The organism is Blautia sp. Sow4_E7, from assembly GCF_052116245.1.
Classification (GTDB): domain Bacteria; phylum Bacillota; class Clostridia; order Lachnospirales; family Lachnospiraceae; genus Blautia_A.
Genome location: NZ_JBQKLL010000003.1, coordinates 57,672 through 112,352, shown reverse-complemented (window position 1 = coordinate 112,352; position 54,681 = coordinate 57,672). Strand labels below are relative to the sequence as shown.

Annotated in this window: 68 protein-coding genes (2 of these 68 running past the window's edge); 56 read left to right on the top strand and 12 right to left on the bottom strand. The window is 44.7% G+C overall.

Annotated elements, in window-relative coordinates:
• From ACTQ50_RS03305 to ACTQ50_RS03265, 9 genes are all read left to right on the top strand, one after another.
• Positions 1–1,189, top strand: the 3' portion of a protein-coding gene (locus tag ACTQ50_RS03305; RefSeq protein WP_441482950.1) for an L-lactate MFS transporter. The gene continues 44 nt to the left of window position 1, outside the view; the window shows 1,189 of its 1,233 coding nt (coding positions 45–1,233); its start codon lies off the left edge, out of view; it ends in the stop codon at positions 1,187–1,189.
• 169 nt (positions 1,190–1,358) lie between these two features.
• Complete coding sequence (locus ACTQ50_RS03300; protein WP_441482949.1) at positions 1,359–3,305, top strand: oxidoreductase; 1,947 nt, start codon at positions 1,359–1,361, stop codon at positions 3,303–3,305.
• A gap of 357 nt (positions 3,306–3,662) precedes the next feature.
• Positions 3,663–4,166 (top strand): GNAT family N-acetyltransferase, encoded by a 504-nt coding sequence (locus tag ACTQ50_RS03295; protein ID WP_441482948.1) that lies wholly within the window; start codon positions 3,663–3,665, stop codon positions 4,164–4,166.
• On the top strand, positions 4,163–5,170 hold the full coding sequence (locus ACTQ50_RS03290) for a LacI family DNA-binding transcriptional regulator (RefSeq protein WP_441482947.1): 1,008 nt from the start codon (positions 4,163–4,165) through the stop codon (positions 5,168–5,170). Before ACTQ50_RS03295 ends, ACTQ50_RS03290 begins: the two co-directional genes overlap by 4 nt.
• A 402-nt stretch (positions 5,171–5,572) precedes the next feature.
• The gene (locus tag ACTQ50_RS03285; RefSeq protein ID WP_441482946.1) at positions 5,573–6,838 is read left to right on the top strand and encodes an ABC transporter substrate-binding protein; all 1,266 of its coding nucleotides are present in this window, start codon (positions 5,573–5,575) and stop codon (positions 6,836–6,838) included.
• A 21-nt stretch (positions 6,839–6,859) separates the two neighbouring features.
• On the top strand, positions 6,860–7,747 hold the full coding sequence (locus tag ACTQ50_RS03280; RefSeq protein ID WP_441482945.1) for a carbohydrate ABC transporter permease: 888 nt from the start codon (positions 6,860–6,862) through the stop codon (positions 7,745–7,747).
• Entirely contained in the window at positions 7,744–8,586 is an 843-nt protein-coding gene (locus ACTQ50_RS03275; protein ID WP_441482944.1) for a carbohydrate ABC transporter permease, read from the top strand. Before ACTQ50_RS03280 ends, ACTQ50_RS03275 begins: the two co-directional genes overlap by 4 nt.
• Positions 8,587–8,624: 38 nt before the next feature.
• Positions 8,625–10,298 carry a glycoside hydrolase family 13 protein gene (locus ACTQ50_RS03270; protein ID WP_441482943.1) on the top strand — a complete coding sequence of 558 codons (1,674 nt, stop codon included), beginning with the start codon at positions 8,625–8,627 and terminating at the stop codon, positions 10,296–10,298.
• A 93-nt stretch (positions 10,299–10,391) separates the two neighbouring features.
• Positions 10,392–12,383, top strand: coding sequence for a glycoside hydrolase family 31 protein (locus tag ACTQ50_RS03265; RefSeq protein WP_441482942.1), 1,992 nt, complete (start codon positions 10,392–10,394; stop codon positions 12,381–12,383).
• A gap of 75 nt (positions 12,384–12,458) precedes the next feature.
• On the opposite strand, the gene phnE is transcribed toward ACTQ50_RS03265, so the two are convergent.
• From phnE to ACTQ50_RS03240, 5 genes are all read right to left on the bottom strand, one after another.
• Positions 12,459–14,009, bottom strand: coding sequence for a phosphonate ABC transporter, permease protein PhnE (phnE, locus tag ACTQ50_RS03260; protein WP_441482941.1), 1,551 nt, complete (start codon positions 14,007–14,009; stop codon positions 12,459–12,461).
• A complete protein-coding gene (gene phnC / locus ACTQ50_RS03255) occupies positions 14,002–14,781 on the bottom strand; it encodes a phosphonate ABC transporter ATP-binding protein (RefSeq protein WP_441482940.1) in 780 nt (259 codons plus the stop codon). Before phnC ends, phnE begins: the two co-directional genes overlap by 8 nt.
• A 161-nt stretch (positions 14,782–14,942) precedes the next feature.
• The gene (locus tag ACTQ50_RS03250; RefSeq protein ID WP_226820832.1) at positions 14,943–15,974 is read right to left on the bottom strand and encodes a phosphate/phosphite/phosphonate ABC transporter substrate-binding protein; all 1,032 of its coding nucleotides are present in this window, start codon (positions 15,972–15,974) and stop codon (positions 14,943–14,945) included.
• A 638-nt stretch (positions 15,975–16,612) separates the two neighbouring features.
• On the bottom strand, positions 16,613–17,899 hold the full coding sequence (locus tag ACTQ50_RS03245) for an O-acetylhomoserine aminocarboxypropyltransferase/cysteine synthase family protein (RefSeq protein ID WP_441482939.1): 1,287 nt from the start codon (positions 17,897–17,899) through the stop codon (positions 16,613–16,615).
• A gap of 127 nt (positions 17,900–18,026) precedes the next feature.
• Positions 18,027–18,338 (bottom strand): hypothetical protein, encoded by a 312-nt coding sequence (locus ACTQ50_RS03240; RefSeq protein WP_441482938.1) that lies wholly within the window; start codon positions 18,336–18,338, stop codon positions 18,027–18,029.
• Positions 18,339–18,763: 425 nt separating this feature from the next.
• Between ACTQ50_RS03240 and ACTQ50_RS03235 the strand changes: the two genes are divergently transcribed.
• Together ACTQ50_RS03235 and ACTQ50_RS03230 are read left to right on the top strand one after the other, a co-directional pair.
• Positions 18,764–19,567 (top strand): aldo/keto reductase, encoded by an 804-nt coding sequence (locus ACTQ50_RS03235; RefSeq protein ID WP_441482937.1) that lies wholly within the window; start codon positions 18,764–18,766, stop codon positions 19,565–19,567.
• 2 nt (positions 19,568–19,569) lie between these two features.
• On the top strand, positions 19,570–19,878 hold the full coding sequence (locus ACTQ50_RS03230; protein WP_441482936.1) for an aldo/keto reductase: 309 nt from the start codon (positions 19,570–19,572) through the stop codon (positions 19,876–19,878).
• A 153-nt stretch (positions 19,879–20,031) separates the two neighbouring features.
• Here the strand turns inward: ACTQ50_RS03230 and ACTQ50_RS03225 are convergent, their stop codons facing one another.
• The 4 genes from ACTQ50_RS03225 to ACTQ50_RS03210 all read right to left on the bottom strand — a co-directional run bounded on the left by ACTQ50_RS03225 (position 20,032) and on the right by ACTQ50_RS03210 (position 22,788).
• On the bottom strand, positions 20,032–20,643 hold the full coding sequence (locus tag ACTQ50_RS03225; protein ID WP_441482935.1) for a stage V sporulation protein AA: 612 nt from the start codon (positions 20,641–20,643) through the stop codon (positions 20,032–20,034).
• Positions 20,644–20,884: 241 nt separating this feature from the next.
• Positions 20,885–21,241: a stage V sporulation protein AE gene (gene spoVAE / locus ACTQ50_RS03220; RefSeq protein ID WP_294673587.1), complete on the bottom strand. Its 357-nt coding sequence runs from the start codon at positions 21,239–21,241 to the stop codon at positions 20,885–20,887.
• Positions 21,242–21,253: 12 nt separating this feature from the next.
• Positions 21,254–22,333 (bottom strand): stage V sporulation protein AD, encoded by a 1,080-nt coding sequence (locus ACTQ50_RS03215; RefSeq protein ID WP_441482934.1) that lies wholly within the window; start codon positions 22,331–22,333, stop codon positions 21,254–21,256.
• Positions 22,330–22,788, bottom strand: coding sequence for a SpoVA/SpoVAEb family sporulation membrane protein (locus ACTQ50_RS03210; RefSeq protein ID WP_441483038.1), 459 nt, complete (start codon positions 22,786–22,788; stop codon positions 22,330–22,332). The genes ACTQ50_RS03215 and ACTQ50_RS03210 overlap by 4 nt, the downstream gene beginning before the upstream one ends.
• Before the next feature lie 312 nt (positions 22,789–23,100).
• On the opposite strand from ACTQ50_RS03210, the gene ACTQ50_RS03205 reads away from it, so the two are divergent.
• Complete coding sequence (locus tag ACTQ50_RS03205) at positions 23,101–24,105, top strand: helix-turn-helix domain-containing protein (protein ID WP_441482933.1); 1,005 nt, start codon at positions 23,101–23,103, stop codon at positions 24,103–24,105.
• A gap of 6 nt (positions 24,106–24,111) precedes the next feature.
• On the opposite strand, the gene ACTQ50_RS03200 is transcribed toward ACTQ50_RS03205, so the two are convergent.
• A complete protein-coding gene (locus ACTQ50_RS03200; RefSeq protein WP_441482932.1) occupies positions 24,112–24,531 on the bottom strand; it encodes a stage V sporulation protein AB in 420 nt (139 codons plus the stop codon).
• Between the two features lie 195 nt (positions 24,532–24,726).
• On the opposite strand from ACTQ50_RS03200, the gene murB reads away from it, so the two are divergent.
• The 41 genes from murB (at position 24,727) to ACTQ50_RS02995 (ending at position 51,112) form a co-directional block, all read left to right on the top strand.
• Entirely contained in the window at positions 24,727–25,638 is a 912-nt protein-coding gene (gene murB, locus ACTQ50_RS03195; RefSeq protein ID WP_441482931.1) for a UDP-N-acetylmuramate dehydrogenase, read from the top strand.
• 90 nt (positions 25,639–25,728) lie between these two features.
• Positions 25,729–26,607, top strand: a complete 879-nt coding sequence (gene rapZ / locus ACTQ50_RS03190) for an RNase adapter RapZ (RefSeq protein ID WP_441482930.1) — start codon at positions 25,729–25,731, stop codon at positions 26,605–26,607.
• Positions 26,608–26,625: 18 nt separating this feature from the next.
• Complete coding sequence (gene whiA, locus ACTQ50_RS03185) at positions 26,626–27,585, top strand: DNA-binding protein WhiA (protein ID WP_441482929.1); 960 nt, start codon at positions 26,626–26,628, stop codon at positions 27,583–27,585.
• The gene (locus ACTQ50_RS03180; RefSeq protein WP_118581220.1) at positions 27,582–27,836 is read left to right on the top strand and encodes an HPr family phosphocarrier protein; all 255 of its coding nucleotides are present in this window, start codon (positions 27,582–27,584) and stop codon (positions 27,834–27,836) included. The genes whiA and ACTQ50_RS03180 overlap by 4 nt, the downstream gene beginning before the upstream one ends.
• A gap of 31 nt (positions 27,837–27,867) precedes the next feature.
• The gene (locus tag ACTQ50_RS03175) at positions 27,868–28,938 is read left to right on the top strand and encodes a hypothetical protein (protein WP_441482928.1); all 1,071 of its coding nucleotides are present in this window, start codon (positions 27,868–27,870) and stop codon (positions 28,936–28,938) included.
• 530 nt (positions 28,939–29,468) lie between these two features.
• A complete protein-coding gene (rpsJ, locus tag ACTQ50_RS03170) occupies positions 29,469–29,786 on the top strand; it encodes a 30S ribosomal protein S10 (protein WP_441482927.1) in 318 nt (105 codons plus the stop codon).
• 80 nt (positions 29,787–29,866) lie between these two features.
• On the top strand, positions 29,867–30,499 hold the full coding sequence (gene rplC, locus ACTQ50_RS03165) for a 50S ribosomal protein L3 (protein ID WP_117852520.1): 633 nt from the start codon (positions 29,867–29,869) through the stop codon (positions 30,497–30,499).
• Between the two features lie 21 nt (positions 30,500–30,520).
• Positions 30,521–31,141 (top strand): 50S ribosomal protein L4, encoded by a 621-nt coding sequence (rplD, locus tag ACTQ50_RS03160; protein WP_441482926.1) that lies wholly within the window; start codon positions 30,521–30,523, stop codon positions 31,139–31,141.
• A complete protein-coding gene (gene rplW, locus ACTQ50_RS03155; RefSeq protein ID WP_117852524.1) occupies positions 31,141–31,440 on the top strand; it encodes a 50S ribosomal protein L23 in 300 nt (99 codons plus the stop codon). Before rplD ends, rplW begins: the two co-directional genes overlap by 1 nt.
• 58 nt (positions 31,441–31,498) lie before the next feature.
• On the top strand, positions 31,499–32,344 hold the full coding sequence (gene rplB, locus ACTQ50_RS03150; RefSeq protein WP_226820861.1) for a 50S ribosomal protein L2: 846 nt from the start codon (positions 31,499–31,501) through the stop codon (positions 32,342–32,344).
• Positions 32,345–32,359: 15 nt separating this feature from the next.
• A complete protein-coding gene (rpsS, locus tag ACTQ50_RS03145; protein ID WP_015526921.1) occupies positions 32,360–32,641 on the top strand; it encodes a 30S ribosomal protein S19 in 282 nt (93 codons plus the stop codon).
• 97 nt (positions 32,642–32,738) lie between these two features.
• Positions 32,739–33,128 carry a 50S ribosomal protein L22 gene (gene rplV, locus ACTQ50_RS03140; RefSeq protein ID WP_117852663.1) on the top strand — a complete coding sequence of 130 codons (390 nt, stop codon included), beginning with the start codon at positions 32,739–32,741 and terminating at the stop codon, positions 33,126–33,128.
• Between the two features lie 11 nt (positions 33,129–33,139).
• Complete coding sequence (gene rpsC / locus ACTQ50_RS03135) at positions 33,140–33,796, top strand: 30S ribosomal protein S3 (RefSeq protein WP_117852529.1); 657 nt, start codon at positions 33,140–33,142, stop codon at positions 33,794–33,796.
• On the top strand, positions 33,796–34,233 hold the full coding sequence (gene rplP, locus ACTQ50_RS03130; protein WP_117852531.1) for a 50S ribosomal protein L16: 438 nt from the start codon (positions 33,796–33,798) through the stop codon (positions 34,231–34,233). The genes rpsC and rplP overlap by 1 nt, the downstream gene beginning before the upstream one ends.
• A complete protein-coding gene (gene rpmC / locus ACTQ50_RS03125; RefSeq protein WP_118581208.1) occupies positions 34,223–34,432 on the top strand; it encodes a 50S ribosomal protein L29 in 210 nt (69 codons plus the stop codon). The genes rplP and rpmC overlap by 11 nt, the downstream gene beginning before the upstream one ends.
• A 21-nt stretch (positions 34,433–34,453) precedes the next feature.
• The gene (gene rpsQ, locus ACTQ50_RS03120) at positions 34,454–34,708 is read left to right on the top strand and encodes a 30S ribosomal protein S17 (RefSeq protein WP_302672207.1); all 255 of its coding nucleotides are present in this window, start codon (positions 34,454–34,456) and stop codon (positions 34,706–34,708) included.
• 14 nt (positions 34,709–34,722) lie between these two features.
• Entirely contained in the window at positions 34,723–35,091 is a 369-nt protein-coding gene (gene rplN, locus ACTQ50_RS03115; protein ID WP_022067326.1) for a 50S ribosomal protein L14, read from the top strand.
• An 11-nt stretch (positions 35,092–35,102) separates the two neighbouring features.
• The gene (gene rplX / locus ACTQ50_RS03110) at positions 35,103–35,414 is read left to right on the top strand and encodes a 50S ribosomal protein L24 (RefSeq protein ID WP_441482925.1); all 312 of its coding nucleotides are present in this window, start codon (positions 35,103–35,105) and stop codon (positions 35,412–35,414) included.
• Positions 35,415–35,436: 22 nt separating this feature from the next.
• A complete protein-coding gene (rplE, locus tag ACTQ50_RS03105; RefSeq protein ID WP_296027767.1) occupies positions 35,437–35,976 on the top strand; it encodes a 50S ribosomal protein L5 in 540 nt (179 codons plus the stop codon).
• Between the two features lie 74 nt (positions 35,977–36,050).
• Positions 36,051–36,236 carry a type Z 30S ribosomal protein S14 gene (locus ACTQ50_RS03100; protein WP_117852543.1) on the top strand — a complete coding sequence of 62 codons (186 nt, stop codon included), beginning with the start codon at positions 36,051–36,053 and terminating at the stop codon, positions 36,234–36,236.
• Positions 36,237–36,315: 79 nt separating this feature from the next.
• Positions 36,316–36,717: a 30S ribosomal protein S8 gene (gene rpsH, locus ACTQ50_RS03095; protein ID WP_117852545.1), complete on the top strand. Its 402-nt coding sequence runs from the start codon at positions 36,316–36,318 to the stop codon at positions 36,715–36,717.
• A gap of 78 nt (positions 36,718–36,795) precedes the next feature.
• Positions 36,796–37,335, top strand: a complete 540-nt coding sequence (gene rplF / locus ACTQ50_RS03090) for a 50S ribosomal protein L6 (protein ID WP_441482924.1) — start codon at positions 36,796–36,798, stop codon at positions 37,333–37,335.
• 17 nt (positions 37,336–37,352) lie between these two features.
• Positions 37,353–37,721 carry a 50S ribosomal protein L18 gene (gene rplR / locus ACTQ50_RS03085; protein WP_441482923.1) on the top strand — a complete coding sequence of 123 codons (369 nt, stop codon included), beginning with the start codon at positions 37,353–37,355 and terminating at the stop codon, positions 37,719–37,721.
• Between the two features lie 18 nt (positions 37,722–37,739).
• The gene (rpsE, locus tag ACTQ50_RS03080) at positions 37,740–38,249 is read left to right on the top strand and encodes a 30S ribosomal protein S5 (protein WP_117852552.1); all 510 of its coding nucleotides are present in this window, start codon (positions 37,740–37,742) and stop codon (positions 38,247–38,249) included.
• A gap of 14 nt (positions 38,250–38,263) precedes the next feature.
• Positions 38,264–38,446, top strand: a complete 183-nt coding sequence (gene rpmD, locus ACTQ50_RS03075; protein ID WP_117852555.1) for a 50S ribosomal protein L30 — start codon at positions 38,264–38,266, stop codon at positions 38,444–38,446.
• Between the two features lie 21 nt (positions 38,447–38,467).
• Positions 38,468–38,908, top strand: a complete 441-nt coding sequence (gene rplO / locus ACTQ50_RS03070; protein ID WP_118581190.1) for a 50S ribosomal protein L15 — start codon at positions 38,468–38,470, stop codon at positions 38,906–38,908.
• Positions 38,909–38,921: 13 nt separating this feature from the next.
• Positions 38,922–40,238 carry a preprotein translocase subunit SecY gene (secY, locus tag ACTQ50_RS03065; RefSeq protein ID WP_441482922.1) on the top strand — a complete coding sequence of 439 codons (1,317 nt, stop codon included), beginning with the start codon at positions 38,922–38,924 and terminating at the stop codon, positions 40,236–40,238.
• 70 nt (positions 40,239–40,308) lie between these two features.
• A complete protein-coding gene (locus ACTQ50_RS03060) occupies positions 40,309–40,953 on the top strand; it encodes an adenylate kinase (protein ID WP_226820869.1) in 645 nt (214 codons plus the stop codon).
• An 18-nt stretch (positions 40,954–40,971) separates the two neighbouring features.
• Entirely contained in the window at positions 40,972–41,730 is a 759-nt protein-coding gene (gene map, locus ACTQ50_RS03055) for a type I methionyl aminopeptidase (protein WP_441482921.1), read from the top strand.
• Between the two features lie 71 nt (positions 41,731–41,801).
• Positions 41,802–42,020, top strand: a complete 219-nt coding sequence (gene infA / locus ACTQ50_RS03050) for a translation initiation factor IF-1 (RefSeq protein WP_117852566.1) — start codon at positions 41,802–41,804, stop codon at positions 42,018–42,020.
• Positions 42,021–42,297: 277 nt separating this feature from the next.
• The gene (gene rpmJ, locus ACTQ50_RS03045) at positions 42,298–42,411 is read left to right on the top strand and encodes a 50S ribosomal protein L36 (protein WP_003022746.1); all 114 of its coding nucleotides are present in this window, start codon (positions 42,298–42,300) and stop codon (positions 42,409–42,411) included.
• A gap of 299 nt (positions 42,412–42,710) precedes the next feature.
• On the top strand, positions 42,711–43,079 hold the full coding sequence (rpsM, locus tag ACTQ50_RS03040; protein WP_178732020.1) for a 30S ribosomal protein S13: 369 nt from the start codon (positions 42,711–42,713) through the stop codon (positions 43,077–43,079).
• Between the two features lie 58 nt (positions 43,080–43,137).
• Entirely contained in the window at positions 43,138–43,533 is a 396-nt protein-coding gene (gene rpsK, locus ACTQ50_RS03035) for a 30S ribosomal protein S11 (protein ID WP_117852570.1), read from the top strand.
• A 22-nt stretch (positions 43,534–43,555) separates the two neighbouring features.
• Positions 43,556–44,149, top strand: coding sequence for a 30S ribosomal protein S4 (gene rpsD / locus ACTQ50_RS03030; protein ID WP_118581181.1), 594 nt, complete (start codon positions 43,556–43,558; stop codon positions 44,147–44,149).
• A gap of 54 nt (positions 44,150–44,203) precedes the next feature.
• A complete protein-coding gene (locus ACTQ50_RS03025) occupies positions 44,204–45,163 on the top strand; it encodes a DNA-directed RNA polymerase subunit alpha (protein ID WP_441482920.1) in 960 nt (319 codons plus the stop codon).
• Between the two features lie 119 nt (positions 45,164–45,282).
• Positions 45,283–45,819 carry a bL17 family ribosomal protein gene (locus ACTQ50_RS03020; RefSeq protein WP_118581175.1) on the top strand — a complete coding sequence of 179 codons (537 nt, stop codon included), beginning with the start codon at positions 45,283–45,285 and terminating at the stop codon, positions 45,817–45,819.
• Positions 45,820–46,043: 224 nt separating this feature from the next.
• On the top strand, positions 46,044–46,865 hold the full coding sequence (locus tag ACTQ50_RS03015; protein ID WP_441482919.1) for a phosphatidylinositol-specific phospholipase C/glycerophosphodiester phosphodiesterase family protein: 822 nt from the start codon (positions 46,044–46,046) through the stop codon (positions 46,863–46,865).
• A gap of 82 nt (positions 46,866–46,947) precedes the next feature.
• On the top strand, positions 46,948–48,285 hold the full coding sequence (locus ACTQ50_RS03010; RefSeq protein WP_441482918.1) for a MurT ligase domain-containing protein: 1,338 nt from the start codon (positions 46,948–46,950) through the stop codon (positions 48,283–48,285).
• Positions 48,282–49,007 carry a type 1 glutamine amidotransferase gene (locus tag ACTQ50_RS03005; RefSeq protein ID WP_441482917.1) on the top strand — a complete coding sequence of 242 codons (726 nt, stop codon included), beginning with the start codon at positions 48,282–48,284 and terminating at the stop codon, positions 49,005–49,007. The genes ACTQ50_RS03010 and ACTQ50_RS03005 overlap by 4 nt, the downstream gene beginning before the upstream one ends.
• Positions 49,008–49,028: 21 nt before the next feature.
• Positions 49,029–49,628 carry a hypothetical protein gene (locus ACTQ50_RS03000; RefSeq protein ID WP_441482916.1) on the top strand — a complete coding sequence of 200 codons (600 nt, stop codon included), beginning with the start codon at positions 49,029–49,031 and terminating at the stop codon, positions 49,626–49,628.
• A gap of 50 nt (positions 49,629–49,678) precedes the next feature.
• A complete protein-coding gene (locus ACTQ50_RS02995; RefSeq protein ID WP_441482915.1) occupies positions 49,679–51,112 on the top strand; it encodes a substrate-binding domain-containing protein in 1,434 nt (477 codons plus the stop codon).
• Positions 51,113–51,215: 103 nt separating this feature from the next.
• Here the strand turns inward: ACTQ50_RS02995 and ACTQ50_RS02990 are convergent, their stop codons facing one another.
• On the bottom strand, positions 51,216–51,788 hold the full coding sequence (locus tag ACTQ50_RS02990; RefSeq protein WP_441482914.1) for a xanthine phosphoribosyltransferase: 573 nt from the start codon (positions 51,786–51,788) through the stop codon (positions 51,216–51,218).
• 212 nt (positions 51,789–52,000) lie between these two features.
• Between ACTQ50_RS02990 and ACTQ50_RS02985 the strand changes: the two genes are divergently transcribed.
• The 3 genes from ACTQ50_RS02985 to ACTQ50_RS02975 all read left to right on the top strand — a co-directional run bounded on the left by ACTQ50_RS02985 (position 52,001) and on the right by ACTQ50_RS02975 (position 53,871).
• On the top strand, positions 52,001–52,228 hold the full coding sequence (locus ACTQ50_RS02985; RefSeq protein WP_296027748.1) for a hypothetical protein: 228 nt from the start codon (positions 52,001–52,003) through the stop codon (positions 52,226–52,228).
• A 312-nt stretch (positions 52,229–52,540) separates the two neighbouring features.
• Positions 52,541–52,921 (top strand): metal-sensing transcriptional repressor, encoded by a 381-nt coding sequence (locus ACTQ50_RS02980; protein WP_296027747.1) that lies wholly within the window; start codon positions 52,541–52,543, stop codon positions 52,919–52,921.
• Positions 52,922–53,040: 119 nt separating this feature from the next.
• Positions 53,041–53,871 (top strand): P-loop NTPase, encoded by an 831-nt coding sequence (locus ACTQ50_RS02975; protein ID WP_441482913.1) that lies wholly within the window; start codon positions 53,041–53,043, stop codon positions 53,869–53,871.
• A 95-nt stretch (positions 53,872–53,966) separates the two neighbouring features.
• On the opposite strand, the gene ACTQ50_RS02970 is transcribed toward ACTQ50_RS02975, so the two are convergent.
• Positions 53,967–54,681, bottom strand: the 3' portion of a protein-coding gene (locus tag ACTQ50_RS02970) for a LysR family transcriptional regulator (protein WP_441482912.1). Its footprint extends 167 nt past the window's final position; 715 of the gene's 882 nt are visible here — the last part of the coding sequence; its start codon lies off the right edge, out of view; it ends in the stop codon at positions 53,967–53,969.

Here is a 54,681-nt window from a genome sequence, read left to right as displayed (position 1 = left end):
TTTTATCAATTTGTGCCTGGGGTCCATTTATGTATGGAGTGTATTCGCGGCTTCCATGGCTGAGTTCTTAAGTGCCAGAAATGGCGTAGCCTTAACCACAGCAGACCTTGCAATTGTTTACACCATTGCCAATTCCGTAGGTCCGATCACCATGATCACAGGAGGATATTTCAACGATAAGTTTGGACCGAAGAAGGTTATCCTCACAGGCGGGATTATGGTTGGTGTAGGAATGATCGCTTCCGGATTTGCCACAAGTGTGGGTGCACTGATCGTCACTTATGGCCTGATCTTCGGCCTTGGTCTTGGAATGACATATGGAACTGCAGTCAGCACCTGTATGAAATTTTTTCCGGATAAGAGAGGTCTGATTGGAGGAATCACAACCGCAATTTACGGACTGGGTTCTGTAATCCTGCCTCCGATCGTAACTGAAATCGTAGCAGCCACAGATGCTGCAGCAGCATTTAAGATCGTAGGAATCGCATTCCTTGTTATCATCTGCGGATGTTCCTTCTTTATGGAGCAGTGCCCGGCAGGTTTTGTACCAGAAGGATGGACACCTCCGGCAGCGGCAGCAGGAAACCAGGTGGAAAACAAAAACTGGAAAGAGATGCTGAAAACTCCAGTGTTCTACGTGATGCTTCTTCTGTTTACCTGTGGTGCTTTCAGTGGAATGATGGTTATCTCACAGGCATCTGCAGTTGCTACTAATATGGTAGGAATGACTGCGATCATGGCAAGCACAGCCGTTTCTGTTCTGGCTGTTTTCAACGCAGCAGGACGTATTTTGGCAGGGCTTTTGTCTGACAGGATCGGAAGGATCAATACACTGTCTGTAGCAAGTGTACTTGGAGTTGTCGGTCTTCTGCTTTTATATATGACTGGTCAGGGCGGATATGTTACCTTCTATCTTGGAATCGCAGGAATCGGTCTTAGCTTTGGCTCCTTTATGGGCGTATATCCTGGTTTCACAGCCGATCAGTTTGGGGCAAAAAATAACAGCGTCAACTATGGAATCATGTTCATCGGTCTTGCCGGTGCCGGATACTTCGGGCCGTCTGCAATGAGAAAGATTTATATGACAGAGGGCACTTATCACGGTGCATTCCTGGTAGCATGTGCCTTTGGCCTGGCTGGATTTGTACTTACCTTTGTGTATCGCTTTTTTGCAAAAAAGAAAGCATAGAACAAATAAAAAAAAGTCAAAGAACACAATGATAGTACTGTTTTCATAATCGTACCATAAAAATAAAAGAAAAATTGTTATAAAAACAATTGTATAAATAATGATAATATAAAATTTATGCGCAAATTGTTATAAAACAAGAATAAACCACATAGAAAGGAACTTCATCATGGAAAGAAAATACCCACATTTATGTCAGCCTATCACATTAGGAAATGTAACCTTCCGTAACCGTATGTTTGCCTCCCCGATTGGAGCAACTGACATTGACAAGGACTGCGTACCGGGAGAGAGAACCCGCGCCTTTTACGAGCTTCGCGCAAAAGGCGGCGCAGCAGCCGTAACCATGAGTGAGCTTGTAGTGCATCCTGAGACAGACGGCTCCCATATGCTTCACCTGGACCTGGCAACTGTGGGCTCTCTTGCTGCGTTTACCTTTACCGCAGATGCGATCAAGAGACATGGTGCAGTTCCAAGCGTGGAATTTTCCCATTCCGGACAGTATGCCGGAACTTACATGGCAGATAAGAATAAGAAACAGGGGCTTACCCAGTATGGTCCAAGCGATGGCGTGAGACCAGACGGTATGAAAGTGACAGCCCTTACAAAAGAGCAGATCGACGATATTGTAAAGCGTTATGGTGAGACTGCAATCCTGGCAAAGCGCGCTGGTTTCGAGATGATCATGATTCACGGCGGACATACCTGGCTTCTGAATCAGTTCATGTCTCCATATTTTAACCACAGAACAGATGAGTATGGCGGAAGCTTCGAGAACAGAATGCGTTTTACCCTGGAAGTTCTGAAAGAGGTACGAAATGCAGTTGGTCCTATGTTCCCGATTGAGTTCCGTATGAGCGGTTCTGAGCTTTTCGAGGGCGGCTATGATCTGGATGAGGGCGTGAGAATTGCCCAGGCAGTTGAGCCTTATGTTGACCTGATCCACGTATCCGCAGGTTCCTACCAGTTCGGATTTTTCCGCACTCATCCGTCCATGTTTGCAGAGCATGGCGTGAACGTATACCTGGCGGAAGAGATTAAGAAGCATGTGAGCAAGCCGGTTGCAACCATTGGTGCATTAAATGATCCGGAGCAGATGGAAGAGATTATCGCTTCTGGAAAAGCGGATGTCGTTTACATGGGACGTGCCCTTCTGGCTGATCCATACCTTCCGCAGAAAGTGGTTTCCGGAAACGACGACAAGATCGTAAAATGTCTCCGCTGTTTTGCATGTATGGCAGAGAGACCGACCACTCAGACAAGAAGATGTACGGTCAATCCTCTGATCGGAAGAGAAATCGAGGGAACAGAAGTGCTCCCGGCAGCAGTGAAGAAAAAAGTCCTGGTTGTAGGCGGCGGTGTAGCTGGATTAAAGGCAGCTGTTACAGCAGCACTTCGTGGACACAAAGTTGTTCTTTGCGAAAAGAGTGATAAAGTTGGCGGAATCCTGAAATGCGAGCAGGCCATCGACTTCAAGCATGAGATGTACCAGCTGGGACTTTCCCTGGAGGCTCAGGCTATTGAGGCTGGCGTGGAGATCCGCTGCAACACAGAAGTGACTCCAGAGTATGCGGAAGCTGAGAAAGCGGATGTAATGATCCTTGCCGTTGGTTCTAACCCGATTGTTCCGCCGCTGAAAGGTATGGATGGAGATAACGTAGTTGTAGTAAATAACTACTATCTGGAAAAAGAGAAGGTGGGCGATTCTGTTGTTGTTCTTGGCGGTGGTCTTGCTGGCTGTGAGGCAGCCATCCATCTGGCTCAGGAGGGCAAAAAAGTGCATCTGGTTGAGATGCGTCCAGAGCTTGCTCCAGACGCAAACATCCGTCACCGCCCGATCCTGATGCAGATGATCGACAAGTATGTGGAGGCCCACACTGGATATCAGGGAATGGAAGTGACTGCAGACGGCGTGATTTGCAAGGATTCCGATGGAAATGAAGTTCTGGTTCCTGGAAAATCCGTGATCTGCGCAGTTGGCCAGAGAGCAAACCGAAGCGCAGTAGATGCACTCCGCGACTGCGCCCCAGTTGTCCGCGAAATCGGCGACTGCGTCCGTCCAAGCAACATCACAAATGCAATTTATATGGGATACCATGCGGGATTAGACGCATAAGAAATAGGGAATGGCACTCTGCTTCTGGTAGGGTGCCATTTTGCTATTTTGTGGATTAAAAGTTCTTCAGGAGGGACGCATTCGGACAATGGGTATTACTCACTCACCGGCGCAACGCTACGATGAACTAATCGCTAACTGCGACTAAGGAGTTCCGGAGAGCCGTCACTCCTAAGTCTTCGTAAGCGCTGGATTTCATCTACGCTAAGGGCGCGCCTGAAATGGTTCGCTGGAGTAATACCCATTGCCCGAACGCTGTGTACTGGCTGAAACTTAGCACACAAAATAGCAAATTGACCTTCTATCCGGTCTGGCGTATAATGAGACGAAAAGATATCTGGGAGGAATTTTGATAAAATGACAACAAAATACGAGTTTAGAAATATTCGCCCCGAGGAGGTCGACCAGGCGATTCAGATCGAGCAGATCTGTTTTCCGCCAAATGAGGCATGCTCGGCTAAGAGCATGAAGGAGCGAGTGGCAAATGCGCCGGAGACATTTCTGGTTGCAGTAGACAAAGAAACAGGGAAAATCGCAGGCTTCCTAAACGGAGTGGCAACAGATGAGGACGTATTCCGGGATGAGTTTTTCACGGATATCACACTTCACGATCCAAGCGGAAAAAATATTATGCTCCTCGGTCTCGACGTGCTCCCAGAGTACCGCCATCAGGGGCTTGCCCGTGAAATCATGTCCCGCTATGCGGCAAGAGAGCAGGAGAAAGGCCGCAAATGCCTGTACCTGACCTGCCTGGATAACAAAGTAGAGATGTACAAAAAAATGGGCTACACCGACGACGGAATCTCCGGTTCCGTGTGGGGCGGGGAAGAATGGCATGATATGAGCAGGAAAATCAGATGATCCGTCTTCAGGATATTGCGGACATGGCGGGAGTGAGCAGGACTACCGTATCAAATGTAATAAACGGCAATACCAAAAGGGTTTCCCAGGAAACCATTGATAAAATAACGGCAATCCTGAAAGAACAAAATTACGTTCCTCATATGGGATCTGTTATGCTGTCCGGACATGGTTCCAGGATCATAGGCGTGGTACTTGGTTTTGCCCAGACACATGGAATGTACTCCCTGCAGGACTCCTTTGTAGGAGAACTTGTAGGAACCATTCAGATGGAAGCTGAGATGAAAGGATACTATGTCATGCTGATCGGTGGGGAGAATATCCAGAACGTGGTGGATATTGCTTCCAGATGGAATGTAGAAGGACTTATCATTCTGGGATATAATGATGAAAGATACCGGAAACTGTCCAGAAAGCTGAATAAGAAAATGGTTCTTATAGATGCTTATCCGGCAGGGGAATACTTTTTCCAGAATGTAGGAGTGGATGATTATTCCGGTGGTTACCAGATCGGAAGTTACCTTTATTCCTGTGGCTTTGACAAGGCACTGTTCCTTGCAGAGACAGACATTGACAGTGATTACAGCCGCTGGATGGGCTTTAAGCAGGCTATGGAACAGGACGGGAAATTCTGCAGCCGCACCCGTCTGATTGTGATCCCGGGAGAAAGAAACCACCGTATCCAGAAATATAAAGAACTTCTTCCACGCTTTCTGCAGGTAAAAGCAGTGGCGTTTTCCTCAGATTACGCAGCTATTGAGGCTATGAACTTTTTGTCAGATCATGGAATTAAGGTTCCGGAACAGGTATCTGTTACAGGTTTTGACGACAGTATCTATGCCAGAATGGTCCGTCCAAGACTTACAACGGTCCACCAGGATGTAAGTCAGAAAGCACATCTGGCGTTCAGCCGTCTGCTCCGGATGGTGGCCGGGGAGCAGCTGAAGGAGTTTAATGTAAAAAGTCCGGTATACCTGGTAAAAAGAGATTCTGTGAAAACATGAATAAACAAATCAAAAGAATTTATAGAGAAGACAGTCTGACTCTTAGAGCCTTTTTCAAACACGCTCTAGCAGCCAGGCTGTTTTTTTCTGCGTATATCTGAAAAGAAATAGAAAACAACCTGCATGAAATTCCTGCCATCTGGGGAAAGTGTAAATTAGAGCGCGGAATGAGCGCCTGGTGTGGCCGCTCTTCTGCATACAAAATAATTGTATAATATGCACAAATTGTAAAATAAAAGTTTGTTTACAATTTAAGTTTCTCGAGAAACCTGTTGATTTTGCAGGAAGGCTGCGATATTATGAAGCCACCGAAAGGAAAGCAGGACAGACGTGTCCGGGAAAGCTTTCAAATAAACAAGTGCTGCGCAGCCTTCATTAAGTAAAATGATGGAGGAAAGAAAAATGAATAAGAAACTTATTTGCACATTAATAGCAGGTACACTGCTGGCTGGTACAGTGACCGGATGCGGCGGTTCCTCTGATGGAGATTCTTCTGCAAAAGGAACAGAACTGGAGCTCTTTTCCAGTAAGGCAGAGAACAAAGACATTCTTCAGAAACTGGTAGACAAATTCAATGAGACACATGAGAACGTGACGATCAAAATCACAGCTCCGGCAGATGCGGGAACTGTATTAAAGACCAGAATGGCGAAGAATGACATGCCGGATATTGTTGCAATGGGCGGTGACAACAACTACACAGAGGTGGAAAGTGCCGGAATGCTGGTGGACTTAAGTGACGAGGATTACATTTCCAACATCCAGGAATCCTACCTTCAGATGGTATATGATGTAAATAAGGACAAAGAAGAGAAAGTATATGGCGTTCCTTACGCAACAAACGCTTCCGGTGTAATTTATAACGTAGATAAATTCAAGGAATACGGAATTGAGATCCCGAAGACCTGGGACGAGTTCCTTGATGTGATCGAGAAACTTCAGGAAGCAGGCGAGCAACCGCTCCTTATGACATACAAAGATGCCTGGACAAGTATCTGCCCATGGAACAGTATTGCGTCCGATCTTGCTCCGGAAGGCTTTAATGATGAACGTAAAGAAGGCAAGACCACATTCGTTGGAACTCACGAGGAAATTGCAGAGAAGTATCTGAAACTTCTTGACTATGCGCAGGACGATTTCATGGGACTTACCTATGATGATGGAAACAAAGCTTTTGCAAATGGCGAAGCAGCCATGATCATCAATGGAAACTGGGCGATCAACCAGTACAAAAATGCAAATGCAGATATTCATGTAGATATGTTTGCATTCCCGGCTTCCAATGATGAATCCCAGAACTATGTAACATCTGGTGTAGATGTACTTCTTGGCGTATGCAAAGACAGTGCAAATGAAGAACTGGCAAAAGAATTTGTATCCTTTATGCTTGAACCGGAAAATGCGAAAATGTATATTGAGGAGCAGTTTGGCTTCTCTGCTGTAAAAGGCGTAGAGCAGGAAAACGAAACAGTAGCTGGTGTGAAAGAAGATATTGCAGCTGGAAAAGTTGCAAACTTCCAGGATCATTATTATCCATCCGGATTTGATATGTCCGCGCTTTTGACCGAAATGTGTCTGAACTACACAAACGGAATGGACAACGAGGAGAACATAAATCAGTTCCTTGCACAGTGCGATGAGAAATACGACATTGCAAATGTAGACTGATGGAAAATAAGGGAGGATCCCATGAAGAATAAAGCACCACGGAAAAAGCCTGCTGTCAACCGGGTTTACTACATTTATGTAGGAATTCTTGCAGTTCTGTTTTTCACCTTCCACACCATTCCATTCTTAAGAGGTGTTATGTACAGCTTTACAGACTGGAGAGGATATGGAGAGTGGAATTTTGTAGGACTTCGAAATTATATCCATATGTTTTCTGATGCAGATACAGGAAATGCATATTTATTTACATTTAAATTTGCGGTGATCACCACCATCCTGGTAAACGTGATCAGTCTGATCCTGGCATGTGCATTAAATGCAAAGATCAAGTTTAAAAACACGATCAAAGCTTTTTATTTCCTTCCATATATGCTGGGAAGTCTGATCGTAGGATTTATTTTCAACTATATTTTTGCAAACCTGATCCCACAGCTAGGAAAAGGTCTTGGAATCAAAGCTTTAAGTGTAAATATCCTTGGAACCAATCATGCAATCTGGGGAATTGTTGCAGTATCCTTATGGATCGGATGCGCCTTTAACACCCTGATCTACATTGCAGGACTTCAGTCCATTGACACAGACGTATATGAGGCTGCCGACCTGGATGGAGCCACAGGCTTCAAAAGATTCAGTAAGATCACATTCCCTCTGCTGGCACCGTCTTTTACCATCAATATGGTACTTTCCGCAAAAGGTTATCTGATGGTTTATGATCAGATCATGGCCATGACAGAAGGCGGCCCGGGAACCAGCACCACATCTATTGCAGTATTGATCTACAAAAAAGGCTTCGGAGGCGGACAGTTCGCTTATCAGTCAGCCAATGCAGTCATGCTTTTTGTAGTAGTGGTACTGATTTCCGTATTCCAGCTGCGTGTACTTGAGAAGAGGGAGGAAAAATTAGGATGAAACAGAATACAGTGAAAGTAAAAGAGCGTTACAACTGGCCTGTTACGATCCTTCTGATCATTGGAATCGTACTTGTCATCCTGCTGCCTCTTTATATGGCACTGATGATCGCCATCAAGGATCCCACAGATATGAACAACATTCTGGCACTGCCAAGGAAAATCAGACTTCAGAACTTTGCAGATGCCTGGGTAATGACCAATTTCCCGAGAAAGTTTTTTAATACAGCGTTTATCACAGTTGTGAATCTGTTTTTCACACTGATCACAAACTCTTTTGCAGCTTATGCCATCACAAGGAACCGGAAAAAGAGCAAATTCTTTTCCATTATGTATTATTACTTTATCAGTGCCATGTTTATACCGTTCCAGGTAATCATGCTTCCGCTGGTTGTGCAGGCAAATGCTTTTCACCTGGATAATATTTTCGGAATTACATTCCTGTACATTATTTTCGGCCTGCCTATGAATACGTTCCTTTATACAGGCGCAGTAAAGGCAATCCCGGAGGCACTTGACGAAGCGGCTATGATCGACGGGGCTAATCCGATCCAGATTTTTTCCAGGATCATTTTCCCGGTTCTGAAGCCTACCACAGCTACAGTTGCAATCCTTTCCTTCATGTGGACCTGGAATGACTTTACCATGCCATTGGTACTGTTAAGTGATGAAAGCCAGCAGACACTGCAGCTTGCCCAGTATGTATTTAAGAAACAGTTTTCTGTTGATTATAATCTGGCATTTGCTTCTTATCTGCTTGTTCTGCTGCCAGTGCTGATCGTGTATATCTTCTGCCAGAAATGGATCATGAATGGCGTAGTTGCCGGTGCGGTAAAATAGGGAAAACAAATATAGAATATCAGGAGGACAGCCAGGAAATGAAGAAGAACTGGTGGAAAGAAAGTATTGTATATCAAATCTATCCAAAAAGCTTCAATGACAGCAATGGGGATGGAATTGGTGATATCAGAGGAATTATAGAGAAACTTGATTATCTGAAGGAGCTTGGGGTAAATGTTCTGTGGATCTCACCTATGCTGGAGTCCCCGCAGGATGACAATGGCTATGATATTTCAGATTATCGCAGAATTTACAAAGATTATGGAACCATGGAGGATTATGAGGAGTTGCTTTCCCAGGCACATGAGCGTGGAATCAAGGTGCTGATGGACCTGGTTGTCAATCATACTTCAGACGAGCACCAGTGGTTTTTAGAGAGCAAAAAGTCCAAGGACAATCCGTACCGTGACTATTACATCTGGAAAAATCCGGTAAACGGAAAAGAGCCAAATAACTGGGGCGGTGTATTCGGCGGTTCTGCATGGGAATATGACAATGAGACACAGATGTATTACCTCCACCTGTTTTCAAGGAAACAGCCGGATCTGAACTGGGAAAATGAGAAAGTGCGCCAGGAAGTTTACGATATGATGAAATTCTGGTGCGACAAGGGAATCGACGGCTTCCGTATGGATGTGATCAGTCTGATCTCCAAGGATCAGAATTTCCCGGATGGAGAAGTGAGAAGTGGCCTGTATGGGGATTTTGGCCCGTACAGCATTCATGGTCCGCGGGTTCATGAATTTTTACAGGAAATGAACCGTGAGGTTTTATCCAAATATGATATTATGACAGTTGGGGAAACCTCCGGTGTTACCATTGAAGAGGCACAGAAATATGCCGGGGAAGACAGCGGCGAGCTGAATATGGTGTTCCAGTTTGAACATGTGGAAGATGCATCCCAGCATGTGGAGTTTGGCAAATGGACCACTGACAGATATGATTTTAAGGCTTTCAAAAAGACCATGATCAAATGGCAGGAAGAGCTTCAGGGAAAAGCATGGAACAGTCTTTTCCTGGGAAACCATGACCAGCCAAGAAGCGTTTCCAGATTTGGAAATGACAATCCGGCATACAGAGAGACTTCTGCAAAAATGCTGGCAACCTGCCTCCATATGATGCAGGGTACCCCTTATGTATACCAGGGTGAAGAGCTTGGCATGACAAACGCATATTTTTGTAAGCTGGAGGATTATAAGGATATTGAGAGCATTCAGTATTATACCGAGCTGACAGATGCAGGGCTTATGGAGCCGGATTACATGATGAAATGTCTGATGCTTAGAAGCCGTGACAATGCAAGAACACCTATGCAGTGGGATGGTTCTGAAAAAGCAGGCTTTACAGATGGAGAGCCATGGATTAAAATAAATCCGAATTGCAAAGAAATCAATGCCGCCAGCCAGCTGGATGATCCGGATTCCATTTTTCATTATTATCAGAAACTGATCGCGCTTCGCAAGGAAAAAGAGATTATTGTGTACGGTGAGTTTGAACCGCTTTGCCGTGAGGATGACCAGATTTTCGCATATATGAGAAAGCTGGAAGAGGAAAGACTTCTTACAGTATGCAATTTCAGCCAGCAATCTGCAGAATTTGAAGTTCCTGCAGAATTTCAAGGTTCCCAGTGTCTGATCACAAACCTTGGCCGAAAAGTATTTGAGGGTAAGATCGTGCTGAAACCTTATGAGGCATTTGTGTTATATAAATAAAAAGGCTGCTGGACGTGAAAAGGACAGCAGCATAAACAGACTTAAAGGGGCAAAATTTCTTGCCCCTTTTTATGAAAGATGAGGAAGAATGTTATGATCAGAAAGTACAGATACGGCGCTCCTTTTAATACGGAGGCGCTGATAGAGGAGATTGAGACAGCAGATGGCGCTTTTCCTTATGGGAAGATCAGCCTGGAGAGTGGCTTTGATTTTACTTATGTGATGGAGGAGGATGATATTGTCTATGGGCTTGGAGAGGCCAACCGTGGGATCAACAAAAGAGGTTACTGCTACATCAGCAATTGTACCGATGATCCAAACCACACGGAGGACAAGCGCTCCCTGTATGGTGCCCACAACTTTATTATCGTAAGTGGAAAGACAACTTTCGGTCTGTTTTTCGATTACCCATCTGAGCTGACCTTTGACATTGGGTATACCAGAATGGATACCCTGAAGGTGACATGCGCAGATGCAGATCTGGACGTGTATGTGATCGAGGGTGAGTCTGCTTACGACATTGTAAAGCAGTTCCGCCATGTGATCGGACGCAGCTATATTCCGCCGAAGTTTGCATTTGGCTTCGGACAGAGCAGATGGGGCTATACCACCAAGGAGGATTTCCGCAAGGTGGCAGCTGGCTACCGTGAGAATCACATTCCTCTGGATATGATCTACATGGACATTGATTATATGGATTCCTACAAGGATTTCACTTTGAATCCAGAGAATTTCCCTGATTTCCCTGATTTTGTAAAAGAGATGAAAGACCAGGAGCTCCGCCTGATCCCCATTATTGATGCCGGTGTAAAAGTGGAAAGCGGCTATGATGTTTACGAGGAAGGTGTGGAAAAACGATACTTCTGCCAGCGGGAGGACGGAAGTGATTTTGTGGCAGCTGTATGGCCAGGGGACACTCATTTTCCGGATGTGCTGAACAAGGATGCCAGAAAGTGGTTTGGCGACAAATACCGCTTCCTCATTGACCAGGGAATCGAAGGCTTCTGGAACGATATGAATGAGCCTGCCATTTTCTATTCCTCAGAGGGGATGGAAGAGGCGAAGAAGCTTGCCGGGGAATTTTCCCAGGACAAAGAGGGGAAGATCCACATCTGGAAAATGCAGGGCGAGTTAAACGGTCTTGCAAACAACCCGGAGGATTACCGCAGATTTTATCACAATGTAGATGGCAAAAAGATCCGTCACGACAAGGTACATAACCTGTTTGGCTACAATATGACAAGAGCAGCAGGCGAAGCCTTCGACCGCATTGATCCGGAGAAACGTTTCCTGATGTTTTCCCGTTCTTCCTATATTGGAATGCACCGTTATGGTGGAATCTGGATGGGAGACAACAAATCATGGTGGTCACACATTCTTCTGAACCTGAAAATGCTGCCGTCCCTGAATATGTGCGGCTTCCTTTACACAGGTGCAGATCTTGGCGGCTTTGGCGCGGATGCAACAAGAGACCTGGTACTCCGCCATATGGCACTTGGTGTGTTCACTCCGCTTATGCGAAACCATTCCGCAATCGGAACAAGAGAGCAGGAATGTTACCAGTTTGAGAATATTGAGGATTTCCGAAGTGTGGTAAATACAAGATACCGCCTTGTGCCCTATCTGTACAGCGAATACATGAAGGCCGCTTTAAATGATGACATGTATTTCAAACCTCTTGGCTTCGTTTATCCGGATGACAAGATGGCTGTCCGCGTGGAAGACCAGCTGATCCTTGGAAATGAGATCATGATCGCACCGGTCTATGAGCAGAATGCAAGAGGCCGCTATGTTTACCTGCCAGAAGAAATGAAGTTTGTGAAATTCCTGGCAGATGGAAGTATCTCTGAGGAGATTCTGGAAAAGGGTGTTCATTATGTGGAGGTTGCATTAAATGAAGTGCCCCTGTTTATCCGAAGCGGTAAGTGTATTCCGGTTACAGAGGCAGCGGAGTGCGTGAGGGATATTGATACTTCCATGCTTACCATGTTAGGATATGAAGGCAGCAGTTATACTTTGTACGAGGATGATGGCGTGCATAAGGAGTATGATAAGGCTGAGAATTATAGAGAATTGAAAAAATAAAGGAAAAATTTACTTTGAGTGTGTTAAGGTGACAGGGTTACTGTTCACAACCTGACCCAAAACCGGAGCTGGATATCAATTTCCAGCTCCGGTTTTTTCAGATACCATATCGATAACCCACACCGACAGAATCAATCCCAGCATGATCGCACCAGCCTTTTCCCAGTCATATTGATTCATGGAAAAAATAAGGGGAGCTCCGATTCCGCCGGCGCCTACCAGACCGAGAACGGAAGCTTCACGGATGTTCACATCGAACCGGTAGAGGATGATGGAGGTAAAAACAGGCTTCAGCTGTGGCAGAACACTGTGGCAGATGGCGGGAAGAGGACGGACACCCATGGCCAGCAGCGCATGATAGGGACGAAGGTCCAGGGCGTCTAGTGCTTCTGTAAACCTCTTTGTGAGAAGTCCGATACTGCACACGGCCAATGTCAATACTCCTGTGAAAGCTCCTGGCCCGGATACCCGGATGAAGATCAGTCCATACACCAGAAAAGGCACCGAGCGGATGGCCATGATCACCAGGTTAAAAATAAAGGATACAAAAACTGGCACGAATCGTTTCGTATTCAGAAAGGCCAGCGGCGCAGACACAATGGCTCCGGTCACAGTTCCAATAAAAGCAATACACACTGTCTCCAACAAAAGATACCCAAGCCCGTCTTTTCCTGCAGAAAAAAAGAAACTCCAGTCCGGATGCAGAAAACCTTCGAACATATTTCGTAAAGTCTGTGGACTGGTCCGGGAAAAATCCGGCGGGGAAAGAGTAAACGTGCAGATCAGAAACAGGGCGGCCAGCAGCATGATCAGCAGTCTGGCATGCTCTTTTTTTATCATTCGCTCTTTTCGAATCAAAGCTGCCAGATACCTGCTGAAATATTCGATCACACACACTGTGAGAAACAACATCAGCAGAATGGCCCCAACCTTGTCATACTCCAGCCAGGAAATTTTCTCATTGAGAAGCAGCCCGATCCCGCCAGCTCCCACATATCCCAGAATAGAGCTGTGCCGTACATTGGTTTCCAACAGGTAAAGGGCATTGGTGAGAAATCCAGGAATGATCTCAGGTAAAATTCCATGGATATAAGCCGCATATTTCGAAGTACCCATTGCCCGAAGTGCCTGATACGCTTTTTTATCGGCAGCACTGGCATCCTCATAGGTAAGCTTTGTCATAATGGCAAAGGTATACAAGGTGATGGCAAAGGTACCTGCAAATGTTCCAAGTCCGAAAAGAAAGGTAGCAGTAAGTGCCAGGATCAGGGCTGGAAAAGAACGGAGAATCTGGATCACAATTCTAAGTATCCGTCGTATTACAGCTGGAAATTCTAAGTTTGCAGCGCCAAAAGGCGAGAGTACAAGGGCAAAAAAGGTGCCCAGCACAGTTCCGGTAACGGACATCTGAATGGTGTAAAAAAGTGGCAGCAGGATTTTCTGAATATAGGAAAAATCTGGCGGGATCATATCCACGACCAGGTCAGTGAGGTGGCTCCTTCGTTTCCAGAAAGTCACAAGGTCACAGCCTGTGAAATTTGCTGCAAGGAAAAACAAAATCAGAAAAGAAATTGGAACAGCAAATTTTGTTACAGTGGAATTCTTGATTGTTTTGTTATCATTCATAAGCGATACCTCGCTTATTCTCTATCTGGGTATCATTTTTGTTATAAATCTGTGTGGTGATAGAATCAGTCAGATCAGCTGTCTTACCGTCAAATACAACCCTGCCATCTTTCAGACCAATAAGTCGTTCAGAGAACTCCTGGGAGAATTCCAGATTATGGCTGTTCATTAAAATAGTGACACCGTCAGCTTCATGAATACTCTTCAGCAATCCTAGAATCTGTCTCCCGGTAACTGGATCAAGAGACGCCACCGGTTCATCTGCCAGCAGGATCGCCGGATGCCGCATAAGTGCTCTTGCAATCGCCACCCGCTGTTTCTGCCCGCCAGACAGATTTTTAACGGGTTCCTCTGCCTTTTCCAGAAGTCCAACCCGATCCAGCAGTTTCAGAGCTTTTTCTTTACGTGTTTTTCCATAAAGTCCAAACACGCCCCGGAAAAAGTCCATATCCGGAAGTCCGGCAGTCAGCACATTCTTCAGACAGGTAGAATTCTCCACCAGACAAAAGTCCTGATAAATAGTTGCAATGGATTTTTGCAGTTCACGTTTTTTCCTTCCATTTAGAGAATCAAAGCGTTTATCATCCAGAAGCACCTGTCCCCCAGTGCACTCCATCATTCCATTGAGAATGCGAAAGAGCGTTGTCTTCCCCGCCCCCGAAGGCCCGATCACCGAGACAAATTCCCCCTGCGAGACGCAGAAATCCACATCTATCAGGGCTTTTGTGCCATTATGAAATTCTTTTGCGATATGCTGAATCTGTAAATTCATAGATAATCCTGCCTTAAATATGATTTTGTTGCTATTTAATGCGCTAAGTTTCAGCCAGTACACAGCATTTGAGCAATACCCATTGTCCGAATGCGTCCCTTTTCAAGAACTTTTAACCCACTAAATAGCAATTGCCGGGACTTAAAAGCCCCGGCAACATTTTATTCCATAGATTTCAAGAGCTCCTGCGCCTCGCGCTCGCCATCGTAATTGGAGTCATCGCCCCATTCATATCCTACCTGGCTGAACACGCTGATAATATCTTTTCCTTCGTCTGTATTCGCAATCTCAATAAAAGAATCTCCCAACGCCTGGCGGAAATCTTCATCCTGCATAACTTCAGAAGTCTTGCTGTAAGCAATCATATCATTGTAAATCTTATCCGTAACCCCGATCACACCAGTCTGGTTCACCATATCATCTGTGCCGCCGAAAGTCTCTTTCCACTCCGGCGCATATTTGGTACGGATATGTCCATAAGAAACCATCACATCAGCCTGTCCGGAAGCCAGACGTGCAAGAGAAGTGGTATAAGAATCAGACTCCACAGCATTTGCCAGATCGCTGATTCCCTTGCCATATTTCTCGTTCAGCCATAAGCTTGGATAAATATAACCGGAAGCAGAAGTCGGTCCCATAACAGCCCAGGTAGCGTCGTTCAGATCATCCCAGGTAAGTTCCTCGCCGTTATTTACCTTTTCCAGCAAAGCCTGTCCCTTTTCGCTTGGACCAGCCAGAATGATAGAACGGTAATAGGTAGACATCTCATCTGTATTCTCCTCTATGGTACCGTCATTCCAGTCCTTCGGGTCATCGGAATCCTTGTTGATTCCATAGCGGAGTGCAGTAAGAAGAACGTCACAGTCATCAGAGAAAAGTACGTAATTTCCGCCGGAAATAAATCCGATATCTGCGCTTCCCGCACTTAAAGCCTGGCCAACAGCGGTGTAGCTTGTACCTACTGTCATGTCCACGTTCTCCACGTCATAACCCTTGGCGAGAAGTGTCTCCTTCAGTAAATCTTCCAGCGGCTCTGTAGCAGTGGTGATGGTGTCGGAATCTGCATATGGGGAAAATGCAATCTTCAGAGAATCAATGGTTTTGGTGTCTTTTGCAAAAACAGTGACAGTGCTCCCAACGGTAAGTCCCAGGCATAATGCCAGGGAAAGTGCGGATACAATGTGTTTCTTCATAGTGAAATACCTCCATGCTTTTGTTTGATAAGATAATGTGTTACTACGCATTTGGAATATTCCGCAAAGTGAAATGCTGCGGATAAAATGGGCAGTAACTTTATTTCTGCTGGAAGTCGGTTATAATAGGAAAATACCAAATTTCACATGATGACATGTTTGGAAACGGATTTCCCATTATTCTTATCTGCGTAAACAAAAAAATACATGCCTCTCAGCATGTATCGAAAATGACTTTCGAGCAGATGCTGACAATCCACCTGCAAAAAACAGGTGAACAGGTTTCGGTCGATCCTGACGGGATCCTCTCAACCCGGACCTACGGGCTCCCTCGCAATCTGGTTTTCGTCATCACAAATCCTGACCGCAGCACAAGGGCGCTCCCCCTGGCACTGCATTCCGTTAACCGGGTAAATTGTACCATACCTGCCCTGGAATTACAATAAAAAAATCCGATATAGCATTTGCAAAACGAAGCAGTTACATCGAAACTAATTGACGTAATATATGTTTTAGTGATAAAAGATATCCCCACAACAGACCAAATTTAAAGTCTGTTACGGGGATATCTGTGTATTAAGAGTTTCCAAAAGTGCAAAACGCTATGATTTTAACCTGTTATTGTGGAAAATCTGCAATTATTTAATTGCGTCCAGCGCATTAGAAATATCCGCGATCAGATCCTCTTTGTCCTCAAGTCCAAGGCTGATACGGATCAGCTCTGCCGGTACGCCAGCTTCGATCAGCTGCTCGTCTGTCATCTGTCTGTGGGTGGAGGTGGCTGGGTTCAGACAGCAGGTTCTTGCATCTGCTACATGAGTCTCAATTGCGCCAAGCTTTAAGTTCTGCATAAAGGTGGAAGCTGCCTCCCGGCCGCCCTTCAGACCGAAGGAAACAACACCGCAGCCGCCGTTTGGCAAATATTTCTTCGCTCTGTCATAGTATTTATTGGATGGAAGTCCCGGGTAATTTACATAAGCTACCTTCGGGTGGCTTTCCAGAAATTCTGCAACAGCCTGTCCATTTTCCACATGCTTCGGCATGCGCACATGCAGGGACTCAAGTCCAAGATTCAGGATAAAAGCGCTGTTCGGGGACTGCATGGAACCGAAATCACGCATCAGCTGAGCTGTACATTTGGTGATGAATGCACCTTCTTTTCCAAATTTCTCAGCGTAGGTAATTCCGTGATAGCTCTCATCCGGGGTGCAAAGTCCCGGATATCGGTCTTTGTGCGCCATCCAGTCAAAGTTACCGCCATCAATAATAGCACCGCCAAGTGCTGCACCATGTCCATCCATATATTTGGTGGTGGAGTGAGTAACAATGTCAGCACCCCATTCAATAGGACGGCAGTTCACTGGTGTAGGGAAGGTATTATCGACTACAAGGGGAACACCGTGTGCATGGGCAACCTTTGCGAAAAGTTCAATATCCAGGACAGTAAGTGCCGGGTTCGCGATGGTTTCGCCGAACATAACCTTTGTATTCGGTTTGAAAGCTGCATTTAATTCTTCCTCGGTTGCGTCTGGGGAAACGAAAGTTGCGGTGATTCCCATTTTTGCCATGGTAACAGAGATCAGGTTAAAGGTTCCTCCATAAATGGAAGAAGAAGCCACAATGTGGTCTCCGCACTCACAGATATTGAACAGAGCCATGAAATTGGCTGCCTGTCCGGAAGAAGTAAGCATAGCTGCGGTTCCACCCTCCATTGCAGTAATCTTGGCTGCTACATGGTCACAGGTAGGATTCTGAAGACGGGAGTAGAAATAACCTTCCGCCTCAAGGTCGAAAAGCTTTCCCATATCCTCGCTGGTATCGTATTTAAAAGTTGTTGACTGAATGATCGGGATCTGCCGTGGTTCTCCGTTTCCAGGTTTATACCCGGCTTGAACACACTTGGTTCCCATTCTGTAATCGTTCATTATGTTCCTCCTCATCTGGTAAAATAAGCTCCTTGTGGAGAAATGTTCACAGGGAGCAATCACATAAGGATATAGTACCATTTTATTCCCAAAATAGCAATGGAAGAGCCGCTTTTTAAGAGGAATATTAAAAGATGGTTGCTTCCGTGATCTGCTTAAAAAGTGGTCCGTATTTTCCTGCATTTTCTTTCAGACAAGAAAGGTAGTAATCTGTGTGACATTCCGGATCTGCGATCGGCACGTTTACTTTCCCGGGAACAGCCTGGCCGCGGCGGATGTAGTAGTCGGAGGCGAAGCAGGGATAATCGGAGTGGTGGGCCAGCTCGGAGAAGGATTCCTGCTCGATCTGCAAAAGAAAATGGGAGGATGGCATTTTACTGCGGGGGATATTGGCCCAGAAGCCGATGTTGCTGAGAAGCAGGATGGAAGTACCGTTCATATCTTCCAGATGAATTCCCTGGCTGGCAGCAAAAGGGGTGTTGGGAGAGAGGGAAAGATACAGATCTTCATGCCCGCATTTTTTGCTGTAAAAGGTTTCCGGGGATAAGGGGAAGTGTGGAGCTGGCGGGCGGTTTCGGAAAGGGTTCCGTATGTGGCAAAGCCGGCCAACTGTTCAAGAAGAGAAGTTTCGATCATTTTATTAGGTCTCCTTTTTATGGTTTATAGTAAAGGTTATGCTATATTTTGAAGGAGTTATGGGAATATATAATCTGTATTCACTATTCGATTTTGATATAGCAGATTTCAATATTGGTGTTGTACATCATAATAAAAGAAAAGTACACTATATGCAGAAAGAATATTAAGGATACCAGGACCGCGGGAGCGGCCTGGGGATTATATTGGAATAGGAGGAAAATTACTATGTCACTTGGAAAACTTGGATTTGGACTTATGAGACTTCCGGTAAACAGTGAAGATCCGACTGATATTGATTTAGAACAGCTGAAAAATATGGTAGACCTTTTCATGGAAAAAGGCTTTACCTATTTTGACACCAGCTTTGTTTATCATAACGGAGCTTCCGAGGAAGCAATCCGCAAAGCATTGACAGAAAGACACGACAGAAACAGCTATACCCTGGCTTCCAAATTCCCTACCTTTATCATGCCAAAGGAAGAGGAAGTGGATGGCATTTTCCAGCAGCAGCTTGACAAATGCGGCGTGGAATATCTGGATTATTACCTGCTTCATAACCTAAACCGACTGATCTATGAGATGGAAGTAAAACCAGCCAATCTTTTTGAACACATGAAAAAATGGAAAGAAGAAGGCCGGATCAAACACATCGGATTCTCCTGGCATGATGATGCCAAATCTCTGGATCGTATTTTAAATGAGCATCCAGAGGTGGAATTCGTTCAGATCGTAGTGAACTACTATGACTGGGAAGAGCCATTTATCCAGGCAAAGGAATGCTACGAAGTGATCCGTAAACACGGTCTTCAGGTGGTAATTATGGAACCGGTAAAAGGCGGCATGCTTGCCAAAGTCCCGGAAGAGGCCCAGAAGAAGATGAAGGAAAATGATGCTGCACTTTCCCCATCCAGCTATGCAATCCGTTTTGCAGCTTCTCTGGATGGCATTCTGGCTGTTCTTTCCGGAATGAGCAACATGGAGCAGCCTCCTGGAAATCGGACAGTCTCCGCGGCAAGACCGACCGGGTAGCTATGGGAAAATATGACCGCATGGAAGAAGCCGACATGAAGATCGTAGACCGCGTTCACCAGCTGGCCCAGAAATACCAGTGCAAAATGTCCCAGATCGCTGTTGCATGGCACTGGGCGAAAGGCGTAGAAGCCCCGATCATCGGAGCAACGAAAGCCGCTTATCTGGATGACGGCGTGGGAGCCTTAAACGTAAAACTTACCCAGGAAGACATTGCATTTCTGGAAGAACCTTACGTCCCTCATCCAATCGTAGGTGCAATCAACCAGAATCCGCCTCAGGGTGTGGTACTGCTGGATGAGAAGAAATAATATTTTGGATTTTACTTAAAAGCATCTATTCGAGAGGAAGTGTGCTTGGGACATTGTGGTTTAAGTCCGATTTTAGGAAAAGGGAACAGAGTGTAAAGACAGATTTTTGTGAAAATGTCTGAGGGATAATTGGAAAGGAGCAGCCGTAAATGGTTACTCCTTTTTTCGTGAATTGTCTTCTATGATGGTAGTATTTACATCATCTTCATATAGACGCATCTGTACCTGCATAGGCGTAGGATCGTCGGTGAGCTTTATTCTTCCAAAATGATTGAAGAAGAACAGGACGCCAAGACCGATGCCGATGGAGTAGGAGATTTCCAGGGCGGTATTGCCGGTTGTGGGCTGGCCGGTGACCTGGGTGTAGATCTGCTCGAAAAGGGCTGGGATGTCTACGTCGTTGTTAAAGGTCATAATGGAAAAGCCTGCGCCGAAAAAGGTGGCGAGGCAGACGAAGATGACTTTACACCATCTTATAACAAGATTGACAGTTCCTTCTTTCTGGTAGGTGATGATGAAATTTGGTTCTCCCATGTGAGTAATATCCAGGTCTGGCTCTTTGGGCTGGATATCGTTTATGAGATCCATAACAGAAATTACATACCGGCCTGGCTTGTCCGGGTCCAGGTTTGCTACGGGGAGGACGCGCAGACGGCTTAAAATTTTGGAATTGGTGCAGGACAGTTTGGCAATGTCCTGGAGATAGACGTGGGGGTGATGCACCTCCACGTTTTCTTCAGTTTGAATGTATAGTGTGTCGCTCATAGATTTCACTCCGTTTAGTATATGGTTTCCCGGACGCGATTTTGCAATGTATATTCACCGCAGGTCATCGCAACATTCCGATGAGCTAGCTGGTAACTACGACTAAGCCGCTCGGGAGAGCCCTCTCGGCTAAGTCTTCGTAACCATCGGATCTCGTCTCCATTAAAACCGCTCCTGAAATGACCTGCTACATGAATATACATTGTAAAATCACTGGTTACTGGTAAGGAAAAGTACATTGTTATTCTTTCATTTTTGGCTTAAATACCCAGCTTGCCAGATAAGAAAAAATCAGTGCAGCAGCAACTCCGGCTGCGCAGGCGGTGAAGCCTCCGGTAAAGAGACCGATAAAACCGTCTTTGTCAATGGCTTCTTTTAATCCTTTCCACAGGGTGTTTCCAAAACCGAGCAATGGAACGGAAGCTCCGGCTCCGGCGAAATCGATCAGGGGCTGGTAGATGCCAAGGGCGCCTAGGATAGAGCCAGTGCATACCAGAAGCACCATGACGCGGCCGGGCATTAGTTTGGTTTTATCGAGTAAAATCTGGACAAGGGCACAGATCAGGCCGCCTACCCAGAATGCGTTGAAGTAATCCATGGAATGACCTCCTTATCTCTGGCAGTGCTCCAACACCACCGCATGTGCAATTCCTGGAATGGAATCACCTTCATTAAAGCTTGTCTTAGAAAGCAATGCTCCTGTAGGTACAAAGAGCACCCGTTTCCAGGTTCCCCTGGCCAGCTCTGGCAGAATATAGGCTGCCAGTACAGAAGCGCTGCATCCGCATCCGCTTCCTCCGGAGTGGGTGTCCTGTGTTTCTCCATCGAAGATCAAAAGTCCACAGTCCTGATAAACGGACTCTATATCATATCCTTGTTCTTTTAACAGATCCAGTAGGATCCGTTTCCCTACAGCACCCAGGTCACCGGTAAAAATAGCGTCATAGTCTTCTGGTGTCCGGTCAAAGTCACAAAAATTCTGGTAAATGGTATCGCAGGCTGCTGGTGCCATACATCCGCCCATGTTTAAAGAATCCTTAAGCCCAAAATCAACCAGCTTTCCAGTGGTAAGTCCCGTTATTTGGACACCGCCTTTTTCGGTTGCGAGAGGTTCTGTCTTACCCGGGATTTCCGCCGCGGGCATAGCACCGGAAAGAACACAGGCCCCGCTCCCGGTAACCGTCCAGGTGGCAGAGAGTGGCCGCTGGTTCCCGTAAGCCAGAGGAAAACGGAATTCTTTTTCCGCACTGGCAAAATGGCTGGAAGTGGCGCAGAGAATATGTTCTCCGTATCCGGCTGCAATGGACATGGCGCCAAGGGAAAGGGATTCTCCCATAGTGGAGCAGGCCCCGAAAAGTCCGTAAAAGGGGATTCCCATTCCTGCAATTCCAAAGGATGAGGCGGTGGTCTGGGCCAAAAGGTCACCGGCAAAGGTCATACGGATGTCACCGGGGGTGAGCCCTGCTTTTCCAAGGGCTAATGTGGCAGCTTCCTTTTGCATGGTGCTTTCTGCAGCTTCCCAGGTATCTTCCCCAAACATAGGCTCTTCACAGACCAGATCAAATTTGTCACCAAGAGGTCCTTCCCCTTCCTTTTTTCCAACGACAGATGCGCAGCTTGCAATGTAAACCGGATTTTGAAAGCTCATGCTGGCAGAGCCGGTCAGTCTGGCTGGTGTCTGTGAATTCATGAAATCACCTCCATTATTTTCAGAAGATAGTAGATCACCCCGGCAGCCCAGGAACTCATGATCCCGTAGAGGATAACAGGGCCTGCAATGGTAAAAATTTTGCAGCCGATTCCAAAGACCTGCCCTTCTGCTTTATATTCGATGGCTGGTGCGGCTACGGAATTGGCAAAGCCGGTGATGGGAACCAGGCTGCCGGCCCCGCCGAATTTTCCAATTTTGGGATAAAGATTGAATCCAGTAAGAATCACACTGATGAAAACCAGGGTAACAGAACACCAGGTTCCGGCCATATCCTGGTCTAAGCCTCTGGATTTTGCAAAATTTGTTATAATCTGCCCGAGAACACAGATCAGACCGCCAGTGACAAATGCCTTTGCCATATTCATGGGAAGGCTATGTGTGGGAGTGATCTGTTTTACATAATCGGCGTATTGCTTCTGCTTTTCTTTTTGCATGGAATTGTTCATAAATGCCTCCTGCTGCGATGAGAAACGGATGTGTTGGAGGGATTCCGTTTCCGAAATATCTTATGGAATGTTGTTTGTTTATCCCTATTATGTGAAAAAACATGTAAAATATACTTTATTTTTAGCTGGATTTATAATATTATGATAGTATTGTTATAGTTATTGCTAAAAGCCGGGCGAGAATCTGCCGTCAGTACAATAACTGGTTCGGTTAATGTTCACAGGAAATGCTTCCCATGTTGTCTGGGAGACCGTGAACAGCAACTACTTTGAATATAAACGAAAGAAGAGAGGTGCTTTATGGGAAACTATTTTATAGGAAAAGGAGTACAGCTTCTCACAGAGGAATCTGAGAATAAGATCAGAATCCGGAAACTGGAGCTGCTTCAGCCGGAATTTGGACATATGCCATGTATGAGTGGTGATGTATTTACTTTTTTATTGGCAGAAGAGGGAGAAATGCAGGGCCAGGTAAATCAGGAAAAGGTGGACCTGGAAGCTGGTGAGGCGCTGTTTATCAATGCTGGCCAGTCTTATCGCCTGGTTAGAAGTGAGAATGAAAGTTGTAGTTTTTATATCATTGAGGTGGCTGGAGAATATCTTGCTGCTGGAGATGAAAGCCTTAAGAGCAAGTATATTGCTCCAGTTGCAGAAGCAGAGGCTTTTTCTTATTGCAGATTTATGCCGTCAGCAGAGGAAGATACAGACGAGGATATTCTTTTGCAGGCACTTCTGGCTGCTGCGCAGACCGCTGAGGGCAGAGATATGGCTTACGAGCTGGATATGAAGAGCTGGCTTTTTACAGCATGGGGAAGCCTTTACAAAAAATTTGTGCAGCTGGCACCGGAGTGCAAGAATGCGGTGATCCGCGAGCGGGCGAAGCTGAACCGTATGACTGGTTATCTCACCGAACACTGCAATGAGAAAATGACGCTTGCGGCTATGGCAGAAGCCTGCCAGGTGAGCACCGGTGATTTCTGCCGCTTCTTTAAGAAGCACATGGAGATGACTCCGTTTGAATATCTTCAGAAATGCAGAATCTGGAACAGCATGGACGCAGTCCTGGAAAAAACAGCCTCCATGGGAAATATTGCAGTGGAAAACGGTTTTGCAGGGGCAAGCTATTTTTCTGAAACCTTCCGCAAAGAGATGGGATGCTCTCCGGCAGATTATCGGAAATGGTATCGCGGATTGTCAGAAGAATGCCCGGTAGCCTGGACGGAAAGTAAGGAAGAAAGTGCTCAGACCGCAAAGAATGCAAAAAAAGGAAAGTCTGGCAAACATGTTCCTTCCTATTTATTATAAGAGATATTACGGGAACCACCGCTTATAAAAATAATACAGGGAACCTAAGGTTTTTCCCAGTGCGACAGCGATCACAACCCAGCGGATCCCATTGGCCAGTTTGATCCTTCTGGAAAAGATAGGGAAAACATCTGCCATCTCAGCCAGAGCCATGATCCATCCTCCAAGGAAGATCCCGGAGAAAAGCCCGTAGAGGATCAGGGCGAAGGTGCCTCCTGGAATATGCCAGTTATAGAGAAAGAACAGATTACCGCATACAATGCCAAGAAGCGTAATATCTTCATATAATAAGATATGTTTTCCAGTGTGGGTGACGCCTGCATATCTTGGCACTATGGAAAGACCAATGAGCAGACCGACTACACCGCCTGCGATAATGATTCCGGAGCAGAAACCGATGACGGACAGGAAAATTTGCTGCAGCATGAATATGGACTCCTTTCGATTAGAAATGCGTGTTTTGTCTCGCTTTAGTATGGAAAGAATCTTGAAAAATATGCGTTTTTCCTGTACATTTGTGTGGTTAAATAGTATAATAAAACGATGCGGCAATGGACAGAATAGGATTGCCGCATGGTTGTGAAAGAAAGTTTAATATAGAAAGATTGAGGATGTAAATCTGTGAATGTAAATATAAAACAGCGCTTTCAGGAAATCCTGGGGACTGACCGGGTTCTGGAAACTGAGCCGATGAGCAAGCATACTACATTCCGAATCGGTGGACCAGCTGACTTATTTGTAGCACCAGAGAATACAGATGAGATAAAGAAACTTATAGCTATTTGCAAAGAGGAAGAAGTACCTTATTTCATTCTTGGAAATGGAAGCAATCTGCTTGTAAGCGATAAAGGTTATCGTGGTGTTATCATACAGCTGTACCGAAGCTTTGGACAGATCACGCTTAAGGAAAATGAAATTCATGCCCAGGCGGGAGCACTTTTATCCGGGATCGCGGCCATGGCAAGGGAAGCTTCCCTGACAGGCTTTGAATTTGCCGGAGGAATTCCCGGAACCTTAGGCGGCGCGGTGGTAATGAATGCAGGCGCTTATGGCGGTGAGATGAAGGATGTTCTGAAAGAAGTGACAGTTCTGACTCCGGAAGGCGAGATTGTTACCTTGCAGGCAGGGGAACTCCAAATGGGATACCGCACCAGTATTATAAAGGAAGCTGGTTATATCGTTCTGGAAGCTGTGATTTCCTTAAAGAAAGGCGACCAGGATGAGATTAAAAGCCGTATGCAGGAGCTGGCAGGCATGAGAAGCAGCAAGCAGCCCCTTTCCTACCCAAGTGCAGGAAGTACGTTTAAAAGACCGGAAGGCTATTTTGCAGGCAAGCTGATCATGGACAGCGGGCTTCGTGGCTATCAGGTTGGCGGCGCCCAGGTTTCAGAGAAACATTGTGGCTTTGTGATCAATACGGGAAATGCCACGGCGAAGGATGTTACCACATTGATGGCTGACGTTCAGAGGATCGTGATGGAGAAATTCGGCGTGAAGCTTGAGCCTGAGGTAAAGTTTTTAGGAGACTTTTAGAGGCATATAGGGGATGCCGCTGGTAGGCGGCATGTCCGTTTTAGACACAAAAGAGGCAGGTGCGTTCATCTGCCAAGCAGGAGATAAGTTATGCGATTTGTAATAGTTACAGGTGTTTCCGGCGCAGGCAAGTCCACTGTGCTGAAAATGCTGGAGGATGCCCATTATTTTTGCGTGGACAATCTTCCGATTCCATTGGTGGAGAAATTTGCTTCCCTGATGCTGGAGGTACACGAAGAGGGAGTCCAGAATGCAGCTCTTGGGATTGATGCCAGAAGCGGACGATCTCTGGAGGAACTGGCCAAGGTTCTGGATCATATGAAAGAAGCCGGCTATGATTTTGAAATCCTGTTTATGGATGCAGAAGATTCGGTACTGGTGAAACGATATAAAGAGACCAGACGAAGCCACCCGTTGGCAAACAACGGAAGAGTGGATGATGGAATCCGTCTGGAACGTGAGAAGATGGATTTTCTCCGCAAAAGAGCAGATTACATTATTGATACCAGTCATCTTCTCACAAGAGAACTCCGGCAGGAGATTGAGAAGATCTTTGTGAATGATGAGAAATTCTGTAATATGATGGTTACAGTGTTGTCCTTTGGATTTAAATATGGAATCCCGGCAGATGCCGATCTGGTATTTGACGTGCGTTTTCTTCCCAATCCATATTATGAGGATGAACTGCGGCCGCTTACCGGTATGGATGAAAGCGTGTTTAATTATGTAATGGATAATGAAACAGCCAGGATCTTTGCCAATAAGCTGGAGGATATGATCCAGTTTCTCATTCCAAAATACGCCCAGGAGGGCAAAACAAGCCTGGTGATCGCCATTGGATGTACTGGTGGAAAACACCGTTCTGTTACCATTGCCCGGGAATTATACAGCCGCATCGCCAGAAACGGCGAATATGGATTCCGGCTGGAGCACAGAGATGTGGATAAAGATCGCCTATTGAAAAAATAAAAAAGAGGAGATCGTGGAATGTCTTTTTCAGGGATGGTGAAAGAAGAGCTTTCCAGGCACATTGGCTCCGGCAGGCATTGCAGGATTGCGGAACTGGCTGCAATCTTTACCTTCTGCGGCAGCCTGGAGAATGGAACGGATGGGAAAAAATCCCTGCGTATCCAGACAGAAAATGAGGCACTTTCAAGAAAAGGCTTTACATTATTGCAAAAAACATTTAATATAGAGACAGATGTATCAAATTCCCGGATTGACTGTTTCAGGAGGGGGAATCTTTCCTGTATTTCTATTACCGATGAGAAGCTTATCAGAGAAATACTGGATTCTGCCAAGCTGGAATTTTCGGGGATCAGCGGAGGAATGCCGCTTGTATCCAATTCCATTGTATATCAGAGGGATTGCTGCAAAAGGGCGTTTGTACGCGGCGCTTTTCTCTCGGCAGGATCCATCAGCGATCCACAGAAGGGCTATCATTTTGAGATTGTGTGCCCCAGTCAGGAGATTGGCGGGCAGCTGCAGGAGATCATCCGCAGCTTTCACATAGACGCCAAGATCGTGCTTCGCAAGAAGTCTTATGTGCTCTATGTGAAAGAAGGAGCACAGATTGTGGATATGCTGGCAATCATGGAAGCAAACGTTGCGCTTATGGATCTGGAGAATATCCGCATCGTGAAGGAAATGCGCAATACTGTGAACCGGAAGGTTAACTGTGAGACTGCAAATATAAATAAGACGGTAAATGCAGCAGTGAAGCAGATCGAGGACATCAGACTTCTTGAGGAAAAGGTGGGTCTGGAGAGTCTGAATGAAGGTCTGGAAGAGATTGCGAAATTGCGGCTGCAGTATCCGGAAGCAACACTTAAAGAATTAGGATTGATGTTGAACCCACAGGTTGGAAAGTCCGGAGTAAATCATCGGCTTCGAAAGCTAAGCCTGCTCGCGGATGACCTGAGGGAAAACAAGGAGGAGTTATTATGATTAAAAAGCCAATCACCATTCACCTGTCCACAGGACTTGAAGCCAGACCCGTTGCGCAGCTTGTACAGGTGGCAAGTCAGTTCAACAGTGAGATCTATGTAGAAGTAGGCAAGAAGAAAGTCAATGCCAAGAGTATCATGGGTATGATGACATTGGGACTGGATGCCGGTGAGGAGATTACACTTTCTGCTAATGGTGAAGATGAAGAAGCTGCAATGAGCAGTATTGAACAGTATCTGAGCAACCAGTAATGGCTGCCATAAAAAGTGAGGATGGTTACCAATGTCTAAATTTCTTAAATTTATAGTACATTTTGTTGTGATATGCACCATACTTTGTGTGATTGCATTAGCGGTACCTCCGTTCTTCGGAGTGACTACCGAAATCCGGGACGACTCCACAGTCAAGTCAAACCTGGCAATGGGATCTGTTACATATGCAATTCCGGTTAAAACCGAAGAAGCAGCTCTGGGTACACCGATCCTTGTAAACGATGAGAACGATGCAGTTTACCGTTACACACTTGCAAGTGCAGATGTTGCAAGCGGCACAGGAACTGCCATGGACCCGACTATTTCCCAGGGACAGCCTATCAATGTGGCAATCGGAAGCTACCTTCCGAAGATCGTAGTGACGATTCCATTTATCGGATATCTGATGGCTGCCACCAAGAGCATTGAAGGTCTGATCGTATTAGGACTTACCGTTCTTTTCCTGATCATCCTTTATGTGATCGCAGAGCTTTGGAAAAGAGATCCAGATGATTATGACGATGACTATCCGGAGGACACAGAGCCTGGATACGTAAAGAGCCGCAAAGAGCTTAAGAGAGAAGAAAAACGCAAAGAGCGTGAATACCGCGATGAAGAGCGCGAGATCAAAGCACAGGGCAAACGCAGCAAGAAAGAAAAGCGTAAGATCCGTACAGGCGGTTTTGTAGATGAGATCGATGAGGATGATTTCGACACAGAAGAAGAGGAACGTCCTGCAAAAACAGTACAGAGCGCAACAAGCGAAGCACATGAGCTTCTGAAGAAGGAAGTTGCTGCTGCTACAGCCCAGAACCGTAAGCCAGCTAAGAAGTCTGCCAAGCCAGCTGCACAGACAAAGAAAGCTGCTCCGAAGAAGAAAGCAGCTCCGGAGATCGAAGAAGAGGATGATGAGCCAGTAGAGATCAAGAAGCTTGCAATCCCCAGATATTCACCGGCACAGCTTGCAGCCAAGGCAAAGAAAGAAGGAGACGCTCCTGATATTGTGAAGGATGAGATCACGAAGGTTACCTTATTTGATTATTCCGATATCTTTGCTGATGACGAAGACGACGATGAAGATTACTACGATGATGAAGATTGATTCATTATAATAAGAAGGAAGAGATGCCAGATGGTGTCTCTTCTTTTTTTCGCAGACAACGGGCTGAAGTACGTGCTTGCACGAGAACTTGACGATAATAAACTACCCGCTATGCGGGTGCAGGTCCATTGAGGCCTGTCTTTTAAAGTTATATACACTATATAATAGGAAGAAACAGGAAATTTCATAAATAATCAGCCTAAAATTGTATTAAAATTAGTACAAAAAAATATCTACATTTTTTGAAAAAAACACTTGCAATTTGTAAAAACATTGTGTATACTAATATCTGTTGTGACATGATAGCGATGAAGCGTGAGGTTGCCGCCAAGTAAGGCGGGTTTTCCGTGGAGCGAATGTCAAGTTAGGAAACTGACGACAAGTCACTGTACAAGTTCAATAGCCATCTAGGGATGGGACGTGTGAGAGGAAAGTTCGAAGCAGGAAGTTGTTTTAGGACACACACGGAGATGTGTACAGTCGCCGCTTGTCGTACTGATAGTGAGTACGAATAGGAGGAGACTTTTTTTATGGCAAATCAGGTAATGAGAATCACATTAAAAGCTTACGATCATCAGTTAGTAGATGCATCTGCTGCAAAGATCATCGACACTGTTAAGAAGAATGGTGCAACAGTTAGCGGACCGGTTCCGCTTCCAACTAAGAAGGAAGTTGTTACAATCTTAAGAGCTGTTCACAAATATAAAGATTCCAGAGAGCAGTTCGAGCAGAGAACACATAAGAGACTGATTGATATCATTGCTCCAACCCAGAAGACAGTTGATGCACTGTCCAGACTGGAAATGCCTGCTGGTGTTCATATCGACATCAAGATGAAGGTAAAATAATTAATTTTGTAAATGCATAAGCATTTAGCTATTTATTATATGATTACCCGAAAGGGCAATCCGCTATAGGAGGAAGAAAGATGAAGAAAGCTATTTTAGCTACCAAAGTCGGAATGACTCAGATCTTCAACGAAGATGGAATGTTAATTCCGGTAACCGTTTTACAGGCTGGTCCATGTGTCGTAACTCAGGTTAAAACAGATGAGAACGACGGATACACAGCAGTTCAGGTTGGCTTCGGCGACATCAGAGAGAAACTGGTGAACAAACCGGAAACAGGCCACTTTGCAAAAGCAGGCGTTGCAGTTAAGAGATTCGTTAAAGAATTCCGTTTCGAGAACGCTGCTGAATATGAAGTAGGACAGGAAATTAAAGCTGATATCTTCGCAGCTGGCGATCACATCGATGCAACAGCTGTTTCTAAAGGTAAAGGCTTCCAGGGCGCAATCAAGAGACATGGACAGTCCAGAGGACCTATGGCTCACGGTTCCAAATATCATCGTCATGCAGGTTCCAATGGTGCTTGTTCTGATCCGAGCAAGGTATTCAAAGGAAAACACATGCCAGGTCATATGGGAAGCGAGCAGGTTACTGTTCAGAATCTTGAGATCGTACGCGTAGATACAGAGAATAACTTACTGTTAGTTAAAGGTGCTGTTCCAGGACCTAAGAAATCCTTGGTTACAATCAAAGAGACAGTAAAGTCCTTATAATAAGAAAGGAGGAGCACACAAATGGCAAACGTAACTGTTTATAATATGGAAGGCAATGAAGTTGGAACAATGGAGCTGAACGATGCAGTATTCGGCGTTGAAGTCAATGAGCATCTTGTTCACCTTGCTGTTGTTCGTCAGCTTGCAAATAAACGCCAGGGTACTCAGAAAGCGAAAACTCGCTCTGAAGTAAGCGGTGGCGGAAGAAAACCTTGGAGACAGAAAGGAACCGGTCATGCTAGACAGGGATCCATCCGCGCTGCACAGTGGACAGGCGGCGGAATGATTTTCGCACCAACTCCAAGAGATTATGAAGTAAAAATGAACAAGAAAGAAAGAAGAGCAGCTCTTAAATCCGCTCTGACTTCCAAAGTTCAGGACAATAAATTCGTAGTTGTTGATAGCCTTGCAATCGCTGAAGCTAAGACAAAAGAAATGCAGAAGGTTCTTACAAACCTGAAAGCAGAGAAAGCTCTTATCGTAACAGCACAGGAAGACAAGAACGTAATCCTTTCTGCAAGAAATATCGAGAACGTACAGACTGTAGCTGCTAACGGCATCAATGTATATGATGTTATGAGCCACGGTACTGTAGTAGTAACTAAAGACGCTGTAGCATCCATCGAGGAGGTATACGCATAATGGCAGATATTAAATATTACGACGTGATCAAAAGACCAGTGATCACTGAAAAATCCATGGCTGCTATGGGTGAGAAGAAATATACTTTCCTTGTTCATCCGGAAGCAAACAAAGCTCAGATCAAAGAAGCTGTTGAGAAAATGTTCGATGGAACAAAAGTTAAGAGCGTAAATACCATGAACCTTGATGGTAAGAAAAAACGCCGTGGAATGGTAGTTGGAAAAACTGCTAAATCCAAAAAAGCTATCGTAGCCCTTACAGAGGACAGCAAAGACATCGAGATCTTCGAAGGCCTTTAATTGATAGCAATTTATACGCACTCAAAAGCGTGAGAACAAATTTGAAAGGAGAAAAGAAATGGGAATCAAAAGTTATAACCCATATACCCCGTCTAGAAGACATATGACTGGTTCCGACTTCTCTGAGATCACAAAAGTAACTCCAGAGAAATCCCTCACCGTGTCTTTAAAGAAAAACGCTGGACGTAACAACCAGGGTAAGATCACTGTAAGACATCAGGGAGGCGGAAGCCGTAGAAAATATAGAATCATCGACTTCAAGAGAAGAAAAGATGGAATCCCTGCAGTAGTTAAATCTATTGAGTACGATCCAAACAGAACAGCAAATATCGCTCTTATCTGCTACGCAGATGGCGAGAAAGCATACATTCTTGCTCCGGAAGGACTTAAAGTTGGACAGAAAGTTATGAACGGACCGGAAGCTGAAATTCGTGTAGGTAACTGCTTACCGTTAGAGCTTATCCCGGTTGGTACTATGATTCATAACATCGAGCTTCACCCAGGAAAGGGCGGCCAGATGGTTCGTTCCGCTGGTAACGGCGCTCAGCTTATGGCAAAAGAAGGCAAATACGCTACCCTTCGTCTCCCATCTGGTGAGATGAGAATGGTTCCGATCATCTGTCGTGCAACAGTTGGTATCATCGGAAACGGTGATCACAACCTGATCAACATCGGTAAAGCTGGTCGTAAGCGTCACATGGGTATCAGACCTACAGTTCGCGGTTCCGTTATGAACCCGAATGACCATCCACATGGTGGTGGAGAGGGCCGCGCTCCGGTTGGACGTCCAGGTCCGTGTACACCTTGGGGCAAACCTGCTCTTGGTCTGAAGACCAGAAAGAAAAACAAAGCGTCCAACAAGCTCATCGTAAGAAGACGCGATGGAAAAGCTTTAAGCAAATAATAAGGAGGATTAAGAATGTCTCGTTCACTGAAAAAAGGACCTTTTGCAGATCAGAGCTTACTTAAAAAAGTAGATGCATTAAACGCTGCAAATGATAAATCCGTAATCAAAACTTGGTCACGCCGTTCCACAATCTTCCCGTCTTTTGTTGGACATACAATCGCTGTCCATGACGGAAGAAAACATGTGCCGGTATATATTACTGAGGATATGGTTGGTCACAAACTTGGTGAGTTTGTTGCTACCAGAACCTACAGAGGACACGGAAAAGACGAAAAGAAATCCGGTGTTCGCTAGTTAGAACTTTTCACCAGGCTGCCTGAACCGCTGAAGCGGAACAGGTAACCGCGGTGTTTTCCTGAATATTGAATATGACGAAAGGAGGCACTTTAAAATGGCAAAAGGACATAGAAGCCAGATTAAGAGAGCCAGAAATGAGAATAATAGAGAGACAAGACCGTCTGCAAAATTATCTTATGCAAGAATTTCTGTTCAGAAAGCCTGCTACGTTTTAGATGCAATCCGTGGCAAAGATGTGCAGACAGCACTTGGTATCCTGACATACAACCCAAGATACGCTTCCAGCGTAATCAAAAAGTTACTGGAATCAGCTATTGCTAACGCTGAGAACAATAACGGAATGAACGCAGACAATCTCGTCGTTGCAGCCTGCTATGCAAATAAAGGACCTACAATGAAGAGAATCCAGCCAAGAGCACAGGGTAGAGCTTACAGAATCGAGAAGAGAACAAGCCATATCACCATCGTGCTGGATGAGAAATAAGGAGGATAGACATGGGACAGAAAGTTAACCCACATGGCCTTAGAGTCGGTGTTATCAAGGATTGGGATTCAAGATGGTATGCAGAGAGCGATTTCGCAGACTATCTGGTAGAAGATTACAACATCAGAACATTCCTTAAAAAGAAATTATACAGCGCAGGTGTTTCCAAGATCGAGATCGAGAGAGCATCTGACAGAGTAAAAGTTATCATTTACACAGCTAAACCTGGTATCGTAATCGGTAAAGGCGGCGCTGAGATCGAGAAAGTAAAAGCTGAACTTGCTAAATACACAGACAAGAAGCTTATCGTTGATATCAAAGAAGTTAAGAGACCAGACAGAGACGCTCAGCTTGTTGCAGAGAACATCGCTCTTCAGCTGGAGAACCGTATCTCCTTCAGACGTGCTATGAAATCTACAATGCAGCGTACAATGAAATCTGGAGCAAAGGGAATCAAAACATCCGTATCCGGACGTCTTGGTGGAGCTGATATGGCTCGTACAGAGTTCTACAGCGATGGAACTATTCCGCTTCAGACACTTCGTGCAGACATCGATTATGGTTTCGCAGAAGCAGACACCACATATGGCAAAGTTGGTGTAAAGGCATGGATCTACAATGGTGAGATTCTTCCAACTAAAGGAACTAAGGAAGGGAGCGATAAATAATGTTAATGCCAAAAAGAGTTAAACGTCGTAAACAATTCCGTGGCTCCATGAGAGGAAAAGCCCTTAGAGGTAATCAGATCAATTATGGTGAATTCGGTCTTGTTGCTACCGAGCCTTGCTGGATCAGATCTAATCAGATCGAGGCAGCCCGTGTTGCTATGACCCGTTATATCAAACGTGGTGGTAAGGTTTGGATCAAGATTTTCCCAGATAAACCAGTAACAGCAAAACCAGCAGAAACTCGTATGGGTTCCGGAAAAGGTGCCCTGGAATACTGGGTAGCAGTTGTTAAACCAGGACGTGTTATGTTTGAGATCGCAGGCGTTTCTGAAGAAATCGCTCGTGAGGCATTACGTCTTGCAATGCACAAGTTACCATGTAAATGCAAAATAGTTTCTCGTGCAGAGTTAGAAGGCGGTGATAACAGTGAAAATTAATAAATTCGTAGAAGATTTACAGGCAAAATCAGCTGCAGAATTAAACGAAGAATTAGTAGCTGCTAAGAAAGAACTTTTCAATTTGAGATTTCAGAATGCAACCAATCAATTAGACAATACAGGACGAATCAAAGAGGTTCGTAGAAATATTGCCAGAATCCAGACAGTGATCACTGCGAAAGCTAACGCTTCCAAATAGTGAATTTAGGAGGACATAATCGTGGAAAGAAATCTGAGAAAAACCCGCGTGGGTAAGGTTGTCAGCAATAAGATGGACAAGACCATCGTAGTTGCAATTGAAGACCATGTAAAACATCCTCTTTACAAGAAAATCGTGAAGAGAACATATAAATTAAAAGCTCATGACGAAAACAATGAGTGCAACATCGGTGATACCGTTAAGGTTATGGAGACCAGACCGCTGTCCAAGGACAAGAGATGGAGACTGGTTGAAGTAGTAGAGAGAGTTAAATAAGGAGGATAACCAGTATGATTCAGCAGGAAACAAGACTGAAAGTTGCCGACAACACTGGTGCAAAAGAAATCCTTTGTATCCGTGTTATGGGTGGCTCTACAAGAAGATATGCAAACATCGGCGATACAATCGTTGCTACTGTTAAAGATGCAACACCAGGCGGCGTTGTTAAAAAAGGTGACGTAGTAAAGGCTGTTGTAGTTAGATCCAAAAAAGGCGCTCGTCGTAAAGACGGATCCTATATCCGTTTCGATGAAAATGCTGCCGTAATCATTAAAGACGACTTAACTCCGAGAGGAACACGTATCTTTGGACCAGTTGCCAGAGAGCTTCGTGAGAAGAAATTCATGAAGATCGTTTCCTTAGCTCCGGAAGTATTATAGGAGGGTGCCTAATGTCAGCTATGAAGATTAAAAAAGGTGATACTGTTACAGTAATCGCTGGTAAAGATAAAGGCAAAGAAGGCAAAGTCCTTGCCGTTAATGTAAAAGACAACACCGTATTAGTAGAGAACGTTAATATGGTTACAAAACACACCAAACCATCAGCTGCAAACCAGAATGGTGGAATCATCACAAAAGAAGCTCCGCTTCACATCTCCAACGTAATGCTTTTGGCTGATGGAAAAGCTACAAGAGTTGGCTTTAAGATGGATGGTGACAAAAAAGTCCGTGTTGCTAAGGCAACCGGTAAGGTTATCGATTAATTGAGAGAGGAGGCAGACATAAGTGAGTAGATTAAAAGAACTTTACACTAATGAGATCATGGATGCCATGACCAAAAAATTCGGATATAAAAACGTTATGGAAGTGCCAAAACTCGACAAGATCGTAATTAACATGGGTGTTGGTGAAGCCAAAGAGAACGCTAAGCTTCTTGACGCTGCTATCGCAGATATGGAGCTGATCACAGGACAGAAAGCTATCGCAACAAAAGCTAAAAAATCTGTCGCTAACTTCAAAATCAGAGAGGGAATGCCGATCGGATGTAAAGTAACATTAAGAGGCGAGAAGATGTATGAGTTCGCTGATCGTCTGATCAACCTGGCACTTCCACGTGTACGTGACTTCCGTGGTATCAATCCTAACGCATTCGATGGCAGAGGAAACTACGCTCTTGGTATCAAAGAGCAGCTTATCTTCCCAGAAGTTGAGTACGATAAAGTTGACAAAGTAAGAGGTATGGACATTATCTTCGTTACAACAGCAAAAACTGATGAGGAAGCTCGTGAGTTACTGAAGCTGTTCAACATGCCTTTTGCGAAATAAGTAGAGGAACATTCCAAAGTTGACCGCCGGCTTCCCTGCCGGGGTCAGCAGATCTGATATAGGAGGAACGATTCATGGCTAAGACAGCAATGAAAATCAAACAGCAGCGTCCAGCTAAATTCTCTACAAGAGAATACAGCCGTTGCAGAATTTGTGGACGTCCACATGCATACTTAAGAAAATACGGAATCTGCAGAATCTGCTTCCGTGAGTTAGCTTACAAGGGACAGATCCCGGGAGTTAAGAAAGCTTCCTGGTAAGTCGAAAGCACTGGTAACAATTTAATTTATTATATATACACTATGACATGTAAAGTCTGAATATGAGGAGGAAACTAACATGACAATGAGCGATCCAATCGCAGATATGCTTACAAGAATCCGTAACGCAAACACTGCAAAACATGACACAGTAGATGTTCCGGCATCCAAGATGAAAATTGCAATCGCAAACATCCTTGTTGATGAGGGATACATTGCAAAATACGATTTAGTTGAAGATGGTGTTGCTAAAAACATCCATATCACACTGAAATATGGCGAAGACAAAAACGAGAAGATCATCACAGGTTTAAAGAGAATCTCTAAACCAGGTCTTCGTGTTTATGCTGGTAAGGACGAGCTTCCGAAGGTTCTTGGAGGACTTGGAATCGCAATCCTTTCCACTAATAAAGGTGTTATCACCGACAAAGAAGCCCGTAAACTTCAGGTAGGCGGCGAGGTTCTGGCTTTCGTTTGGTAAGCCGAATTAGTTTGTATCACTGAAAACAGAGAGGTTGCTAAAACCTCTCCGATAATCTAAGTAAGGAGGACACATAGTATGTCACGTATCGGTAGACTTCCGGTTGCTATTCCGGCAGGAGTAGAAGTAACTGTTGCAGAAGGAAACGTAGTAACCGTAAAAGGACCAAAAGGAACACTTGAGAGAGCGCTTCCAACAGAGATGGAAATCAAAGTTGAAGATAGTCATGTAGTTGTTGCAAGACCAAACGACTTAAAGAAAATGAAATCCCTTCACGGCTTAACAAGAAGCCTTATCCACAACATGGTTGTTGGTGTAAGCGAAGGATACACCAAGACTCTTGAAGTTAACGGTGTTGGTTACAGAGCCGCTAAGCAGGGCAAGAAGCTTACTTTAAACCTTGGATATTCTCACCCGGTAGAAATGGAAGATCCGGAAGGTATTGAGACCAAAGTAGACGGTAACAAGATTATCGTTTCCGGTATCAGCAAGGAAAAAGTTGGACAGTTTGCAGCTGAGATCAGAGATAAGAGAAGACCTGAGCCATACAAGGGCAAAGGTATCAAGTATGATACTGAGGTTATCAGACGCAAAGTTGGTAAGACTGGTAAGAAATAATTAAGGAGAGTGAGAAAATGGTTAATAAAGCATCTAGAGCGGAAATTCGCGAGAAAAAGCATAGAAGATTACGTCATCATTTAAATGGCACTGCAACAACTCCGCGTCTTGCAGTATTTCGTTCCAATAAACACATGTATGCACAGATTATCGATGACACCGTTGGAAAGACTTTAGTATCTGCTTCTACTCTTCAGAAAGACGTAAAAGCACAGATTGAGAACACCGACGATGTTGCAGCAGCAGCATATCTTGGCACTGTAATCGGTAAGAAGGCAGTGGAAGCCGGCATCGAGGAAGTTGTTTTTGACAGAGGTGGATACATTTACCACGGTAAAGTAAAAGCACTGGCAGACGCAGCAAGAGAAGCTGGACTGAAATTCTAATAAGGAGGAGCGAAACACATGAAACGTAATCTTATTGATGCTAGTCAGTTAGAGTTAGAAGATAAAGTAGTATCAATCAAGCGTGTTACCAAGGTTGTTAAAGGTGGTCGTAACTTCCGTTTCACAGCTTTAGTTGTTGTAGGTGACGGCAATGGACACGTTGGTGCAGGACTTGGAAAGGCAGCCGAAATTCCGGAAGCTATCCGCAAAGGAAAAGAGGACGCTATTAAGAAATTAGTAACCGTAGCAAGAGATGAGAATGGTTCCATTACACATGACTTCGTAGGTTCTTACGGAAGCGCTTCCATGCTTCTTAAGAGAGCTCCAGAAGGTACTGGAGTTATCGCCGGCGGCCCGGCTCGTGCCGTTATCGAGTTAGCTGGTATCAAAAACATCCGTACAAAATGTATGGGATCCAGAAATAAGCAGAATGTTGTTCTTGCAACCATCGAAGGCTTAAGACAGTTAAAAACTCCGGAAGAAGTTGCAAAACTTCGTGGAAAATCTGTTGATGAGATTCTGGCTTAAGGAGGAATATTAAAATGGCAAATACATTAAAAGTTACTTTAGTAAAATCTCCGATTGGCGCAGTTCCGAAGCACAAACTTACTGTTAAGGCAATGGGTCTTACCAAAATGCACAAAACAGTTGAGATGCCAGACAATGCGGCAACAAGAGGAATGATTCAGCAGGTACAGCACCTGGTAAAAGTAGAAGAAGCATAATTACAAAAAGGAGGTGCCATAATGGAATTATCAAACTTAAGACCAGCAGAGGGTTCTAAGCACAGCGATAACTTCAGAAGAGGCCGTGGACATGGTTCAGGAAACGGCAAAACAGCCGGTAAAGGCCATAAAGGACAGTTAGCACGTTCCGGACACAAGAAACCGGGATTTGAAGGTGGACAGATGCCTTTATACAGACGTCTGCCTAAGAGAGGATTCACAAACAGAAACTCTAAAGAGATCATTGCAATCAACGTTGACGTTCTGAACCGTTTTGAGGATGGTGCAGAGGTAACAGTTGAGAGCTTACTTGCAAGCAGTGCAATTTCCAAAGCTGGCGACGGCGTTAAAATCCTTGGAAACGGCGAGCTTACCAAGAAACTTACAGTTAAAGTAAACGCTGTAAGTGAGACTGCAAAGTCTAAAATCGAAGCTGCAGGTGGTACAGTAGAGCTGATCTAATAGAGGTGATCAAATGTTTGAAACTCTCAAAAACGTTTTCAGAGTAAAAGAGATGAGACGTAAACTCCTCTATGTTTTATGGATGATCTTAGTCATCCGTATTGGATCACAGCTTCCTGTTCCGGGAGTAGACAGCGATTTCTTTAAAGAGTGGTTTGCTAAAAACACTGGTGACGCATTCAATTTCTTTGATGCGTTCACCGGTGGCTCATTTACCCAGATGTCAATCTTTGCATTGAACATCACACCATACATTACATCCTCCATTATCATGCAGCTTCTTACAATTGCCATCCCGGCACTGGAAGAAATGCAGAGAGATGGAGAAGAGGGCAGAAAGAAAATCACTGCCATTACCCGTTATGTCACTGTTGGTCTTGCGTTGTTTGAGTCTGTGGCAATGGCAATCGGTTTCGGTCGCCAGGGTCTTATCCCGAACATGAACTTCTTTAAGGGCGTTACTGTAGTTGCTTGTCTTACAGCTGGTTCTGCCATGCTGATGTGGATTGGTGAGCGTATCACGGAGAAGGGTGTTGGAAATGGTATTTCCATCGTCCTGACTGTTAACATCGTTTCCCGTATCCCAAGTGACTTATCTCTTCTTTATGAGAACTTCATCAAAGGAAAAACAATTGCAAAAGGACTGCTTGCAGGACTTATCATTCTTGCAATCATCGTTGTCATGGTCGTATTCGTACTGATCCTCAACGGTGCTGAGAGAAGAATTCCTGTTCAGTATTCCAGAAAAATGGTCGGCAGAAAACTGATGGGTGGTCAGACTACCAATATCCCGCTGAAAGTTAACACCGCCGGTGTAATCCCGGTTATCTTTGCTTCCTCAATTATGTCCTTCCCGGGCGTAATCGCACAGCTTGCAGGAAAAGCAAATGGAACTGGAATCGGCAGTGAGATCATTCGAGGATTATCATCTAATAACTGGTGTAATCCAAATCAGCTTCAGTATAGCTGGGGACTGCTTTTGTATGTTGTACTTTGCGTATTCTTCGCATACTTCTACACTTCCATCACCTTCAACCCGCTGGAAGTTGCAGACAACATCAAAAAGCAGGGTGGTTTCATTCCTGGTATCCGTCCAGGAAAACCTACGTCAGACTATTTGACTAAAATTTTAAATTATATTATATTTATAGGTGCAGTAGGCCTGATTATCGTTGCGGTAATTCCGTTCTTCTTTAATGGAGTATTCGGAGCAAACGTATCCTTCGGTGGTACTTCCATCATCATTATTGTTGGAGTTATCCTGGAGACTGTGAAACAGATCGAATCACAGATGCTTGTCCGCAATTACAAAGGCTTCCTGAACAACTAAAAGAATAAAGGTTGTGGTGCTTATGCGTCACAGCCTTAATTCGTAGTATGAGAAAATGGAGGGGCTTTTTATGAGAATTATCATGTTAGGTGCACCAGGCGCAGGCAAAGGAACCCAGGCAAAGAAGATCGCTGAGAAATACGGTATTCCGCACATTTCCACAGGTGACATTTTCCGTGCAAACATTAAGAATGGCACAGAGCTTGGAAAGAAAGCAAAAACTTATATGGACCAGGGACTGCTTGTACCGGATGAACTTACCTGCGACCTTGTTGTGGACAGAATCCAGCAGCCGGATGCCAAGAACGGCTATGTACTGGATGGTTTCCCAAGAACAATCCCACAGGCAGAATGCCTTACCGATGCTTTAAGCAAACTGGGAAGCAAGATTGACTATGCGATCGACGTAGATGTTCCGGATGAGAATATCGTGAACCGTATGGGCGGAAGACGTGCATGCGTAAAATGTGGTGCAACTTATCACGTTGTATTTGCAGCTCCGAAGACAGAGGGCGTTTGCGATACATGCGGTGAGGAGCTTGTACTTCGTGACGATGACAAGCCGGAGACTGTACAGAAACGTCTGAACGTATATCATGAGCAGACTCAGCCGCTTATCGACTACTATACCGGTCAGGGTGTACTGAAAACTGTAGATGGCACCAAGAACTTAGAAGAAGTATTTGGTGATATTGTGAAGATCCTTGGCGAATAGAATAGAGGATAAGAAGTAATGTCAGTTTCAATAAAAACAGAACACGAAATTGAACTTATGAGGGAATCCGGACATATTCTGGAAAAGGTCCATGACGGATTGATCCCTTATATCAAACCAGGAATGAGCACAAAGGAGATCGACCGTATCGGTGAGGATATGATCCGTTCCATGGGCTGCATTCCAAACTTTCTAAATTATGGAGGCTTTCCTGGCTCCTTCTGCATCAGCCTGAATGATGAAGTGGTCCACGGAATTCCTTCGGAGGACAAAATTATCCAGGATGGTGATCTGGTAAAGATCGACGCAGGTCTGATCTACAAAGGATATCATTCTGATGCGGCCCGTACTTATGCAGTCGGAGAAGTTTCCAAAGAAGCCAGACAGCTTATGGATGTAACCAGGCAGTGCTTCTTTGAAGGAATAAAATTCGCGAAAGCTGGAAATCATCTCAATGATATTTCCAAGGCAATCGGAGCGTATGCGGCAAAATACCGTTATGGTATTGTACGAGATCTGGTTGGACATGGGATTGGTACCCATCTTCACGAGGATCCGCAGATTCCCAACTTCCCACAGAAACGCAGGGGAGTGAAATTACTTCCAGGCATGACACTTGCCATTGAGCCTATGATCAACATGGGCAGGGCAGATGTATGCTGGCTGGATGACGAATGGACAGTGGTGACCATGGATGGTTCCCTTTCCGCACATTATGAGAACACCATACTGATTACAGATGGCGAACCGGAGATTCTGACACTCACAAAGTTTTAAAAGAAAGTCAGGGAGCGAAGCGCTGCACCTGACATATAATAGGATCATTAAGGCGATACAGGAGGTATAAAATGTCAAAAGTAGATGTACTTGAAGTAGAAGGCACTGTTTTAGAGAAGCTGCCAAACGCAATGTTTAAAGTGGAACTTGAGAACAAACATGTTGTACTTGCCCACATCAGCGGCAAGCTGCGCATGAACTTTATCCGTATTCTCCCAGGAGATAAAGTAACAATGGAGCTTTCCCCATATGACCTTTCCAAGGGAAGAATCATCTGGAGAGATAAATAATCATTATTCGTTAATAAACTGAATTCGAATAAATGAAACAGGACTCCTGCAGCTGGGAATTTGGATTTACCGGGTGCAGGAGTTTTTTCTATTATATGGGTCTATTAAAAAAGATAGGTCCGTTAAAAAAATACAAAAATGTAAAAAAAATTTAAAAAACTGCTTGCATTTTGTAGACCATAATGCTATAATACAATGCGGACGCGCTTGTACGTGTGTATAACTGCGCCCTAAACTGCAGATTTTAATGCTATATTTTACGGAAGGAGGATTTCCAGTGAAAGTAAGATCATCTGTAAAACCGATCTGCGAGAAATGCAAGGTCATTAAGAGAAAAGGTTCTATCAGAATTATCTGTGAGAATCCAAAACACAAACAGCGTCAGGGTTGATTGATCCCGTGTTTGTGAATGCGGCTGCAGGTGAAACACCCGGCTGGGTTGTATCATCTGACATATAATGAACTAAGCATGTATTGCCTAATACCGGAGGCAACGTTGGCCCGTTGGCCGCAAATTTCGGAAAGGCTGCGAATCGCCAAAAGCAGCTGGGTGTTATACCGAGGCACCCCAATTAGGAACTAAGAATTAAGAAAGAATGCGTATGGATGCATCCCATTTCACCTTGTATCTGATACAAGTGATGTACGAAGACGCAGAACTTTCAGTAAAGAAAATGGAGGAAACAGTACATGGCTCGTATAGCTGGTGTAGACTTACCAAGAGAGAAAAGAATCGAAATCGGTCTTACCTATATTTATGGTATCGGAAGACCAAGTGCAGACAAAATCCTTGCTCAGGCAAATGTAAATCCTGACACACGTGTCAGAGACCTGACTGATGATGAAGTTAAGAGACTTAGCGCTGTCATTGATGAGACAATGATGGTAGAAGGTGATCTTCGTAGAGAAATCGCCCTGAACATTAAGAGACTGCAGGAAATCGGATGCTACAGAGGAATCCGTCATCGTAAAGGACTTCCGGTTCGTGGCCAGAAGACCAAGACCAATGCTAGAACACGCAAGGGTCCGAAGAGAACAGTAGCAAATAAGAAGAAATAATTCATTATCCTAACTATAAATTATAATTTGATTAAGGAAAGCGTAGGTTAGTTTTAAAATGGCAAAAACAACTAAAAAAGCGACAACAAAACGTCGTGTCAAGAAAAACGTTGAACACGGACAGGCACATATCCAGTCTTCTTTTAACAACACAATTGTTACTCTGACTGACAACGAAGGAAACGCTCTTTCATGGGCAAGTGCCGGCGGTCTGGGATTTAGAGGTTCAAGGAAATCTACCCCTTATGCAGCACAGATGGCAGCTGAGACTGCAACAAAGGCTGCTTTAATTCATGGATTAAAAACAGTAGACGTTATGGTTAAAGGACCAGGATCAGGTCGTGAGGCTGCTATCCGTGCCCTTCAGGCATGCGGTCTTGAAGTAACAAGTATCCGTGACGTAACTCCGGTTCCGCACAACGGATGCCGTCCACCAAAACGTAGAAGAGTCTAATTGAATTAGGAGGTAAGCCAAGATGGCAGTAGATAGAACACCGGTCCTGAAAAGATGTAGATCCCTGGGAATGGATCCAATTTATTTAGGAATTGACAAAAAATCCACAAGACAGTTAAAACGTGCAAACCGTAAAGTATCTGAGTACGGTCTTCAGTTAAAAGAAAAACAGAAAGCTAAATTTATTTATGGCGTTCTGGAGAAACCTTTCCGTAACTACTACAAGAAAGCAGATAGAATGAAAGGTCAGACAGGTGAGAACCTGATGATCATGCTTGAGACAAGACTTGACAACGTTCTTTTCCGTATGGGATTCGCAAGAACAAGAAAAGAAGCTCGTCAGATCGTTGACCACAAGCACGTTCTTGTAAACGGAAAATGCGTTAACATTCCTTCTTATCTCGTAAAAGCTGGCGACAGCATCGAGATCAAAGAGAAATGCAAAGGTTCTGAGAGATACAAAGGAATCCTGGAAGTAACAGGCGGAAGACTTGTTCCGAACTGGCTTGAGGCTGATCAGGAGAACCTTAAGGGCGTTGTTAAAGAGCTTCCTACAAGAGAAGAGATCGACGTTCCTGTAAATGAGATGCTTATCGTCGAGTTGTACTCCAAATAATGAGCCCTGATAATACCCTCAATTGCATACAACCCAGAAGGAGGGAAATATATAGTGTTTGATTTTAATAAACCAAAAATCGAAATTACCGAGATATCTGAAGATAAGAAATTTGGAAGATTCGTTGTAGAGCCTCTTGAAAGAGGTTACGGTACTACACTTGGCAATTCTCTTAGAAGAATCATGCTGTCCTCCCTGCCGGGAGCTGCAGTAAGCCAGGTTAAGATCGATGGTGTTCTCCATGAATTCAGCTCCATTCCTGGAGTAAAAGAAGACGTGACAGAGATCATCATGAATCTTAAGAGTCTTGCAATCAAGAATAACAGTGCTGACAATGAGCCAAAGACCGCATACATTGAGTGTGAGGGCAAAGGCGTTGTAACAGCTGCTGATATTCAGGCTGACCAGGATATCGAGATTATGAATCCAGATCAGGTAATCGCTACCTTAAACGGTGGTAAGGACTGCAGACTTGCAATGGAACTTACCATTACAAAAGGCCGTGGTTATGTGAGCGCGGATAAGGGCAAATCAGATGACATGCCAATCGGTGTAATTGCAATTGATGCAATCTACAGCCCGGTTGAGAGAGTCAACATGGTTGTGCAGAATACACGTGTAGGTCAGGTGACAGACTTTGATAAGCTGACACTTGATGTATACACAAACGGCACGCTGGATCCTGATGAGGCAGTAAGTCTTGCAGCAAAGGTATTAAGCGAGCATTTAAGTCTTTTCATTGACCTTTCCGAGAATGCAAAGACCGCTGAGGTTATGATCGAGAAAGAAGACAATGAGAAAGAGAAAGTTCTTGAAATGAGCATTGATGAGCTTGAGCTTTCAGTTCGTTCTTACAACTGTCTGAAGAGAGCTGGTATCAATACTGTTGAAGAGCTTTGCAATAAGACTTCTGACGACATGATGAAAGTACGTAACCTTGGACGTAAGTCCTTAGAGGAAGTACTTGCCAAGTTGAAAGAGCTGGGCTTACAGCTTCAGCCAACAGAAGAGTAATATAACCGTAAAGGTACTGAACATACCGAGTAAGATTATTACAGTGGGGATTTGCTAAGCAGCAGTCCAGTAAGACCGAACAAGCGTGGACTGCTGTCCCACAGATGGAGGAAAATTAAATGGCAAAATATAGAAAATTAAGCAGAACAGCTGACCAGAGAAAAGCTCTGTTAAGAAACCAGGTTACAAATCTGTTATACAACGGAAAAATCGTTACAACAGAAGCTAAGGCAAAAGAGATCCGCAAGATCGCTGAAGGCCTTGTAGCTATGGCTGTTCGCGAGAAAGACAACTTCGAGACTGTTACTGTAACAGCTAAAGTTGCTAGAAAAGACGCTGAAGGCAAGAGAGTAAAAGAAGTTGTAGACGGTAAGAAGAAAACTGTTTACGATGAAGTTGAGAAGCAGATCACTAAAGATGCTCCATCCAGACTTCATGCTCGTCGTCAGATGATGAAAGTGTTCTACCCGGTTAAAGAAGTTCCGGCTAAGGGCGCTGGCAAGAAGAAAAACACCAAAGATGTAGATATGGTTAAGAAGATGTTCGAGGAGATCGCACCAAAATACGCTAACCGTAACGGTGGATACACCAGAATCGTTAAGATTGGACAGCGTAAAGGTGATGGCGCTATGGAAGTGCTCATCGAGCTGGTTTAATCCGAAACAGAATTACTGATCATATGAAAAGAGATATTTACGTTTCGTAGATATCTCTTTTTTCTTAATTTACGCGGGCAACGAGCCAAAGTCCGTGCTTGCACGAGACCTTGGCGACTTCCGCGATAATGAGCAAAAACCGCAGAAAGTGTTAGGTCTTGTTATCGCAATTTTTGATAAGGAATACAAATGTGAGAAAGCTATTTTTACTAATGGAAATTTGTTTGTTAGCCTGGCTTTTGACAGGCTCCGCCCGGTATGAGGTGAAAGAAGAAGTTCCAGTGAATACACCGGAATTTAACTGGGAAAATTACAATATCATAACACATGCTCTGGGAGGACTTGACGATCTCACATATTTAAATTCCCGGGAAAGCTTTATCAATCACTACGATAAGGGATGCCGCCTTTTCGAAGTGGATCTGACTCAGACCAGTGACGGTGTATGGGTATGCCGTCATAACTGGAAGGAGTCACTTGGACAGTGGGAAGGAGACCAGCGCAAGGTACTTTCCGCAGAAGAATTTCTGAGCACGCCAATTTATGGAAAATATACTCCCATGACTTTTGAAGACCTGTTAAAGCTTCTGGATGAGTATCCGGATGCGTTTGTACTGATCGATTCCAAGCAATACTCGGTGCGCAATTACCAGAGAACCCTGGAGGATTATGCACAGTACCGGGAAATCGCCATAAATGCAGGGATCGAACACACACTGGGGCAGATCATTCCGGAAATATACAATTCTGCCATGTATCCTGGAACTGCACTTTTATATAAATTTCCTGCATATATCTATTCTTTGTGGCAGGAATATACAATAGAAGAGTTAGAAGACATCGCAGATTTCTGTCAAACCAACAAAATCAAGGCAGTGACCATTTATCGGGACTACTGGTCAGAAGAAGTGCAGAAAATTTTTGACGAACGGGACATTTTGGTATATATTTATACCATAAATGACAAAGAGGAAGCCAGAGGGTATCTGGCGAAAGGAGCAAAGGGTATCTGTACTGATGTGCTGATTTCCGACAGCCTAAACTAAAAGAAGATAATTAGAAGCTACACATCGCTTTGTCTTATTGGATAACATACGAACATAACACTTGAAAAAGGATTAAATACACATGAAAATAAGAACAATGGCTGCTGTTTTTGCAGCAAAATCTGCAGGCTTTATCTGCAGGAAAATGGGCCGCCAGGGAGTGACCTGGGCGGGCAAGATCGCATTGAAGATCAACCCCAATATCCTGGAAGACCTTTCTTCCCAGGTGCGGAAGAAAATATTTGTAACCTGCGGAACCAATGGCAAGACTACCACCAACAACATGCTTTGCGCAGCCCTTGAAAATGAGGGACAGAAAGTAGTCTGCAACCACACCGGTTCCAACATGTTAAACGGCGTTGTAGCAGCCTTTGTACTGGCTGCCAGACCTACTGGCAAGCTGGACGCAGATTATGCCTGCATCGAGGTGGATGAGGCGTCTACCCGTCATGTATTTCCAGGTCTGAAGCCAGATTACATGCTTTTGACCAATCTGTTCCGCGATCAGCTGGACCGTTATGGCGAGATTGATATTACCATGAACATTCTGGAAGAAATGATCCGCACAGTGCCGAAAATGCAGGTAATCGTAAACGCAGACGACGCACTTTCCGCATATCTTGCCATGGACAGCGGCAATCCTTATATCACATACGGAATCAGCAATCCAGTCCAGAAAAGTGCAGCCAATGAAATCCGTGAGGGACGTTTTTGCAAAAAATGCGGAGCCAAACTGGAATACAGCTTCTATCATTACAGCCAGTTAGGAGATTATAAGTGCCCCTCCTGCGGTTTTGCAAGACCGGAGATCAAATACGACGCTCATGATGTAAAAGTTGGCGACCAACTTTCTTTCCAGGTGGAGGATAGGCACCTTACCGCCAATTACAAGGGATTTTACAATGTATACAATATTCTGGCTGCTTATGCAGGGCTTCGCACAGCTGGTTTTTCCGGAGAGCATTTCCAGAACATGCTTCAGAAATTTAATCCGGAGAATGGCCGAATGGAGCAGTTCCGTATTAAGGGTACCGGCGTTATGCTGAACCTGGCCAAGAACCCGGCTGGCTTTAACCAGAATATTTCCGCAGTTATGCAGGACAAAACACAGAAAGACATTATTATCACCATCAACGACAATGCCCAGGACGGAACGGATATTTCCTGGCTCTGGGATGTAGATTTTGATCTTCTAGGAGACGAAAGCATTCATTCCATCACAGTCAGTGGAATCCGCTGCCAGGACATGCGCCTTCGAATGAAATATGTGGATATCCCGGTTATGCTGGAAGAAAATGTGGAAACAGCCATTCGGAAACGGGTGGAGGACGGAGTCGGCAATCTCTATGTACTGGTAAACTACACTGCACTATTTAGCACCCACAATATTCTTAAGAAAATGGAGGGAGAAAAGGAATGAAACTGACAATCGGACATTTATATCCTGATCTCCTGAATTTGTACGGAGACAGAGGAAACATCCAGTGCCTGATGAGACGCTGTCAGTGGCGCGGCATTGAGGCGGAGACCATTGCATTTGAGCTGGGAGATCAGATTGATTTTTCCAGACTGGACATTGTGCTGTTAGGCGGCGGTTCAGACCGTGAGCAGATGCTGGTTTGTGAAAAACTAAAAGAAATCCAGCCGGATTTTAAGAAATACGTAGAAGACGGGGGCGTAGTCATTGCCATCTGCGGCGGCTACCAGCTCCTTGGAAAATATTATAAGACAGACCAGGGAACCATCACGGGGCTTGACCTGGTGGATCTTTGCACGGAACAGGGAGAAGGACGTCTGATCAGCAACATTGTGCTGAAAAGTGACCTTTTTGACATGCCTGTAGTGGGATTTGAAAATCACGGCGGAAGGACCTGTATCAATAATTGCAAGCCTCTTGGAAAAGTGCTCTACGGCTCTGGCAATGACGGCAAAACAGGCTATGAGGGCGTGGTTTACAAGAATGTGATTGGAACCTACCTTCACGGTCCCCTTCTTCCCAAAAATCCGCAGCTGGCAGACTGGCTGATTGCCCATGCTCTTGAGCAGAAATACGGAAAAGAGGTCCAGTTAACACCACTGGATGATACAGAAGAAAAAGCAGCAAATGACTACGTATATCACAGATTTGTGAAAGAAAACTGATAAAGCGATAAGGGGAATAATATGGCAAAAGGAATCAATCAAAAAGGAAAAATCCTTTATCTTGAAAAAATACTGAAGGAATCCAACGAAACACATCCCTGCACCATGCAGGAAATTATCGGCAAGCTTCAGGAATATGGCGTAAGTGCAGAGCGAAAAAGTATTTATGACGATATGGAAGTATTGAGAAATTATGGCATGGATATTCGGTTTAAGAGAGGAAAAGCTACCGGATATTACGTTGCTGGACAGCCCACAGCCGCAGAAGTAAGCACAGAAACTGTGGGAAAGGCAGAAAAAGCTGAGCAGGCAGATGCGGTGGAAAGCAGTAAAAAGGCACTTTCCTGGCTCCTTCCATTTTCAGATTCTGAAGATGACAAACCGGTGAAGCTTCTTTGCAGCGCTAAGAAAAAGAAAGAAATCCAGGAAGCTCTTGGAAATTATGCGCAGTATAAAGAAAAAGAGGATGACTCTTTTGTTGCAGCCGTACAGGTAGACGAAAATCCGGAATTTTATGGATGGCTTGTCTCCATGGGCCGCGATGTTGTAATCATGAAACCGAAGAAAGCAGTCCAGGCTTATCGGGATTATCTGAAGGGAATTTTAAAAGAATACAAATAATTCTTTTTTGAAACAATTTGAAATCTACAGCTACATAGAAAGGACTTTTTATGAAAAAGCAAATCGCAGGAATTATTACAGGACTTCTAGTGTGCGGTGTTTTTCTTGGCGGCTGCGGCAAAAATGAAGCTACCCAAGCAGTCAAAGAAAGCGTGGAAACCGAAAAAGAAGGCACTGGAGACACTGAGACAGCAGAAGATAAGAAGGAAGAAAAAACGGACAGCCAGGATGCTGGAACAGAGGGAGATTCCCAGGAAAATGCCGAAGAGACACAGATATCCCGTGAGGATCTGGATAAAGTAGGAGTTCTTCTTCCAGAAGAGGGAGAGGATATTAACAGCAGTCTGGAGCGTACAGAACTGAAATCCCGCCTGGAAGAAGCCGGATATAATGCAGCACTGTATTTTGCAGATGAGGATGCAGATACCCAGATTTCCCAGATCCAGGAGCTTCTTCAGGATGAAAAGCTGAAGGCGCTGGTGATCTCACCAGTAGATCCTTATTCGCTTTCAGATGTGCTGGAGCAGGCTTCCGAGCAGTCCATTCCTGTAATTGATTATGACGATCTGATCATGGACAGCGCCAATGTGAAATATTTTATTACCTTTAACACCAGGGCAATTGGAAAAGAAATTGCCAAGAATATTATCAAGAATGCAGAGCTTGACAAAGTCCGGGAGGACAGAGGGGCCAGAACCATAGAATTTCTTATGGGATCTCCGGATGATGACGCTTCCCTGTTTCTTTTCAATGGAATCATGGAGGAACTGCAGGGGTATATAGAGGACGGCACTCTGATCTGTCGTTCTGGCCGTCAGACCTTTGACGAAAACAGCATTATGGATGAGAATACGGACGCTGCTATAAAACAGCTGGAGTCTGTGACCGGGGAATTTTATTCTCTGGAGAAAACGCCGGATATTATTTGTACTGCTTCAGATGATTTTGCGCTGGCAGCCATGGATTTTCTGGAAAAAGAAGGGATTCAGCCAGGCGATGAAAACTGGCCGCTTATCACCGGTGTAAATGCAGATGCAGAGGCTGTGAAAAGTGTTGCGGAGGGCAAACTTGGCTTTACGGTTATGATGGACCGTAGAGATCTGGCAGAAGCCTGTGTGACTCTTGTGGATACCTACCTGAAAGGGGAAGATGTAGAGATTAGCAATTATTCCCAGTACGACAATGGAGTGAAGATCATTGGAACCGTTACCTGTGACGGCAAGCTGATCGATAAAGATAATTATCAGATCCTGGTGGATAATGGGTTCTATCTGGCAGAGATGATCGCACCGGAGGCTTCCCCCACACCCACGCCAGAGGAACTCAGCCCTACCCCGGAAGCAACGGTAACACCGGAGGCAAGTCTTACACCGGGAGCTGATGAGTCGGAGAAAAATGGTGAGAATCCTGAAATTAATACGGAAGAAGTTCCTGCAGTGAAGGATGGAGATACTACGAAGATTCAAAGTAGTGGGAAAGCATAAAAATAGGAAAGATTAAAACAGCTGTAAAAATTACAGATATCCTTGTGTATAGATATTTGTAATATTACAGCTGTTTTGTATTGAGCAAAAATTTTTTATTGTTTTATTCGCGGAAAGTCAGGGAATCATCGGTCATGGAATCAATGATAGCCAGAGACTCCAGACGAACACCCATATCACGGATCTGCTGTCCGCCCTGCTGGAAGCCCTTCTCGATTACGATTCCGGCACCCTCAAGAGTCGCTCCGGACTTCTTCACAATGTCGATCAGGCCAAGAAGTGCACATCCGTTTGCAAGGAAATCGTCGATGAGAAGTACGTGATCCTCTGGTCCAAGGAACTTCTTGGAAAGAATAACGTCGTATACCTTCTTATGGGTAAAGGATTCAATCTTGGTGCAGTACATTTCGCCGTCCAGGTTTACGCTCTGGGATTTCTTGGCAAATACTACTGGAACATGGAAATACTGTGCTGCAATACAGGCAATACCAATACCGGAAGCCTCGATGGTGAGGATCTTGGTGATGGGACAGTCTGAGAAACGGGCTTTAAATTCCTTTCCAATCTCATTGATCAGGTCAATGTCCATCTGATGGTTCAGGAAACTGTCTACCTTCAATATATTGCCTGGCTTAACAATGCCATCTTTGAGAATACGTTCTTTTAAAAGCTGCATGGCTATATCTCCTTTTTCGGCTCATGGTCGTTTTCGTTTTTAATATTTCTATGATACGACATTCTTGGAAGAAGTTCAATTATTTTTGACAAAAAAGTATAAAATCTCTATAATGAAATTAATTTCTAAAAACACAGTGCAGTCATTGTGAAAACTGCCATAATAACTCTGGAATTTGGGAAATTTTGAAAAAAGAAAAGTCAGGTGAGCGCATGAAAGAATATGAAGTAATCTGGGAAATTTTTAACAAGTGTCCAAGAAATCAGATGCGGGATGTATTTGTGGACGAGGTGGAAATTGAAGACCCGGAGGAATATGTGAAGAATAAATTTAAGGGCAAAGAAGTATCCTATGAGAAGACGGTTCTGGAGGACGGCACCATCATATTTGACATCCAGACGTCTCAGATTAAGCAGAGGTGTTCGTTTACGGAGATATAATTCAAAGTTACTGTTCATTCCGTGACCGGCAACACGCTTCGCGATGCACAGAAATCATGCATTTGCATGATTTTGCACCGCAATTCTCAGGTTTTCTGTGAACTTTGTTCACAAAAAACACCTCGCGGAATGTTACCAGTGAACAGTAACAATTCAAAGGCATATTTTTTAGTACAATCCCCAGAAATAGTGCATATTTTGGGAAACTATGTTATAATAAACGGACATGCTTCAAAAGAATTTCACCAGTCAGGAACCATCCGCGGTAGCGTTATGGAACAGGCGAAATGACTGAAAAAACAGGAGGAAGACATGATAGAGGAACATTTAGAAAACCACCTGCAGGAAGGCGAGGAAGAGCATATGCACACCCATGTTCTGGAAGATGGCACCACAGTCATGCATTCCCATGGAGAACATGGACATCACCATAGTCACGCACAGACCAAGGCGGTGCTGAACCGACTTTCCCGTGCCATCGGACATCTGGAATCCATCAAGCGCATGGTAGAAGACGGCAGGGACTGCAGTGAAGTGCTGATCCAGCTTTCCGCAGTGAAATCTGCCATTAACAATACAGGTAAGATCATTTTGCAGGATCATATTGAGCACTGTATTGTGGACGCAGTAGAGCATGGCGATAAGGATGCCATCAAGGAACTGGAACGTGCGATTGACAGGTTTATGAAGTGATTGAAGTTAACGGGCGGCTCCATCAGACTGTAGGCAGTGGAGAAGCTGCTTCAGTACAGGGAAGAGCCAGTGTTAGCTGCAATTGATTTACGAATATGAAAAAAAGGAGATAGATAAAAATGACAAAAGAATGTGACAGCAAGACTTGCGACAAATCAAGCTGTGAAGGCTGTGCCAGCAAGAAAAATCCGCAGAGCATGCAGGCGGCTATGAACCCAATGTCTGATGTAAAGCATGTGATCGGCATTGTAAGTGGTAAAGGCGGCGTTGGAAAATCCTTCGTGACAGCATCTCTTGCAAACAGAATGGCAAAGAAGGGCTATAAAGTAGGAATCCTTGACGCAGACATCACCGGCCCGTCCATCCCGAAAATGTACGGCCTGAATGGTGCTGCCCAGGCAAATGACAGCGGCATTTTCCCAATGGAGACCAAGAACGGAATCAAGGTAATGTCCATCAACCTGCTTCTTCCAACTGAGGACACCCCTGTAATCTGGCGTGGCCCGATCCTTGGAAACATGGTAAAACAGTTCTGGACAGATGTTATCTGGGGCGATGTAGACTACCTCTTCGTAGATATGCCCCCAGGAACAGGCGACGTTCCGCTGACCGTATTCCAGTCCCTTCCAATCCAGGGAATCGTGATCGTAACATCTCCACAGGATCTTGTAAGCATGATCGTGAAGAAAGCATACAATATGGCTGGAATGATGAAAGTGCCGGTTCTTGGCCTTGTAGAGAACTACAGCTATGTGAAATGTCCAGATTGCGGTAAAGAACTGAAAGTATTCGGCGAAAGCCACATCGATGAGATTGCTGCATCCCTGAACGTTCCAGTCCTCGGTAAAATGCCAATCGACCCGGCCTATGCAGCCAAGGTTGACGACGGCGCATTTGATGAGATTGATAATCCGTATATTGAGGCAGCAGACGCTGTAATGCCACAATAATAGTACCAAAATAATAGCAACAAAATAGAAAGACGAAGTGAGTTGGATATACTAGGTCACTTCGTCTTTTTCATGAACAAAGAATGTTTGTGGTGTTAGAAATACCCCATAAATTTTTCAGCCGCCTGCGGCAGCGGCAATGTATCGTTCTGCGCCAGCACGATCTGTCTTGCAGGAAGTGACTGCTTCAGGGCAACTTTGACCAGAGAACTTTCCTGCCCATGCAGCGCAGACAGCATATAATCCGGCACACAGGCAATCCCAAGCCCGATGCGTGCCAGATCCATGAGCAGATCATTGCTGTTCAGTTCCACTTCAGGAATAAGATTCTGCCTGTGGGCGGCGAAAAACTGATGAAGATATTCACTTGTTGTGCTCTTGGAAGAGAGCATGAGAAGAGGATACTCCATCAGTTTTTTTATTTCCAGCACCTTTCCATCAATTGGGAAAAAGTCTGGATTGGCGACGAAGATATCCTGGAATTCTTTTACTACCTGGGATTTCATATGGTTGGAAAGCCGGGAATTGGGAAAGTTGCACACGATCAGATCCACCTGTCGGTTTTCCAGAAGCTCCACGCAGCCGATGGAAGTGCTGTTTGTGACTTTGATCCGCACGCCGGGGTAATCCTGGTGGAAGCGTTTCAGATAGTCAATAAGAAAATAACGGCAGATGGTATCGCTGGCGCCAATGCGCAGCTGCCCCTGCAATCCGTCTTCCCCGAGAAGCTGCGCTTCCCCCTGGGAGAGCATTTCCAGGGCTGGTTTTACATGCTGCAGAAGCACTTCGCCTTCGGGAGTAAGAGATACC

What these genes read in the sequence shown, in the direction of transcription:
- rplW (WP_117852524.1), top strand. Translation starts at nt 31,141, where the DNA reads ATGGCAGATATTAAATATTACGACGTGATCAAAAGACCAGTGATCACT.
- ACTQ50_RS03005 (WP_441482917.1), top strand. Translation starts at nt 48,282, where the DNA reads ATGAAACTGACAATCGGACATTTATATCCTGATCTCCTGAATTTGTAC.
- rplX (WP_441482925.1), top strand. Translation starts at nt 35,103, where the DNA reads ATGTCAGCTATGAAGATTAAAAAAGGTGATACTGTTACAGTAATCGCT.
- phnC (WP_441482940.1), bottom strand. Translation starts at nt 14,781, where the DNA reads ATGAATTTACAGATTCAGCATATCGCAAAAGAATTTCATAATGGCACA.
- infA (WP_117852566.1), top strand. Translation starts at nt 41,802, where the DNA reads ATGTCAAAAGTAGATGTACTTGAAGTAGAAGGCACTGTTTTAGAGAAG.
- rplN (WP_022067326.1), top strand. Translation starts at nt 34,723, where the DNA reads ATGATTCAGCAGGAAACAAGACTGAAAGTTGCCGACAACACTGGTGCA.
- ACTQ50_RS03175 (WP_441482928.1), top strand. Translation starts at nt 27,868, where the DNA reads ATGTCTAAATTTCTTAAATTTATAGTACATTTTGTTGTGATATGCACC.
- ACTQ50_RS02980 (WP_296027747.1), top strand. Translation starts at nt 52,541, where the DNA reads ATGATAGAGGAACATTTAGAAAACCACCTGCAGGAAGGCGAGGAAGAG.
- ACTQ50_RS03265 (WP_441482942.1), top strand. Translation starts at nt 10,392, where the DNA reads ATGATCAGAAAGTACAGATACGGCGCTCCTTTTAATACGGAGGCGCTG.
- ACTQ50_RS03215 (WP_441482934.1), bottom strand. Translation starts at nt 22,333, where the DNA reads ATGAATTCACAGACACCAGCCAGACTGACCGGCTCTGCCAGCATGAGC.
- ACTQ50_RS03060 (WP_226820869.1), top strand. Translation starts at nt 40,309, where the DNA reads ATGAGAATTATCATGTTAGGTGCACCAGGCGCAGGCAAAGGAACCCAG.
- rpsK (WP_117852570.1), top strand. Translation starts at nt 43,138, where the DNA reads ATGGCAAAAACAACTAAAAAAGCGACAACAAAACGTCGTGTCAAGAAA.
- spoVAE (WP_294673587.1), bottom strand. Translation starts at nt 21,241, where the DNA reads ATGGATTACTTCAACGCATTCTGGGTAGGCGGCCTGATCTGTGCCCTT.
- ACTQ50_RS03270 (WP_441482943.1), top strand. Translation starts at nt 8,625, where the DNA reads ATGAAGAAGAACTGGTGGAAAGAAAGTATTGTATATCAAATCTATCCA.
- rplV (WP_117852663.1), top strand. Translation starts at nt 32,739, where the DNA reads ATGGCAAAAGGACATAGAAGCCAGATTAAGAGAGCCAGAAATGAGAAT.
- ACTQ50_RS03230 (WP_441482936.1), top strand. Translation starts at nt 19,570, where the DNA reads ATGGGAAAATATGACCGCATGGAAGAAGCCGACATGAAGATCGTAGAC.
- rplB (WP_226820861.1), top strand. Translation starts at nt 31,499, where the DNA reads ATGGGAATCAAAAGTTATAACCCATATACCCCGTCTAGAAGACATATG.
- rpsE (WP_117852552.1), top strand. Translation starts at nt 37,740, where the DNA reads ATGAAACGTAATCTTATTGATGCTAGTCAGTTAGAGTTAGAAGATAAA.
- ACTQ50_RS03010 (WP_441482918.1), top strand. Translation starts at nt 46,948, where the DNA reads ATGAAAATAAGAACAATGGCTGCTGTTTTTGCAGCAAAATCTGCAGGC.
- rapZ (WP_441482930.1), top strand. Translation starts at nt 25,729, where the DNA reads ATGCGATTTGTAATAGTTACAGGTGTTTCCGGCGCAGGCAAGTCCACT.
- ACTQ50_RS03180 (WP_118581220.1), top strand. Translation starts at nt 27,582, where the DNA reads ATGATTAAAAAGCCAATCACCATTCACCTGTCCACAGGACTTGAAGCC.
- ACTQ50_RS03290 (WP_441482947.1), top strand. Translation starts at nt 4,163, where the DNA reads ATGATCCGTCTTCAGGATATTGCGGACATGGCGGGAGTGAGCAGGACT.
- ACTQ50_RS03205 (WP_441482933.1), top strand. Translation starts at nt 23,101, where the DNA reads ATGGGAAACTATTTTATAGGAAAAGGAGTACAGCTTCTCACAGAGGAA.
- rplC (WP_117852520.1), top strand. Translation starts at nt 29,867, where the DNA reads ATGAAGAAAGCTATTTTAGCTACCAAAGTCGGAATGACTCAGATCTTC.
- ACTQ50_RS03300 (WP_441482949.1), top strand. Translation starts at nt 1,359, where the DNA reads ATGGAAAGAAAATACCCACATTTATGTCAGCCTATCACATTAGGAAAT.
- rpsJ (WP_441482927.1), top strand. Translation starts at nt 29,469, where the DNA reads ATGGCAAATCAGGTAATGAGAATCACATTAAAAGCTTACGATCATCAG.
- rplF (WP_441482924.1), top strand. Translation starts at nt 36,796, where the DNA reads ATGTCACGTATCGGTAGACTTCCGGTTGCTATTCCGGCAGGAGTAGAA.
- rplP (WP_117852531.1), top strand. Translation starts at nt 33,796, where the DNA reads ATGTTAATGCCAAAAAGAGTTAAACGTCGTAAACAATTCCGTGGCTCC.
- ACTQ50_RS03100 (WP_117852543.1), top strand. Translation starts at nt 36,051, where the DNA reads ATGGCTAAGACAGCAATGAAAATCAAACAGCAGCGTCCAGCTAAATTC.
- ACTQ50_RS03210 (WP_441483038.1), bottom strand. Translation starts at nt 22,788, where the DNA reads ATGCAAAAAGAAAAGCAGAAGCAATACGCCGATTATGTAAAACAGATC.
- ACTQ50_RS02975 (WP_441482913.1), top strand. Translation starts at nt 53,041, where the DNA reads ATGACAAAAGAATGTGACAGCAAGACTTGCGACAAATCAAGCTGTGAA.
- rpsD (WP_118581181.1), top strand. Translation starts at nt 43,556, where the DNA reads ATGGCAGTAGATAGAACACCGGTCCTGAAAAGATGTAGATCCCTGGGA.
- ACTQ50_RS03285 (WP_441482946.1), top strand. Translation starts at nt 5,573, where the DNA reads ATGAATAAGAAACTTATTTGCACATTAATAGCAGGTACACTGCTGGCT.
- phnE (WP_441482941.1), bottom strand. Translation starts at nt 14,009, where the DNA reads ATGAATGATAACAAAACAATCAAGAATTCCACTGTAACAAAATTTGCT.
- secY (WP_441482922.1), top strand. Translation starts at nt 38,922, where the DNA reads ATGTTTGAAACTCTCAAAAACGTTTTCAGAGTAAAAGAGATGAGACGT.
- rpmD (WP_117852555.1), top strand. Translation starts at nt 38,264, where the DNA reads ATGGCAAATACATTAAAAGTTACTTTAGTAAAATCTCCGATTGGCGCA.
- rplD (WP_441482926.1), top strand. Translation starts at nt 30,521, where the DNA reads ATGGCAAACGTAACTGTTTATAATATGGAAGGCAATGAAGTTGGAACA.
- rplR (WP_441482923.1), top strand. Translation starts at nt 37,353, where the DNA reads ATGGTTAATAAAGCATCTAGAGCGGAAATTCGCGAGAAAAAGCATAGA.
- ACTQ50_RS03225 (WP_441482935.1), bottom strand. Translation starts at nt 20,643, where the DNA reads ATGAGCGACACACTATACATTCAAACTGAAGAAAACGTGGAGGTGCAT.
- map (WP_441482921.1), top strand. Translation starts at nt 40,972, where the DNA reads ATGTCAGTTTCAATAAAAACAGAACACGAAATTGAACTTATGAGGGAA.
- rpsS (WP_015526921.1), top strand. Translation starts at nt 32,360, where the DNA reads ATGTCTCGTTCACTGAAAAAAGGACCTTTTGCAGATCAGAGCTTACTT.
- ACTQ50_RS02990 (WP_441482914.1), bottom strand. Translation starts at nt 51,788, where the DNA reads ATGCAGCTTTTAAAAGAACGTATTCTCAAAGATGGCATTGTTAAGCCA.
- ACTQ50_RS03295 (WP_441482948.1), top strand. Translation starts at nt 3,663, where the DNA reads ATGACAACAAAATACGAGTTTAGAAATATTCGCCCCGAGGAGGTCGAC.
- ACTQ50_RS03235 (WP_441482937.1), top strand. Translation starts at nt 18,764, where the DNA reads ATGTCACTTGGAAAACTTGGATTTGGACTTATGAGACTTCCGGTAAAC.
- ACTQ50_RS03275 (WP_441482944.1), top strand. Translation starts at nt 7,744, where the DNA reads ATGAAACAGAATACAGTGAAAGTAAAAGAGCGTTACAACTGGCCTGTT.
- ACTQ50_RS02985 (WP_296027748.1), top strand. Translation starts at nt 52,001, where the DNA reads ATGAAAGAATATGAAGTAATCTGGGAAATTTTTAACAAGTGTCCAAGA.
- ACTQ50_RS03020 (WP_118581175.1), top strand. Translation starts at nt 45,283, where the DNA reads ATGGCAAAATATAGAAAATTAAGCAGAACAGCTGACCAGAGAAAAGCT.
- rpsH (WP_117852545.1), top strand. Translation starts at nt 36,316, where the DNA reads ATGACAATGAGCGATCCAATCGCAGATATGCTTACAAGAATCCGTAAC.
- whiA (WP_441482929.1), top strand. Translation starts at nt 26,626, where the DNA reads ATGTCTTTTTCAGGGATGGTGAAAGAAGAGCTTTCCAGGCACATTGGC.
- ACTQ50_RS03250 (WP_226820832.1), bottom strand. Translation starts at nt 15,974, where the DNA reads ATGAAGAAACACATTGTATCCGCACTTTCCCTGGCATTATGCCTGGGA.
- ACTQ50_RS03240 (WP_441482938.1), bottom strand. Translation starts at nt 18,338, where the DNA reads ATGAACGGTACTTCCATCCTGCTTCTCAGCAACATCGGCTTCTGGGCC.
- ACTQ50_RS03200 (WP_441482932.1), bottom strand. Translation starts at nt 24,531, where the DNA reads ATGCTGCAGCAAATTTTCCTGTCCGTCATCGGTTTCTGCTCCGGAATC.
- rpsM (WP_178732020.1), top strand. Translation starts at nt 42,711, where the DNA reads ATGGCTCGTATAGCTGGTGTAGACTTACCAAGAGAGAAAAGAATCGAA.
- rplO (WP_118581190.1), top strand. Translation starts at nt 38,468, where the DNA reads ATGGAATTATCAAACTTAAGACCAGCAGAGGGTTCTAAGCACAGCGAT.
- ACTQ50_RS03000 (WP_441482916.1), top strand. Translation starts at nt 49,029, where the DNA reads ATGGCAAAAGGAATCAATCAAAAAGGAAAAATCCTTTATCTTGAAAAA.
- ACTQ50_RS03280 (WP_441482945.1), top strand. Translation starts at nt 6,860, where the DNA reads ATGAAGAATAAAGCACCACGGAAAAAGCCTGCTGTCAACCGGGTTTAC.
- ACTQ50_RS02995 (WP_441482915.1), top strand. Translation starts at nt 49,679, where the DNA reads ATGAAAAAGCAAATCGCAGGAATTATTACAGGACTTCTAGTGTGCGGT.
- ACTQ50_RS03245 (WP_441482939.1), bottom strand. Translation starts at nt 17,899, where the DNA reads ATGAACGATTACAGAATGGGAACCAAGTGTGTTCAAGCCGGGTATAAA.
- rpsC (WP_117852529.1), top strand. Translation starts at nt 33,140, where the DNA reads ATGGGACAGAAAGTTAACCCACATGGCCTTAGAGTCGGTGTTATCAAG.